We start from the raw sequence: 57,671 nt of genomic DNA, 5'->3' as shown, positions 1-57,671 counted from the left end.
TACGCCCGAGCTTGCGCCCGCTGCGATGGTGATCGTCTTACCGCTTTCGAGCGTGACCGTTACAGGACCATTTTGCGCGGTAACGGGCTTGCCATCGGCACCCGTCAGCGTGGCGGTATAAGTGATCGTGCCGTTTTCGTTCACGGTCGGGTTAGCGGTCAGCGTCACGGTGGTCGTGTCGTTAACGTCGCTGACCACGGTGCTCACTGGAGTCGTGTTAGGCGCGATGGCTTCGAGGTTGCCGCCGGATGCGTCTTTGATCGACTCGGTGACGGTGGTTGGGCCTTGGTAGACGTCGTTGCCCACTGCCACATCCAACACACCCGAGCTTGCGCCGGCTGCGATGGTGATGGTTTTACCACTGTCCAAGGTCACGGTAACCGGACCATTTTGCGCGGTAACGGGCTTGCCATCGGCACCGGTCAAGGTCGCGGTGTAGGTGATCGTGCCGTTTTCGTTCACGGTTGGGTTGGCGGTCAGCGTCACGGTGGTCGTGTCGTTGACATCGCTGACCACAGTGCTGACTGGCGTGGTGTTCGGCGCGATGGCTTCGAGGTTGCCACCGGATGCCGAGGCAATCGATTCAGTAACCGTCGTTGGGCCTTGGTAGACGTCGTTGCCGACCGCTACATCCAACACACCCGAGCTTGCGCCCGCTGCGATGGTGATGGTTTTACCGCTGTCCAAGGTCACGGTAACCGGACCATTTTGCGCGGTAACGGGCTTGCCATCGGCACCGGTCAAGGTCGCGGTGTAGGTGATCGTGCCGTTTTCGTTCACGGTTGGGTTGGCGGTCAGCGTCACGGTAGTGGTGTCGTTGACATCGCTGACCACAGTGCTGACTGGCGTCGTGTTCGGCGCAATGGCTTCGAGGTTGCCGCCGGATGCCGAGGCAATCGATTCAGTAAGCGTCGTTGGACCTTGGTAGACGTCGTTGCCCACCGCCACATCCAACACACCCGAACTTGTGCCCGCTGCGATGGTGATGGTCTTACCGCTGTCCAGGGTCACGGTAACCGGACCATTTTGCGCGGTAACGGGCTTGCCATCGGCGCCGGTCAGGGTGGCGGTGTAGGTGATCGTGCCGTTTTCGTTCACGGTTGGGTTAGCAGTCAAGGTCACGGTAGTGGTGTCATTGACGTCGCTGACCACAGTGCTGACTGGCGTGGTGTTCGGTGCGATGGCTTCGAGGTTGCCACCGGATGCCGAGGCAATCGATTCAGTAACCGTCGTAGGGCCTTGATAAACGTCGTTGCCAACCGCTACATCCAACACACCCGAGCTCGCACCGGCTGCGATGGTGATGGTTTTACCACTGTCCAAGGTCACGGTAACCGGACCATTTTGCGCAGTGACCGGTTTGCCATCGGCACCGGTCAGGGTGGCGGTGTAAGTGATCGTGCCGTTTTCGTTCACGGTCGGGTTAGCCGTCAGCGTCACGGTAGTGGTGTCGTTGACGTCGCTGACCACAGTGCTGACTGGCGTGGTGTTCGGTGCGATGGCTTCGAGGTTGCCGCCGGATGCCGAGGCAATCGATTCAGTAACCGTCGTAGGGCCTTGGTAGACGTCGTTGCCTACCGCTACATCCAACACACCAGAGCTCGCTCCGGCTGCGATAGTGATGGTTTTACCACTGTCCAAGGTCACGGTAACCGGACCATTTTGCGCAGTGACTGGCTTGCCATCGGCACCGGTCAGGGTCGCGGTGTAAGTGATCGTGCCGTTTTCATTCACGGTCGGGTTCGCGGTCAGCGTCACGGTGGTCGTGTCGTTGACGTCGCTGACCACAGTGCTGACTGGCGTAGCGTTAGGTGCGATAGCTTCCAGGTTGCCGCCGGATGCCGAGGCAATCGATTCAGTAACCGTCGTTGGACCTTGGTAGACGTCGTTGCCTACCGCTACATCCAAGAAACCAGAGCTCGCTCCGGCTGCGATAGTGATGGTTTTACCACTGTCCAAGGTCACGGTAACCGGACCATTTTGCGCAGTGACCGGCTTTCCATCGGCACCCGTCAAGGTCGCGGTGTAAGTGATCGTGCCGTTTTCATTCACGGTCGGGTTAGCAGTCAACGTCACGGTAGTGGTGTCGTTGACATCGCTGACCACAGTGCTGACTGGCGTGGTCTTCGGCGCGATGGCTTCGAGGTTGCCGCCGGATGCGTCTTTGATCGACTCGGTGACGGTGGTTGGACCTTGGTAGACGTCGTTGCCGACCGCCACATCCAACACACCCGAGCTTGCACCGGCTGCGATGGTGATGGTTTTACCACTGTCCAAGGTCACGGTAACCGGACCATTTTGCGCGGTAACAGGCTTGCCATCGGCACCCGTCAGCGTGGCGGTATAAGTGATCGTGCCGTTTTCGTTCACGGTCGGATTTGCGGTCAGCGTCACAGTGGTCGTGTCGTTGACGTCGCTGACCACAGTGCTGACTGGCGTAGTGTTAGGTGCGATGGCTTCCAGGTTGCCGCCGGATGCCGAGGCAATCGATTCAGTAACCGTCGTAGGGCCTTGGTAGACGTCGTTGCCAACCGCTACATCCAACACACCAGAGCTCGCTCCGGCTGCGATAGTGATGGTTTTACCACTGTCCAAGGTCACGGTAACCGGACCATTTTGCGCGGTAACGGGCTTGCCATCGGCACCGGTCAGGGTAGCGGTGTAAGTGATCGTGCCGTTTTCGTTCACGGTTGGGTTAGCGGTCAACGTCACGGTAGTGGTGTCGTTGACATCGCTGACCACGGTGCTGACCGGAGCGGTGTCCGGCGCGATGGCTTCGAGATTGCCGCCGGATGCGTCTTTGATCGACTCGGTGACAGTGGTAGGGCCTTGGTACACGTCGTTGCCGACCGCTACATCCAGCACACCCGAGCTTGCACCGGCTGCGATGGTGATGGTCTTGCCGCTTTCGAGCGTCACGGTAACCGGACCGTTCTGGGCAGTGACGGGCTTGCCATCGGCGCCGGTCAGGGTGGCGGTGTAGGTGATCGTGCCGTTTTCGTTCACGGTTGGGTTAGCGGTCAGCGTCACGGTAGTGGTGTCGTTGACATCGCTGACCACAGTGCTCACTGGAGTCGTGTTAGGCGCGATGGCTTCGAGGTTGCCACCGGTTGCATCTTTGATCGACTCGGTGACAGTGGTAGGGCCCTGGTACACGTCGTTGCCGACCGCTACATCCAATACGCCCGAGCTTGCGCCCGCTGCGATGGTGATCGTCTTACCGCTTTCGAGCGTGACCGTTACAGGACCATTTTGGGCAGTGACGGGCTTGCCATCGGCGCCGGTCAGTGTGGCGGTATAAGTGATCGTGCCGTTTTCATTCACGGTCGGGTTGGCGGTCAGCGTCACGGTGGTCGTGTCGTTAACGTCGCTGATGATAGTGCTGACCGGAGCGGTGTTCGGCGCGATGGCTTCGAGGTTGCCACCGGTTGCATCTTTGATCGACTCGGTGATGGTGGTTGGGCCTTGGTAGACGTCGTTGCCCACTGCCACATCCAACACACCCGAGCTTGCGCCGGCTGCGATGGTAATCGTCTTACCGCTTTCGAGCGTGACTGTTACAGGACCGTTCTGCGCAGTGACTGGCTTGCCATCGGCACCGGTCAGGGTCGCGGTGTAAGTGATCGTGCCGTTTTCATTCACGGTCGGGTTAGCAGTCAGCGTCACGGTGGTCGTGTCGTTGACATCGCTGACCACAGTGCTGACTGGCGTGGTGTTCGGTGCGATGGCTTCGAGGTTGCCACCGGTTGCATCTTTGATCGACTCGGTGACGGTAGTCGGGCCTTGGTAGACGTCGTTGCCCACTGCCACATCCAACACGCCCGAGCTTGCACCGGCTGCGATGGTAATCGTCTTGCCGCTTTCGAGCGTGACCGTTACGGGACCATTTTGCGCGGTGACGGGTTTGCCATCGGCGCCGGTCAGGGTGGCGGTGTAGGTGATCGTGCCGTTTTCATTTACGGTTGGGTTAGCGGTCAGCGTCACAGCGGTCGTGTCGTTGACGTCGCTGACGATAGTGCTGACCGGAGCGGTGTTCGGTGCGATGGCTTCGAGGTTGCCACCGGATGCCGAGGCAATCGATTCGGTAACCGTCGTTGGACCTTGGTAGACGTCGTTGCCAACCGCTACATCCAACACACCCGAGCTTGCACCGGCTGCGATGGTGATGGTTTTACCACTGTCCAAGGTCACGGTAACCGGACCATTCTGGGCAGTGACCGGCTTGCCATCGGCACCGGTCAGGGTAGCGGTGTAAGTGATCGTGCCGTTTTCATTCACCGTCGGGTTAGCGGTCAACGTCACGGTGGTGGTGTCAAGCGAATCAGTGATCGTCGTGACCGCAGGCGCCGTATTCGGAACCAGGTTCTCGAAGTTACCCCCAGTTGCGCCAGTAATGGTGGTGCTGACAGTACTGCCATTGTTGTAGACATCGTTCGGCGGGGTATCGACAGCGACGGTGCCGGTGGTCTGGCCGGCGGCAATGGTAATGACCGAGCCGTTGCTCAAGGTCACGGTCACTGGCGTCTGGGCCGGATTGGTCAGCGTGGCGGTGTAAGTGATCTGACCGCCTTCGGTAACGGTGTCGCCTGCGCTCAGGGTGACGGTGGTGGTGTCGACGGTGTCGGTGATCTGGGTAACGGCGGGCGTGGTGGGTACGGTCACGGCGATGCCGCTGCCGCCGGTGGTGCCGGTGACAGTCACGCTGATCTGGCTTGGGTCGTTATAGACCGTGTCGTTCGGCGCGAGCGGCACATTGACGCTGCCGGTCAGTTGTCCGGCTGGAATGACGATGACTGCACCGTTGGACAAGGTCACGGTCAGGTTGGTCAGCGGCGCCTGGGTGACGGTCGCGGTGTAGACCAGCACGCCGCCGGCCTCGGTCAGGGTCGGCGTGGCGCTCAGCGTCATGGTCGCATTGAGCACGGCGTTGGCGGTCGTATCGGCGGAGGTGTCGCCACCCAGGATGTTGTCATCGGTGGCGGCAGCCGCGGCGAGTCCTTCCGTGGGAAAACCGATTGTCGGATCGACGCTGCCAGCCGTGGCATCCAGTACGACGAAGCTGTGGCCACCACCGGCCGCACCGCCCGTGCCAGCAGCGGTTGGGCCGGCAGCGGTGGCTTCCAGGGCGGTCGTCGGGTCGACGCCCGCGGCGATGGCTTGTTGCAGTTCGTCTACCGAGGGCGCGGCTTGGGCGGCGGCCTGTTCCAGATCAGTGGAGGAGTCCGCAGCATTGGCGCTCCATTGGGTGTCCCGGCCCAGGTCCAGCGAGCGGCCATCGGCCAGCTCCAATGTGACGGCACCGGCAGGGCCGGTGTCCAACTGGTCGCCCACGTTAAGGCGGTCGCCTTCAATGAGTACGCGCCGAATACCCTCGGGGGATACGGCGAAAACCTGACCAACAATGCTTTTGACGACGGCAATAACACTGCTCATTGAAGACTCTCCGGGTACCACGTTCAGTAGACTTCCATGGACCCGACAGCCTCGTTGGCCGTAGCGGTCTGGACGTACATGCTCACTAAGGGAAAATGTTTTGACGCTTTAAATTTGACGGTTTATTGGCGGCAACTGCGGAAGGTTTTTGTTGCTGCCAAACTATTGACCTTCTGCCGGCCATCCTAAACAATCGCTTCTGTAATGTCACATTGATATTTAAGCGGCGACCTGTTCTTTCAGTGCGTGTTCCAACCCCTGTTTTGAACTTTCCGACATACGGTCATTCCGGTTGCCATCATCCGATGCAGCGCCACGTTTCGCTGTGATTCAAGACAAGCGTTTTCGGGATTTAACCAACCATGCGTTCGCATCTGCTCAAGGCTTTACCTTTCGCCCTCGCCGCCAGTTTCGTACAAGCACAAACCTTGCCGCAGGCCATGCAACAAGCATTGGATGTTCATCCGGAAATCCAGGCGGGCGTGAACAGTCGCCTGGCGGCGGATTATCAGCTCAAGGCTGCCAAGGGCGGCTACCTGCCTAGAGTGGACCTCGCAGCCGGGTACGGCCGTGAAGGCACCGACAGCGTGACCACCCGTTCGGGCACCAATAATCATTGGGAAACCTTGAACCGCAGTGAGTCGAGCCTGCGCCTGTCGCAAATGGTTTTTGACGGTTTTGCGACGTCCAGCGAAGTGGGGCGTCAACAAGCCAACGTCAATGCCCGTGCCTATTCCTTGCTCGACGCCTCTGAGCGCACTGGCTTGACCGTGGCCCAGGTGTACCTGGACGTGCTGACCCGTCGCGAATTCGTGCGCCTGGCCGAGGAAAACCTCAAAAGCCACGAACGCATCTTCGATCAGATCAAGCTGCGCACCTCCCGTGGCGTAGGCAGCGGCGCCGACCTGGACCAGGCCGAAGCGCGCATGGCCCAGGCCCGCAATAACCTCATCACCGAACAGACCAATCTGGCCGACGCCGAGACCAATTACCTCAGCGCCGTCGGCCAACTGCCGGATCAATTGGAGCGTCCCGCCGACTTTATGGCGCTGCTGCCGGCCAACCTCACCGAAGCCCGCGCCCAGATGCTAGACAACAGCCCGGTGCTGCGTTCGGCCGAAGCGGATATCGCCGCTGCCGAGCAGCAGTACGCGGCCGCCAAGTCGAGCTTCTATCCGCGCTTCGACGCAGAGCTGGGTCGCACCGCCGACAATGACCTGGACGGCCAGAACGGCCACAACAATGAATGGCAAGCCATGCTGCGCATGCGCTTCAACCTGTACGCCGGTGGCAGTAACAAGGCCGACCTGGAATCCAAGTCCTACCTGTCCAACCAGGCGCTGGATATCCGCAACAACGCGCTGCGCCAGTTGAACGAAGAATTGGGCCTGGCCTGGAACGCGTTGAACAACGCCAACGCCCAAGTGCCGATCGCCCAGCAATACGTCGACCGCAGCGCCAACGTGCGCACGGCCTATCAGAAGCAGTTCAGCCTCGGCGAGCGTACCTTGCTCGACTTGCTCGACAGCGAAAACGAGTTGTTTAGCGCTTCCCGTCGCCTGGCGGAAATCAAGAACGTGCAGCTGTTCACCCAGTACCGGATCAAGGCAACCATGGGCCAGTTGCTGAAAAGCCAGGGTGTGGTCGCGCCGTTGGCATCGGTTGTGCAGAACGACGTGAAACCCAAGGTCCAGTTACCTGGGATGAATTGAGTCCTCCCACCCGTTTTTATCAGTCAGAGTGCCGAGCGTGGAATCAGAAGTCAGTCCAGTCGAACTAGTTCATGACCCGCGCACGCTGCACGACGACCCATTGTTGGATGGTTTGCTGGCGCTTTGCATGCTGCATCAGAAGCCTGCCAGCGCGGCGATGCTCACCACCGGCCTGCCGTTGCCCAAGCAACGGCTGAGCGTCGAATTATTGTCGCGTGCGGCGGCCCGTGCCGGTCTGCAAGGCCGGGTGCTGCAGCGCAAGCTTGAACAAATCCCCGCCATTGCAATGCCCGCCCTGTTGCTGCTTAAGGAAGGCCGCAGCGCCGTGCTGCTGGGCTGGGCCGGGGACGGCCAGGCGCGCTTGCTGCTCAGCGAAAGCGAAGGCGGCGAAGTCACGGTGAGCCATGAGCTGCTTGCCGACGACTACAGCGGCAAAGTTTTTTTCGCCCAACCGCAGCATAAATTTGACGTCAACCACGGCACGCTCATTCCCCGCGCGCGATCCTGGTTTCGCGACACGCTCAAGCGTTCCCGCTGGCTGTACGCCGACGCCATCGCCGCCAGCCTGTTGATCAACATCATCGCCATGGCCGCTCCGCTGTTCGTGATGAACGTCTACGATCGCGTGGTGCCGAACCAGGCCGAGTCGACGCTGTGGGTACTCGCCGTCGGGATCACCGGCGCCTATGTGTTCGACCTGATCCTGAAAATGCTGCGCAGCTTGTGCCTGGATTTGGCGGGCAAGAAAACCGACTTGATCATTTCGGCGACGCTGTTCGAGCGCATCGTCGGCATGGCCATGAAATACCGCCCTGCGCGGGTGGGCAGCTTTGCCCAGAATATTCATGAGTTCCAGAGCCTGCGGGATTTCCTTGCCTCGCTGACCCTCACCAGCCTGATCGACCTGCCGTTCACCCTGCTGATCTTCATGGTCATCGCGATCCTCGGTGGGCATCTGGTGTGGATTCCGGTGCTGGCGTTCCCGATTGCCTTGCTGATCGGTTATGCGTTGCAAAAGCCTCTGGTCGCGACCATGGAGCGCACCATGGCCTTGGGCGCCGAGCGTCAATCCAGCCTGATCGAAACCCTCGCCGGCCTGGATGCGGTGAAGGTCAACAACGCCGAGAGTGAGCGGCAATATCAGTGGGAACAAACCATCGGCACCCTGGGCCGTCTCGAACTGCGGGTGAAAATGCTGTCCGGCCTGGCGATGAACATCACCTTGCTGATCCAGCAACTGGCCGGGGTGATCATGATCGTCTTCGGTGTCTACCAGATCATCGCCGGCAACCTGAGCATGGGCGGGTTGATAGCTTGCTACATGCTCAGCGGTCGTGCCCTGAGCCCATTGGCGTCGCTGTCGGGCTTGTTGACCCGTTACCAGCAGGCGCGGGTGACCATGACGTCTGTCGATCAAATGATGGAGCTGCCCCAGGAACGCAATTTCGAAGAGCGTCCGCTTAGCCGCAAGGTCTTGCAGGGTGCAGTTGAATGCCGGCAGTTGAATTTCACCTACCCGAACCAGCAGAACCCCGCGTTGAAGAACATCAACCTGGTGATCAAACCGGGCGAAAAGATCGGCATCATCGGCCGCAGTGGCTCGGGCAAAAGCTCGCTCGCCAAGTTGCTGGTGGGTCTGTACCAGCCTGACGACGGCGCGTTGCTGGTGGACGGCGTGGACATTCGCCAGATCGACGTCAGCGAGCTGCGTTACAACATTGGCTATGTGCCCCAGGACATCCAGTTGTTGGCCGGCACCCTGCGCGACAACCTGACCTCCGGCGCCCGTTACGTCGAAGACGAATTGGTGCTCCAGGCTGCGGAACTGGCAGGCGTACACGAGTTCGCACGCCTGCATCCGCAAGGCTACGAGCTGCAAGTGGGCGAGCGGGGGCAGAACCTGTCCGGCGGCCAGCGCCAGAACGTCGCCCTGGCTCGCGCGTTGCTACTCAATCCGCCCATCCTGTTGCTGGACGAACCTACCAGCGCCATGGACAACACCGGCGAAGAACGCTTGAAGCAGCGCTTGGCCGCCGTGGTGGAAAACAAGACGGTGCTGTTGGTGACGCACCGGGCGTCGTTGCTGTCGCTGGTGGATCGCCTGTTGGTGGTCGACCGAGGGCAGATCCTCGCCGACGGTCCCAAGGCCGCCGTGATGGAAGCGTTGAAAAAGGGGCAGATCAGTGTTGCTTAAATCAGGTTTGAAGGGCGCTGTGGGCCGCTATTTCAAGGGTTCCGACTCGCTGCATGGCCAACCGCTGCCCGAGGTCAACAAGGCACTGATCGAGGACGCCCCGCGAGTGGTGCGCCTGACGATCTGGGGCATCATCGGCTTCTTTGTGTTCTTGGTGCTGTGGGCCAACTTCGCTGAGATCGACGAAGTGACCAAGGGCGACGGCAAGGCAATCCCATCGTCCAAGATCCAGAAGATCCAGAACCTGGAAGGTGGCATCGTCGCTGAGCTGTTCATCAAGGAAGGGCAGATCGTCGAGGCTGGCGCGCCGCTGATTCGCCTGGACGACACGCGGTTTGTCTCCAATGTCGGGGAAACCGAGGCCGATCGCCTGTCGATGCTGCTGCGGGTCGAGCGCCTGAGCGCCGAGGTTGAAGATAGACCGCTGAATTTTCCGGCCGATGTGCTCGAGGCCGTACCGGGCCAGGCCGCCAGCGAAGAGTCGTTGTACATCAGCCGTCGCCAGCAACTGCACGATGAGATCGGTGGCTTGCAGGAGCAGTTGATCCAGCGCCAGCAGGAGCTGCGCGAGTTCGTGTCCAAGCAGGCGCAGTACCGCTCCGGCCTGGCGCTGCAACGCCAGGAAATCAACATGTCCGAGCCGCTGGTGGCCCAAGGCGCGGTGTCGCCGGTGGAGGTGCTGCGGCTCAAGCGCGCCGAAGTCGAGACCCGCGGGCAACTGGACGCCACGACGCTGGCGATTCCTCGCGCCGAGTCGGCCATCAAGGAAGTGCAGCGCAAGATCGACGAGACCCGCGGTAAATTCCGCAGCGAAGCCTTGACCCAACTCAACGAAGCGCGCACCGACCTGAACAAGGCCCAGGCCACCGGCAAGGCCCTGGAAGACCGCGTGAGCCGGACTCTGGTGACGTCGCCGGTGCGCGGCATCGTCAACAAGATGCTGGTGAACACCATCGGTGGCGTGATCCAGCCGGGTAGCGACCTGGTGGAGATCGTGCCGCTGGACGACACCATCCTGGTGGAGGCGAAAATCCGTCCCCAGGACATCGCCTTCCTGCACCCCGGCCAGGACGCCACGGTGAAATTCACGGCTTACGACTACACCATCTATGGCGGGCTGAAAGCCAAGCTGGAACAGATCGGCGCCGACACCATCACCGATGAAGACAAGAAAAGCACTTACTACATCATCAAGCTGCGCACCGAGCGTAGCCACCTGGGCACGCCTGAAAAGCCTTTGCTGATCATCCCGGGGATGGTGGCGTCAGTGGACATCATCACCGGCAAGAAAACCGTGCTCAGCTACCTGCTCAAGCCGATCGTCAAAGCCCGGGCCGAGGCTTTGCACGAGCGGTAAATTAATCGAGCTGTGACTCGGTGCTTTTGTGGCGAGGGAGCTTGCTCCCGCTGGGTCGCGCAGCGGCCCCATGAAAAGCGACGAGCGCCGCGCACTCAAGCGGGAGCAAGCTCCCTCGCCAAGGGCGTCGTTTCCAGACCGTCGGTTCGGCCATATGATTATGCGTTTTTAATATTTAAACTAACGCTCTTATATCTTTAGAGTCATCCCCCTGCGTACCTGCCGACCAATCGGCGCGCCGCACGACACAAACCAACACGGTAACGCCGTGAGTTTTGATCGATTGCGCGCCATTGAAGCGCGCCGTGCGTGGGAGTGATGTATGTCAGCCGTCTCTTTTTCTCCAGATTCAAATGCCGCGAACATCGCGCCGCAGTCGTTCGAGATCCGCCCATTCCCCGATGCCGTAGGCGCCGAGATTATCGGCCTGGACCTGTCCCGGCCCATCGACGACCAGGATTTCTCTCGCATCCACCGCGCCCACCTCGACTATCAGGTGGTGGTGTTGCGCGACCAACGCATCACCCCCGAACAGCACATCGCCTTCAGCCGTCGTTTTGGCGTGCTGCAGATCCATGTGCTCAAGCAGTTCCTGCTGGCCGGGCATCCGGAAATCCTCATCGTTTCCAACATCATCGAAAACGGTCAATCCGTCGGCCTTGGGGACGCCGGCAAGTTCTGGCATTCGGACCTTTCCTATAAGCAATTGCCCAGCCTCGGCTCGATGCTCCATGCCCAGGAGCTGCCGAGCGAAGGCGGCGATACGCTATTCGCTGACATGCACAAGGCCTGGGACGGTTTGCCCGAAACGCTGCGGAAGGCGGTCGAGGGCCGTTCGGCGGCGCATTCCTACACGGCGCGCTACAGCGAGACCAAATTCGAAGGCAACTGGCGCCCGACGTTGACGCCAGAGCAACTGGCCCAGGTGGCCGAAGTGGTGCATCCAATCGTCCGCACCCACCCGGAAACCGGGCGTAAAGCGTTGTTCGTCAGCGAGGGCTTCACCACCCGCATCGTTGGTTTGCCAGAGGATGAAAGCACCGCAATCCTGACGCAGCTGTATGCCCACAGCGTGCTGCCCCAGAACATCTATCGCCATCAATGGCAGCCCCACGACCTGGTGTTCTGGGACAACCGCTCGCTGATCCACTTGGCAGCCGGTTGCCCGAGCCATCTGCGTCGCAAGCTGTACCGCACCACCATCCAGGGCGACGCCCCTTTCTGATCGGCTGCGCAGCGCGCAAATTGCCCGGAGAATCACCATGTCCAAACGCCTTGTTTTTGCACCGTTGGCCGCAGCTATCGGCCTGGGGTTCAGCCTGCTCGCCGGCAGCCTGATCGCGCCGGCCAGCGCCCACGCCGAAGGCGAGATTCGCATCGCCGAGCAGTTCGGCATCGTTTACTTGTTGTTGAACGTGGTTCGCGACCAGCAACTGATCGAGAAACACGGTAAGGAGGAGGGCATCGATATCAAGGTCGACTGGACCCAACTATCGGGCGGTGCGGCGGTCAACGATGCGTTGTTGTCGGGCTCCATCGACATTGCCGGGGCCGGTGTCGGGCCGTTGTTGACGGTCTGGGACCGCACCCGTGGCAAGCAGAACGTCAAGGCCGTGGCATCCTTGGGCAATTTCCCCTATTACCTGCTGAGCAACAACCCGACCGTCAAGACCATCGCTGACTTCACCGAGAAGGACCGCATCGCGGTGCCGGCGGTGGGCGTGTCGGTGCAATCGCGGTTCTTGCAACTGGCCGCCGCCAAGCAGTGGGGCGACAAGGATTTCAATCGTCTCGACAAGTACACCCTGGCCGTCCCGCACCCGGACGCCACGGCCGCGCTGATTGCCGGCGGCACCGAGTTGACCGGGCACTTTTCCAACCCGCCGTTCCAGGATCAGGCCCTGCAAAACCCCAACGTCCACGTCGTACTCAATTCCTATGACGTGCTCGGGCCGAACTCGCCCACCGTACTGTTCGCCACCGAAAAATTCCGTGATGAAAACCCGAAGACGTACAAGGCGTTCATCGAGGCCCTGACCGAGGCCGCCGAGTTTGCCCAGAATGACAAAGGCGCGGCGGCGGACACTTACCTGCGGGTGACAAAGGCCAAGATTGACCGCGCGACCTTGCTCAAGATCATCGAAAACCCCCAGATCGAATTCACCGTCACGCCGAAGAACACTTACCCATTGGCTGAGTTCCTCTACCACGTCGGTGCGATCAAGAACAAACCGGCCTCCTGGGAAGATTATTTCTTCCAGGACGCAAAACCGTTACAGGGGAGCTGATCGTCATGAACGCGCCATTGCAAGGCCACGCGGCCAGCAACGCCACCCGCACCGACACCGCGTTGCTGGCGGTGGACAACGTCAGCCTGGAATACCGCACCCCGCAGCGTGTGGTGCGGGCTACCCATCAAGTCAGTTTCGAAGTCGATCCGGCGGACCGTTTTGTACTGCTCGGCCCGTCCGGGTGCGGCAAGTCCACGCTGCTCAAGGCCATCGGCGGTTTCATCGCGCCGAGTGAAGGCGAGATCCGATTGCAAGGCCAAACCGTCAACGCGCCGGGTCCGGACCGGATCGTCGTGTTCCAGGAGTTCGACCAACTGCCGCCCTGGAAAACCGTCAAGCAGAACGTGATGTTCGCGCTGCTGGCGTCGGGCACGCTCAAGCGCCGCGAAGCCGAAGAGCGGGCGCTGCACTACCTCGACAAAGTGGGGCTGGCGGCGTTTGCCGATGCCTACCCCCACACCTTGTCGGGGGGCATGAAGGCCCGTGTCGCGATTGCCCGGGCGCTGGCGATGCAGCCGAAAATCCTGTTGATGGACGAACCCTTCGCCGCACTCGATGCCCTGACCCGGCGCAAAATGCAGGAAGAATTGTTGCTGCTCTGGGAGGAGGTGCGTTTCACCCTGTTGTTCGTCACTCACTCCATCGAGGAGGCGCTGGTGGTGGGCAATCGTATTCTGCTGTTGTCGCCGCACCCGGGACGGGTCCGGGCGGAAATCCACAGCCATCAATACGATCTGCACAGCCTTGGCGGCGTGGGTTTCCAGCACACGGCCCGGCGGATTCATTCGTTGCTGTTCGAGCAAGGCCAGTCGCCGGACGCCGAGCGTGAGCTGGGGTTTGCCGATATCCGTATCGCGTATTGAGGAAAGGGTTTGATGAGCCAGTTATTGCCAGTGCGCGAAGAATACGAAGTCGATCTGCAACCGCTGACCCACGTGCCGCTGGAGCGGGAGTTGCCCTTGGGCCAGCGCCTGTGGCAACAGGGTTGGCTGCGCAAAAGCCTGATCCTGATAGCGCTGGCGGTGCTGTGGGAGGGCGTGGCGCGTTACCAGAACAACGATTTGCTGCTGCCGAGCTTCCTGCAAACCGCCAACGCGTTGTACGACGGTTTGCTCAGCGGCGAGCTGCTGGGCAAGGTGTGGATTTCCCTGGTGGTGCTGCTCAAGGGTTATCTGCTGGGCATCATCCTGGCGTTTGGCTTGACCACTTTGGCGGTATCGACGCAGTTGGGCCGCGACCTGCTCAGCACGTTGACGTCGATGTTCAATCCACTGCCAGCCATCGCCCTGTTGCCGCTGGCGCTGTTGTGGTTCGGCCTGGGACAGAACAGCCTGATTTTCGTGCTGGTGCATTCAGTGCTGTGGGCGCTGGCATTGAACATGTATGCGGGTTTTCTGGGCGTGTCCGAAACGCTGCGCATGGCCGGGCGCAACTACGGGCTCAAGGGCCTGCGCTTTGTGCTATTCATCCTCATCCCGGCCGCGTTGCCGTCGATCCTCGCCGGGTTGAAGATCGGCTGGGCCTTCGCCTGGCGCACCCTTATCGCTGCCGAACTGGTGTTCGGCGCCACGAGCGGCAAGGGCGGTTTGGGCTGGTACATCTTCCAGAACCGCAACGAGCTGTACACCGACAAGGTGTTTGCCGGTTTGGCGGTGGTGATCCTGATCGGGCTGCTCGTCGAGAACCTGGTGTTCGACAGTCTGGAGCGGGTGACGGTGAAGCGTTGGGGGATGCAGCGTTGAACCGTTCTGAAGTCATACTCCGAACCCGTGGCGAGGGAGCTCGCTCCCGCTCGGCTGCGCAGCAGTCGCAAAACCGGGCCATGCGGTTTGCCTGAAGAAATGTTGGGGGCCTGCTGCGCAGGCCAGCGGGAGCAAGCTCCCTCGCCACGGGTTTGGGGTTGTCTGGGCTGACGTCATCGCGGGCAGGCTTGCTCTCTCGCCACAGGAAGTGCGTTCAGTTCAGGGTTGTTCTCAATCCCCAGAAACGAAAAAACCGGCCGAAGCCGGTGTTTTCACCCCAACGGCCAGAGAATTTAATCTCTGCGTACGGGGTTGAGTGGGGGCATCCTAAGTAGAAGAAAGTGTAAGGCCAACGCTATCAGTGCTGATATTACTCAACCCGTGGCGAGGGGATTCATCCCCGTTGGGGCGCGAAGCGGCCCTGAAAACAGTCATCTCGGTGTGTCAGGCTGTTGGTCTTCAACCATTTAGGTCTGCTGCGCAGCCCAACGGGGATAAATCCCCTCGCCACAGTGCGCGCATGACCAGCAGATTTCATACCTCTCACGGTTCCTCCTTGACGCTCTCCACCGCTGTCGTAGACTCCGCCCATCCGTCAGGGAGTAACGGTCATGCGACGTTTGTGCAGTTGGGTTGTGGGATTGGCCTTCATAACGTGCGGGGTTCAGGCGCAGACGCCAGCTTCCGACGATCCGTTGCTGGACGGCAACATCTCCGCCAGTGCGTCGAGCAGCGAGGCGCGAGGAGTGCTTCGGGCGCGGGATCAAGCCGTGCTCGCCAGCGAGTTGGCCGGGCGGATTGTCGAGTTGCCGTTCAGTGAGGGTGAGTCGTTCAAGAAGGGCGACACCTTGGCGCGTTTCGATTGCTCGGCCTATCAGGCCCAGCTCAACGCGGCCCAGGCGGCGAGCCGGGGCGCCAGTGAAGAGCTGGCCCACAATCGGCAGCTCGCCGCGTTGAAATCCGTCGGGCGTTTCGAGGTGTCGCGGGCCGAGGCCCGGCTCAGCGAGGCCCAGGCGCAGTCCCAGGTTTATCAAGTGCAGGTCAAGCGCTGCAGCGTTATCGCGCCGTTCGACGGGCGGGTGGTGGCGCGCAAGGTCCAGCGTTATGAAAGCGTCGCGGCCGGAGCGCCGTTGCTGGACGTCGTGGACAACCGCACGCTGGAAATTCACCTGCTGATTCCCTCGCGTTGGATGGGCAAGCTCAAGCCCGGCCAGCCCTTTACCTTTGTTCCCGATGAAACTGGCCAGCCGCTGCAAGCGACGGTCAAGCGCCTGGGCGCGCGCATCGACGAGGGCAGCCAGACGCTGTTGCTGGTGGCGAGTGTTCCGGATGCCAGCGGCCTGCTGTCCGGTATGAGCGGCACGGCGCGCTTCTCGGAGTCGAAGTGAACGCGCCGGTTTCGGGCAGCGCCGAGCAAGTGTTTGCCCGCTTCCTCGACCTGGAGCGCCAGACGAGGGCCGCGCGTACGCCGGAGCAGCTGAGCTACAGCTTGGTCAACGATGGCCAGGCCCTGTTCGGCTTTCGTCATGCCGCGCTATTGATCGCCGGTAAAGTGCAAGCCGTGACCGGCGTCAGCGCCGTCGAGCCGAACGCGCCATTCGTGGCGTTCGTCGAGCAAGCAGTCGCGCAATTGTTCAAAAAGGGGACGCTGGACAAGGCGCGGGTCATTGCCCCTGACGAGGTGAGCGAATCGGTCCAGGCGGATTGGCGAAGCCTGTCGGCCGGGCACGTGTTCTGGCTGCCATTGATCGATCATCAAGGCCAGGTTTTCGGTGGCTTGTGGCTGGCCCGCGACCTTCCCTGGACGGCGCCGGAACAAGTGCTGCTGTCGCAGCTGGGCGACACCTACAGCCATGCGTGGCTGGCGCTGCAACCTCGCAAGCCGTGGCGCCTGCGCTGGACGCGCAAACGCCAGGTCGCGTTGGTGGCGGTATTGCTGCTGGGCTTGCTGATTCCGGTGCGCCAGTCCGTATTGGCCCCCGCTGAAGTGGTGCCGTTGGGCGGGCAGGTGGTGGCGGCGCCGTTGGATGGCGTAATCGCCGAATTCCGGGTCAAGCCCAACCAGACCGTCAAAAGCGGGGACCTGTTGCTGCGCTTCGAAAGCACCACCCTCAAGGCCCAGGCCGATGTGGCCGAGCGCGCGTTGGGCGTGGCCGAGGCGGAGCTCAAGGCCAATTCCCAGCGCTCGTTTGCCGACGCCGAGTCCAGCTCGAAGATCGACTTGCTGGCGGCTCGCGTCGAGCAGAAACGCGCCGAGCGCGACTACGCGATGGAGTTGCTCAAGCGCAGCGAAGTCCGCGCCGAGCGTGACGGCATCGCGGTATTCGCCGACGCCGAGCGCTGGCTCGGCAAGCCCGTGCAGACCGGCGAGCGGCTGATGGAAATTGCCGATCCGAACCAGGCCGAGTTGCGTATCGAGTTGGCGGTGGGCGATGCGATTGCTCTGGAGCCGGGCGCACAGGTGGCGTTGTTTCTCGACAGCGATCCGTTGCAACGGCACCTGGCCCGGCTTGAGCGTTCGGCCTACGAAGCGCAACCTACCGCCGCCGGACAGTTGGCCTATCGGTTGGATGCGCGATTCGATGCCACGGCGCCGCGCATCGGCCTGCGGGGCACGGCGAAGATTTTCGGCGATCGCGCGCCGCTGGCGTTGTACCTGTTGCGTCGGCCACTGGCAGGTCTGCGCCAGAGCGTGGGCTTGTAGCGTGGTCCTGCCGAGCTTGCGGGCCGATCTGCAACTGTCCGCGGCCGCCCCCGACCCGGACGGCTCACCCCAATGGACGCTGGCCGATCCGGTACGCGGCCGCTATTTCAAGTTGGGCGCGGCGGCCATGCGCATGCTGCGACACTGGTCCCTGGGCGATCCGGAACAAGTGCTGCAGGCGGCCAACCGCGAGCCGGGCCTGCCGCTCAATGACGAATCGCTGGAGCAGTTGCTGGGCTTCTTGCGCGGACATGACCTGATCAGCGCCATGGACCCGCAACAACGTGACAGCTATCAGTACAAGACGGCTTCCCAGCGCCAGAGCGTGTGGCAGATCCTCCTGCATCAATACCTGTTTTTCCGCATACCACTGTGGCGTCCGGATGCGTTTCTCAATCGCGCCTGGCCTTGGCTCGCGCGGTTTGGCCCTGGCGTGCTGCGTTATGGAATACCGCTGACCCTGAGCCTGGGCATTTTCCTGGTGTCCAGGGACTGGCAGCGGTTTCTGGCGACCTTTCCACACCTGTTCAGCCTGGGGGGCGCGCTGGCATTCGGCGTGGCGTTGTTCTTTGCCAAGTTGTGCCACGAATTCGGTCACGCCTTCATGGCCAAGCGCGCCGGTTGCCGGGTGCAGAGCATGGGTGTGGCATTCATGGTGCTGTTGCCGATGTTTTATACCGACGTCAGCGACGCCTGGCGGATCAGGGATCGACGGGCCCGGCTGTTGATCGGCGCGGGCGGCGTGCTCGCCGAATTGCTGCTGGCCTGCATCGCTTTGCTGGCCTGGTCGCTGCTGCCCGATGGCCCGGCGCGCACGGCGGCGTTCATGCTTGCCAGCGCCACCTGGATCACCACACTGATCATCAACCTCAATCCCTTCATGCGCTTCGACGGGTATTTCCTGCTCAGCGATTTTTGGGCGGTGGATAACCTCCAGGGCCGCGCATTCGCCTTGTGTCGCTGGCGTCTGCGCGAAGCCTTGTTCGGTTATGGCGCGGCGGCGCCGGAGCCATGGTCGCCGAAGATGCGCCGGCGCTTGTTGGTGTGGGGCTATGGCGCCTGGCTGTGGCGCGCGGCGTTGTTCCTCGGTATCGCCCTGGCGGTCTATCACCTGTTCTTCAAGGTGCTGGGCATTTTCCTGATGATGGTGGAATTGGTCTGGTTCATTTTCATGCCTATCGTGAGTGAAGGACGGCAATGGTGGAACCGCCGCGAGCAGGCTCATCGCCCTCGTGTGTTGCTGACTGGCTTGGTGCTGCTGGTGTTGCTGCTGGTCCTGCTGTTGCCTTGGCGCAGCGCGGTGGAGGTCCCGACCATGCTGGAAGCCGGCCGTGCCAGCGCCTTGCATGCGCCGGTGGCGGCGCGGGTCAAGCAGGTCAATGTCCATGACGGCCAGGTTGTGGCCCAGGGCGATGTGTTGATCGAGCTGGAGTCGCCGGACATGGCGTCGCGCCTGGCCATCGTGCGCCGGGAAATCCAGATCCAACAGTTGCAGATGCGCCGCCAGGCCGGCCGCAGCGAAACCGCCGCCGATGCCGGTATCGTCGAACAGCAACTGGCCGAAGCTGTGGCCGAATACCGGGGCCTGGTCGCTCAGCGTGAGCGCCTGTTGTTGCGCGCGCCCCACGCCGGACAAGTACGCGACCTGCTGACGGATCTGCAAGCCGGGCGCTGGCTGTCGCCCACCCAACCCCTGGCTCGAGTGGTGCAGGATGACTCACGCTTGCGCGGCTACCTCACCGAAGCCGAGCTCTGGAGGGTCGCGCCGGGTGCCACGGGACGGTTTATTGCTGACGATCCGATGCACGCCTCGATTGCGGTGCAGCTCAACGAAATCGACGCCAACGGCGTAGCCTGGGTCGAGCAACAGGCGTTGACGTCCGACCACCACGGCCCCATCGCCGTGCGCCGTGATTCGCAACAGCGAGCCGAGCCGGTGCAGGCGCAGTATGGGGTTCGCTTGAGCGCCCTCGACGGGACGCCTGCCCCGGCCCAGCCGTTGCGTGGCGTGGTGGTGTTGCAGGGGCAGGGTGAATCGGTATTGGGAGCGGCCTGGCGTCGGGTGGCGGCGTTGGGTGTCAGGGAAAGTGGGTTCTAGGGAGCGGGCATGGATTCAGTGGCGGCAGAAGGGTTGGTGGTGCGTCCATCACGGGTCAACGATGGTCCGTTCTTGCAGGGCCTGTATCAGGCGGCGCGACCGGATCTGCAATGGATCGACGGCGAGCATGAGCAGGTGCAGCAAATCATCGCGCAACAGTTCCAGGTGCAGGAGCAAGGGCTGGGCGAGAACTTCCCCAACGCCATGCATTACGTCGTGGAAAAACTCGGCAGCGCCATCGGGGCCTTGAGTACGGATTTCGGCCCCAATGAAATTCGCGTGCTCTACCTGGCCTTCATTCCACAGGCCCGTGGGCAAGGTTATGGCCGAGCGGTATTGCAAGGGGTGCAGAAGGCGGCGCAACAGATCCGATGCCCAGTGGCGACCGTGGTCTGGGCCAGCAACCCCCACGCCCGCAAACATTACTTGGCGCTGGGTTTTGAGGTGCAAGAGCGCAATCCGGCGGCAGAGCGGTTGGTGTGGTATCCGAAGGGAAGCTGAGCGGCGCTATTTGCGTGTGGGAGCGCGTCCCGTCAGTTGAACGCGATGTAGAAATAGCCCACCGACGGATCCCGCCCCATCGGTGGTATTCGCGATACGAAAACCCCTTCGAGCCTTCCCAGTTCCGGCACCTCCAGTGCGCAGAGTCCATCGACGAAGTCTGTGCTCTGCAGGCTGTTGAACTCAACGCTGAACGGCATGCGTTCGCTGCTGGGCATTTTCGCTCTGGGTGCTTCGTCCAGGGTGTCGAAACGCACCGGCAGGCATCTGCCGTCAGGCAGGGTCAGGCTGCCGGTCTGGCCCAGCAGCGGTTGGAAATGGCGGCTATGAACCTGTTGCAGCATGTCGATGCTCCCAAAGGCCGGAAGGCCAAGGCCTTCCGGCGGATTGTCAGTTGCGGGATGGAAAATAACCTTGCAGCGCGATGCTGAAGTTGATGGCCAGGAACGGGTTCATGATTGCCATGGGCATGTTGCCGCCGGTGGGGGATACCGTGCCGCTGACGGTGGTGCTGACGCCTTGCAACGGCACTGGCGAAGCGCCCTGTTGATCCGAATAGATCGCCGCCGAACCGGGCCCGGTGCCCGAGGTGCCGATGAATGAATTTGTGGGCGTCGGCGTGTTCACCGGATTGCTGGCCGGGTTCGCCAGTTGCAAGGTGGTGGCGGCGGTAATGCCGGTCAATGCATGGGTGTGGTTGGGCAGGTTGTTCAGCGTTGCGGTGACGTTTTCCGTGCCGGCGACTTCGCCGATCACCCGGGGAGTCAGGCCCAATCCGTCGCCTTGGCCGACGGGCATGCGGCCCTGCAGGTTGGGCAGCATGAAGGTGGTTTGTCCGTTGCCGCCGTACGTCACGCCGATCAAGGCGAACAAGGTCTGGTATTGGGCAAGGGACAGCGTCTGCCCATTGCACAGCGCCCAGTCCCTGGGTGCGAAGTTGAAGGCGAATGGCTGGATCGTGCCGATGAATACTTCCATAGATTCCTCATCCCTCAGGTTATTGGTCTGCGGGTGCCCGGCACAAAAAGGACAAGAGTGCGATCAGCCCGACTCCTTCGTTCCCTGGCCTGGTCACGCACGGCTGAGCGTAGACGGGGATGTCTGATTTCGCCGGGCGGAGGGGGTGAAAAAATCTTCGTTCCGCTTAACCGATTCACCCTTTCGACGCCTCGATACCGTCCATCTTCTTTACAGTTTTCGGCGCGCCTGATGGCAAAACACTACTAGGCGAAATTTTTGTTGTCGGCTACGCTTCGGCTACGAAGGGACTAAATACAAGGTGAAGGGATTGCCGCAGTTTCACTTTATTTCCGGTTTACCGCGCTCTGGCTCGACCCTGCTTTCTGCCATCCTGTTGCAGAATCCGCGCTTCCATGCCGGCATGACCAGCCCCGTCGGTACGCTGTTCAGCAGCGTCCTGCAGCAATGCAGCGCCGGCAGCGAATTCGGCTCGGTGATCGACACTGATCTGCGCCGTCGCCTGTTGCGTGGCCTCTTCGATTCCTACTACGCCGACAAGGCCGACAAACCGGTCATCTTCGACACCAACCGTCAATGGTGCGCCCGCTTGCCGGCCTTGCAAGACCTGTTTCCCCAGGCCAAGACCATCGCTTGCGTGCGCAACGTCGCCTGGATCCTCGATAGCCTGGAGCGGCTCTACCGCGCCAATCCCTTCGAGAACACCAAGCTGTTCAACGACGATGACGAGCGCAACACCGTCTACAGCCGTTGCGAAACCCTGGCCCAGCGCAATCGCCTGGTGGGGTTCGCCTGGACAGCGCTCAAGGAAGCCTATTACGGCGAGAACGCCGAGTCGTTGCTGATCGTTGACTACGACCTGTTGAGCCAGGCGCCCGAGCGGGTCATGCGGCTGGTCTATGAGTTCATCGGCGAGCCTTGGTTCGAGCACGATTTCAATCACTTGACCTACGACGCGCCGGCCTTCGACCAGGCCTTGGGCGTCGCCGGCCTGCACAAGGTCAAGCCCAAGGTTGCGCCGCAAGCCCGGCGGACCTTGCTGCCGCCGGATCTGTTCGAGAAGTATGCCGAGTTGTCGTTCTGGCGCGATGGCGCAGCCAGCGCGGCGAATGTCATTCGTATGAAAACCGACGCCGCGGTCAGCTGATCGCGGTTTTTTTCATTGGCGTGTTGAATAAGTTCGAGTCCAGGTGATCGTCATGTGGTGGAGCAAAGGCAAATCGCGGGTAACCGAGAGCACGCAACCCCTGGTATCGCCAATGATCATGTCTCTGGAACCGCGAATGCTGTTCGACGGCGCGGTGGCGGCCACCGTGGCCGATGCGGCGCAATCGGACGCGCAACCGACTGCCGAGGCGGCCAAGACGCCCACAGCGGACCAGCCTTCCGACACCCATGTTCCCCAAGGCCAGGCCGATGCCACCGAGGCCGCCGTCCCGGGCAAGTCCGTGGTGTTCGTCGATTCACGGGTCAAGGACGCTGGCAGCCTGCTGCAAGGCGTGGCCCCCGGGACCGAGGTGGTGCAACTGGATGCCACCAAGGACGGCCTGCAACAGATCGCCGATTACCTGGACACGCACCAGGGCGTCAGCTCGGTGCAGATCATCGCCCACGGCAACGCCGGTGACTTGTGGCTGGGCAACAGCTACCTGTCGGCGGACAACGTCCAGGCCCGCGCCGAGGTGCTGGCGCAGATCGGCCAGGACATGAACGCCGGCGGCGATATCCTGATCTACGGCTGCTACACCGCCGAAGGCGACCGCGGCATGAGCCTGGTCAATTCGCTGGCGCAGCTCACCGGCCGAGACGTGGCCGCTTCCGACGACCGCACCGGCCTGGGCGGCGACTGGAACCTGGAAATCGCCACCGGCACCATCGAAAGCGCCAACGTGCTGTCGAGCAAGGCCATGAGCGAGTACCAATGGGGCCTGGCCACCTGGACCGCCACCAACAACCTCAACACCGGCGTCGGTTCCCTGCGTGCGGCCCTGGCCTCCGCACAGAACGGCGACATCGTCACGTTCAATAACACCATGACCGTCGGGCTGACGTCGGTGCTGGTGGTCAACAAGAACGTCACCATCGATGGCGATCTCAACAACGACAACGTTGCCGACGTGACCCTGGATGGCCAATACCGGACCCAGATCATCAACGTGACGGCCGGCACGACGGCAACCCTCGATGGGCTGGTGATCACTCGGGGCATGGCGGCGGGTAACGGCGGCAATGGCGGCGACGATGCGCTGGTGTCCAAGGGCGGTGGTATCTACAACGCCGGCACCCTGACCCTGCGCAACGTCACGGTCACCGCGAACGCCGCGTCTGGCGGTGGTGGTGGCGGTGGCGTGACGCCGCAATACGCCGGTGGTGGCGGTGGTGGCGGTGGTGCGGTCGGTAGCGGTATCGGTGGCAAGGGCGGCGATACGCTCAACGCCACGGGTTCCAATGGCTCGGCCGGGCAGGGTGGCGCGGGCGGCGGCTTCTTCAACATTGGCGGGCGTGGCGGTTCCACCACGGGTGGTGCGGGCGGTGCGGCCTATCCGGGTTACAGCACCGGTTCGGCCGGAGGCACGGCCAGCAGCGGTGGCTTGTCCATCGGTGGCGGTGGCGGTGGCGACGGTTATGACGACATCGGTGGGGCAGGTGGCGGCGCGGTCGGGGGTATCTATAACGATACCGGCGCGACCCTGCGCGTCATTGGCAACTCGGTTATCTCCAACAACGTCGGTGCCGGCGGTGGCGGTGGCGGTGGTGGCGCCGGTGGGGGTTACACGCAGGCGGGCGGTGCGGGTGGCGTTGGTGTTGGCGCCATCTGGAACAAAGGCACGATCCTGATCACCGCCGCCAACTTCGCGGCCCTGGCCGGCAACGTCGGCGGCAGTGGTGTGGGTGGGACGAGTGCCGGCAGCGCCGGCGTTTCACCGGCATCGGTGGCCAACGTCTACGGTGACGGCGGCACCATCAATACCAACTATGTACCGGATGAGACACCGCCTACCGCGACCGTCGTGGTGGCCAATACCAACCTGAACTCCGGTGGCACGACGACGGTGACCATCACCTTCTCCGAGGCCGTAACGGGCCTCACCGCGGCGGACCTGACGGTGCAGAACGGCACCGTTGGCCTCTTGAGCAGCGGCGACGGCGGCATCACCTGGACCGGCACCCTGACGGCGGCCAGCAACATCGCCGACACCACCAACATCATCACCCTGAACAATACCGGTGTGGCCGACCTGGCGGGCAATACCGGCGTGGGCACCACCGACTCGAACAATTACGTGGTCAACGACACCGTGGCGCCCACGGCGTCCATCGTGGTGAGCGACACGGCCCTCAGGATTGGCGAGACGTCGACGGTCACCATCACCTTCTCCGAGGCGGTCTCTGGCTTTACCACGGCCGACATGACTGTGGCCAATGGCTCGCTCAGCGGCCTGAGCACCAGCGACGGCGGTATCACCTGGACGGCCACGTTGACGCCGGACGCGGCGGTCACCGATACCTCCAATCTCGTTGTGTTGAATAACACCGGCGTGGCGGACCTCAATGGCAACGCCGGCGTGGGGACGACCAACTCCAACAATTACGCCATCGACACGCAACGCCCGACCGCCACCATCGTGGTCGCCGACACCGCGTTGAGCGCGGGCGAAACCTCGTTGGTGACCATCACCTTCAGCGAGGCGGTGAGCGGTTTCACCAGCGCCGACCTGACGGTCGCCAACGGTGCGGTCACCGGGTTGAGCAGCAGCGACGGCGGCATTACCTGGACCGCAACGCTGACGCCGAGCGCCAGTGTCACTGACACCAGCAACCTGATCACGCTGACCAACAGTGGCATTTCCGACCTGGCCGGCAACATCGGCAGCGGCACCACCGACTCGAACAACTACGCCATCGACACACAGCGCCCGACCGCCTCCATCGTGGTGGCCGATACCGCCCTGAACATCGGTGAAACGTCCCAGGTGACGATTACCTTCAGCGAGCCCGTTACCGGCTTCACCTTGGCGGACCTGACGGTTGCCAACGGCTCGTTGAGTGGACTGAGCAGCAGCGATGGCGGCATCACCTGGACCGCGACGCTCACACCGAGCGCCACTATCAGCGACGCGACCAACCTGATTGTCCTGGCCAATACCGGTGTGTCGGACGCGGCGGGCAATGCCGGTAGCGGCACCACCAGCTCCAACAACTACGCCGTTGATACCCAGCGTCCCACCGCCAGCATCGTTGTCAGCGATACCTCGCTGAGCGTCGGCGAAACGTCTCTGGTGACCATCACCTTCAACGAAGCAGTGACAGGCTTTACCGCCGCTGACCTGACGGTCGCCAACGGCACGGTTATCGGCCTGAGCAGCGGCGACGGCGGCATCACCTGGACCGGGACGCTGACGCCAACCGCCAGCATCAGCGACACCAGCAACCTCATCACCCTGGCTAACTCCGGCGTCGCCGACGCGGCGGGCAACGCTGGCAGCGGCACCACCGACTCCAACAACTTCGCCATCGACACCGCGCGTCCGACCGCCACCATCGTGGTCGCCGACTCGGCCGTTGGCGCTGGCGAAACATCGGTGGTGACGATTACCTTCAGCGAAGCGGTGACCGGTTTCACCCTGGCCGACCTGAGCGTCACCAACGGCAGCCTGAGTGGCCTGAGCACCAGCGACAACATCACCTACACGGCGACGTTCACGCCATCGGCAGGCGTCACCGACACCACCAACCTGATCACCCTCAACAATACCGGCGTGGTGGATGGCGCAGGCAATACTGGCAGTGGCACCACCGATTCCAACAACTACGCCGTGGACACCCAGCGCCCGACCGCCACCATCGTGATCGCCGATACGGCGCTGAGCGTCGGCGAAACCTCCCTGGTGACCATCACCTTCTCCGAAGCGGTCAGCGGGTTCGATAATTCGGACCTGAGCGTGGCCAACGGCACGTTGAGCGCAGTGAGCAGCAGCGATGGCGGCATCACCTGGACCGCTACTTTCACGCCGGCCCTTGGGGTGAGCGACATCTCCAACATAATCGTCCTGAACAACACCGGCGTGGCGGACGGGGCCGGTAACAGCGGCACTGGCACCACCAGTTCCAACAATTACCAAGTCGATACCAACGTGCCGACAGCGACCGTCGTGATTGCCGATAGCACCCTCGGCATCGGCGAAACCACGACCGTGACCATCACCTTCAACTCGGCGGTGAGCGGTTTCGACAACAGTGACCTGACCGTCAGCAACGGCACCCTGAGCAATGTCGGCAGTGTCGACGGCGGTGTTACCTGGACAGCCACGTTCACGCCGAGCGTCAGCATTTCCGATACCACCAACGTAATCACCCTGGACAACACCGGCGTGATCAACGTGGCGGGCAACGCGGGTGTCGGCACCACCGACTCAAACAATTATGCGGTGGATACGGTGCGACCCACCGCGACCATTGTCGTGGCCGACACGGCAATCGGTGCCGGCGAGACGTCGCTGGTCACCATCACCTTTAGCGAGGCGGTGACCGCATTCACCGCCGCGGATCTGACGGTCGCCAACGGTACGATTTCCGGGCTGAGCAGCAGCGACGGCGGTATCACCTGGACCGCGACCCTTACGCCCACCAACGGGATCAACGACAGCAGCAACGTGATCTCCCTCAATAACGGCGGCATCATCGATCTGGCGGGCAATGGCAACGTCGGCGCGACCGTCTCCAACAACTACGCGCTCGATACCCAGCGCCCTACCGCCACTGTCGTGTTGAGTGATTCATCATTGAGGCCGGGCGAAACCGCCCAGGTGACCATAACGTTCAGCGAGGCGGTGAGCGGCTTCAGCAATGATGACCTGAGCGTTGCCAACGGCACCTTGAGCGCCGTGAGCAGCAGCGACGGCGGCCTGACCTGGACTGCCACGTTTACCCCGACCCTGGGCGTGAGCGACACCACCAACCTGATCGTCCTCGACAACACCGGTGTGAGCGATGGGGCCGGCAACACCGGTACCGGTACCACCAATTCGGCCAACTACGCCGTCGAGACCCGCGTGCCGACCGCCACCGTCGTGGTGGCCGATCCAGCGCTGAGCGTGGGCGAAACGTCACTGGTGACGATCACGTTCTCTGAAGCGGTGAGCGGTTTCGACAACAGCGACCTGACCGTCAGCAACGGGACGCTGAGCAATGTGTCCTCGACCGACGGCGGCGTCACCTGGACGGCAACGTTTACCCCGGCAAGCAACGTCACTGACACCAGCAACCTGATCAGCCTGGACACCAGCGGTGTGTCAAACGTGTCGGGCAATGACGGCGTCGGCATAGTCAATTCCAACAACTACGCGGTCGACACCGTGCGTCCGGGCGCCACCATCGTGGTGGGCGATACGTCCCTGGGCATTGGCCAGACCACGACAGTGACCATCAGCTTCACCGAGGCGGTGTCCGGTTTCGACTTGTCGGACCTCAGCGTCGCCAATGGCGTGCTGTCCAACCTCGCCAGCGTTGACGGCGGCCTGACCTGGACGGCGACCCTGACGCCGACGGCGGGTATCAACGACGCCACCAATTTGATCTTGCTGGATGCCAGTAACGTGCAGGACAGCGCCGGCAATGCCGGTGTCGGCATTGCCATCTCCGCCAACTACGCCCTCGACGCCACCCGGCCGACCGCGACCATCGTGGTGGCCAATCCGAGCCTGGGCGTGGGCCAGACGACCCAGGTCACGTTCACCTTCAGCGAGGCGGTGACGGATTTCGACCTGTCGGACCTGAGCGTCACCAACGGCGAACTGAGCAACCTGAGCAGCAACGACGGCGGCAAGACCTGGACAGCGACCTTCACTCCGTCGGTGAACCTCACCGACCCGAGCAACTTTATCGCCCTGGATACCAGCAACGTCAGCGATCTGTCGGGCAACGCCGGGTCAAGCGTGTCGGTGTCCAACAACTATGCGATCGACACCGTGGTGGCCAACGATGTGAAGCCACCGCCAGAGTTCCTGATCTCGGATCCGGTCACGGCCATCCCGTCGTCCGAGGTGCCCTTGCAACCAATCATTTTCAACCCGCCAACCGGCGACTTGGGCTCGCCGCTGGGCTTCCCGCCGCTGTTCGAGCAACGGGACGTGGGCGGTGGTCTTCGGCCCATCGGGGATATCTTCATCAACCGTGGCGAGTTGGCGCCCAGCTATATCGCCCAGGTTTTCAGCAGTGACGCCGGCGGGGACGGCTCGGGCCAAGGGTTCCTGGGTTTTGGCGGCGGCGACGGCGGCGTGTTTGGCAGCAGCACGATTTCTAGTTTGTTCAACCAGGACACGGGTTCCGATGGCGAGTCGCTGGATGCCTTCGAGAACCGGTCGATAACGGGGGGCGATGCCTCCCAAGGCCTGCGCGGCGTGTTTGGCGCTCCGACCTTGGGCCAGCAGTTGCAGCAGCTCAAAGACACAGAACAACGCCAGGTGGACAGCCTCGCGACGGCTTTGAAACAGGTCGGCACCAGCCAAGCGCTGGCCTGAGAATTCCATAAAAAATACGGTAGCCAGGGGCAATCCAGGGATGAATAGAAGTCAGAAGTTATTCGGTGTGAGTTTGCTGGCGTTGGTGATCAGCGGTTGTGCGGTCACCAGCGAGCCGATCGATCGAAGCACCAGCGAACAGCGCGCCCGGAACGACCTGCAGAATATGTACAAGGACCAGGAGCCCCTCAGTGGTCCGTTGACGCTGCACCAGGCCATGGCCCGCGCGGTGAAGTACAACCTCGAAGGCCGCCTGAAAATCATGGAAGAGGCCTTGGCCAAGCGTCAGCTGGACCTCGCCAGCTTCGACATGCTGCCGCGCATGGCCCTCGATGCCGGTTATGTGGGGCGTAACAACGTCAGCGCCTCCAGCAGCCAGAGCGTGGAGACCGGCACCCAGTCCCTGGAACCGTCGACCTCTCAAGACCGCGACCGCGAAGTGGCGGACCTGACCATGGTCTGGAACGTGCTCGATTTTGGCGTCAGCTACATCAGCGCCAAGCAGGCCGGTGACCAAAGATTGATCGTGCAGGAACGCCGGCGCAAGGTGATCAATACCATCGTCCAGGATGTGCGCTCGGCCTACTGGCGAGCCATGGCCGCCGAACGTTTGCTCAAGCAGATCGACAGCCTGATGGCCCGGGTCGAGGCGGCGCGAGGCAACAGCCAGAGCATGAGCGAGCAGCGCATCGGCGACCCGGTGCAGGCCTTGGGTTACCAGCGCTCGCTGATACAGGCGACCCGTCAGTTGGAAGAACAGCGCCGGGCCTTGTCCCTGGCCAAGACTGAACTGGCGACCCTGATCAATCTGCCGTTGGGCACCGAGCTGACCCTGGCGACCCAGGATGAGTACGCCATCCCGGAACTCAAGGTCGATTTGGCTCGCCTCGAACAGGAAGCGCTGGCCAGCCGGCCGGAACTGCGCGAGCAGGACTACCAGACCCGCATCACTGCGGCGGAAACTCGCAAGGCCATGTTGCGCTTGCTGCCGGGGCTGGAATTTTCCGCCGGCGGGCATTACGACAGCAACTCGTTCCTGGTGGAGCAGGGCTGGGCCGACTACGGCGTCAAAGTCACCTGGAACCTGTTCAATGTCATCTCCGCTCCAGCGGCTATCGACGTGGCCAAGGCCGGTGAAGAAGTCGCGGCGGCACGGCGCCAGGCGATGTCGATCGCCGTGTTGGCGCAGCTGTACGTTGCCAACGCCAACTACCGCGAAGCGCTGCGCCAGTTCAAGACCAGCCAGGAGCTGTCGGACATCGATGGGCAAATAGTCGGTCAACTGCGTAGCCGTCACCAGGCTGCGGGTATTGGCGAACTGGACCTGATCCAAGGCGAGCTGAATACCTTGCAGGCGGACCTGCGGCGGGACCTGGCCTATGCCGACCTGCGCAACGCCTACGGACAAATCTTCGCCAGTGCCGGCCTCGACCCATTGCCGAACGAGGTGCAGTCCACCGAAGTGCAGTCGATTGCCACTGCGTTAGCCAATCGCGAAGCGGCCTGGGCGCAGGGCGATATCACGCTGCCGAAAACAGCCACGATGACTCAATAACCGGGCACAGCCATGACGCGCCCGGCGTTTTCCCGCCTGCCCGTCACGGTGAACCTGCCGTTGCTGTTGCAAGCGCTGGCAGCCATCAAGGACGAGCGTTGGCGAGGGCATTTCAACACTGCCTATCACAGCGGTGATTGGAGCGGCGTGGCGTTGATCTCGGCTGCCGATGCCTTGACCGAGCTGTCGCCCGGGCACGGTAAGCCCGTGTACCGCGTGCCCTGGTCAGAGGATGGTCGCTGGCAAGAAGCATTGGCCGCTTGGCCTCTGGATATCGTCTCGGCCCGCCTGCTGCGGTTGGGCCCGGGGGGTCTCATCCATGAGCATCGCGACTATGACCTGGGCGGTCCGGACGCCGACCTGCGCCTGCACGTTCCGCTGCTGAGCTCGCCGGGGGTTACGTTCTGGCTGGACGGGCAGATCATTGCGATGCAGGTGGGCGAATGTTGGTTTCTCGATCTGGCGCGTCCTCATTGCGTTGCCAATCAAGGCGACCAGGCGCGAATCCATCTGGTGCTCGATTGTCGCCCCGGGCCATGGTTGGACCAGCAGATAGCCGAGGGGCTGCGTAGTACACCCGAAGCCGTCGTTGGGCAAAGCGACCTGGCCCGTTTCCAGTATTGCGTGGAGGTCGATCCTCGGCTTGCCAGCGCGTTGCAAGGCCTCCATGACCTGGACACTTTCGTTGAAACCGCGCTGACGCTTGGGGCGGAACAAGGGCTGCATTTCACCCGGGAGCAATTGCGGGCTGCCATGCGCCACGGTCGCCGACAATGGAGTGACCAGTGCAAGCCCTGAGGCTGGATGGCTGGTTGCCGATCCGCGTGTGGCAGGAGGCCGGTGAGTGGCGAGTCGATTGGTGCTGGTTCGGTGACCGACGACTGTCGCAGCCGTTCTTCGGCGATGCCGTGGAAGAAGCCCTGCGCTTGCCCTTCAACCTGGTGTTCCGCCGCCAGACACCCTTGGACGTCCTGGGCCAATGGCAGCGACAGAGCCCCGGCCTGGCGCCCAGCGCATTCATCTTCCATGCCTCCCGATGCGGCTCGACACTGATCAGCCAGATGCTCGCCCAACTGGATGACCACATCGTCATCTCGGAGCCGCCGCCCCTGGATGCGCTGCTGCGCAGTGATTTGCCCCCTGCCGGACGGCGCGTGGCGCTCAAGGGTCTGGTGTCGGCCTATGGGCAGCGCCGTCGAGGTGGGGAGCAACGGCTGGTGATCAAGCTCGACGCCTGGAACATCGGCGAATTGGCGCTGTTGCGCGAATGTTTTCCCGATACGCCTCGGCTGTTCCTGTACCGCGATCCGCTGGAAATTGCCGTCTCCCATCTGCGCCGCCCTGGCATGCACATGGTGCCGGGGTTGATCGGGGCGAGCGTGCTCGACGATGAATTACCCTTCGTCAGCCAGGAAGATTTCATCTCGCGTCGGGTGGGCCGTTTGTTGGCGACAGGTCTGGAGCACTGCCAGACGTTTGCCGCAATGGCGGTGGACTACACCGAACTGCCCGAGGCGATGACGGGAAGGCTGGCGGCGTTTTTCGGGCTTGATGATGAGCAACGCAGGCGAGTGTTCGCAAAAGTGGGGCAGCATGCCAAGCAGCCGGCGCAGGCGTTCACTGGCGACAGCGAGGACAAGCGCCGGGAGGCTTCGGCACTGTTGCATGAGCGGGTCAGGCATTGGGCGCAGGCACCCTATGAAGCGTTGAGATCGTTGTAGTCCAGGCGATCCCGCTTCTGCGGTGAAGGTGCTTGCCACAAAGGGTTCAGCGTTCGCTTCAAAGGACTAGACTGCGAGAGTCCCCCAGCTGATCCTTTCATGCTCAGGAGTTTCGCATGGAAACCCCGATCCATAACCTTCCCGCGCTTTTCAAACAACTCGGCCTGCCCGACGACGCCGTCAGCATTGATCAATTCATCGCCAGCCACTCGCCGCTCAAGCCCGAATTGCATCTGGCCGACGCATTCTTCTGGAACGAGAGCCAGCGGCAATTGCTGCGTGATGAAATTCTCGAAGATGCCGATTGGGCGGTGGTGGTGGATCAGCTCGACGTGCTGCTGCGCAAGGGCCGAAGTGGTTGAGGCTTATGCTGCAATACTTGTGCTAGCGAGCTATCAATCAGTGCCGATGCCAGACACAACAGATCGCGAGCAAGCGCGCTTCCCCATGGGCTGATCTGTTATGCTATTTAAGCCTTAATAAATAGCTTCTTATTCCTTAAGCAATGCAGCTCTCCTCCTTATACTCGTCCGCAAACAGATACGCAGGAGAGCCCCATGCGCAACGAATCGATTCGCTACCTGATTGTGCCGGGCTGGCAAGGATCGCCAGACAATCATTGGCAAACCCACTGGCAGGCCAGCCTGCCCAATAGCACCCGGGTCGAACAGGCTGACTGGTTGACGCCACGCCGAGAAGATTGGGTCGCCGCGCTGGCAGAAGCCATCGCCGCTGACAGCACGCCGGTGATTCTCATCGCGCACAGCCTGGGTTGCATCACGGTTGCCCATTGGGCTGCTACAGCTCCGGTGCAGCTGTTACGACAGGTGCGCGCCGCGTTGCTCGTGGCACCGGCGGATGTGGAGCGGCCGGCCTGCGCCCCGGCGTTGCGCAATTTCGCGCCGATCCCGACGAACCTGCTGCCATTCCCCAGCCAAGTGGTCAGTTCCGACAACGACGCGGCAGTCAGTGCCCCGCGCGCGCTGGAGCTTGCACGCAACTGGGGGGCCGAGGCCGGGATTCTGGCAGGGGCCGGGCATATCAACGTGAAATCCGGACATCAGCGTTGGGAGCAGGGTTTCGCTTATCTCTACCGCCTGCAAACGCGCATGGAGCATCACGCCCTGCGTCGTGCCTGAATTTTTAGTGCCCTCCGTCTCCCGGCGGTTTGGGCGGGAGCCTGCCATGACCTTGCACGAAACCTTCGGCCAGCCATTGCTGACCTTTCCCGACTCGGAAAAAAGCCCGCTGAGCATCCGCGCCAAGGCGCTGGTTTTCGTCGACCCACGTTCGCGGCAGTTACGCCAGGAGCTGGAGCGATTGGCACCGCGCTCGGTCTCGGTGTTGATCCGCGGCGAAACCGGCACCGGCAAGGAGCTGTTGGCCAGGCACATCCATCGCGAAAGCAATCGGGGCGGGTTGTTTGTCTCAGTCAATTGCGGCGCCATCAGCCCTACTTACGCCGATGCCGAGTTGTTTGGCTACGCCGCTGGCAGCCATAGCGGTTCAGCCAGCAGCCGGGCGGGGTGGTTCGGCTCGGCCAACGGCGGCACGCTTTACCTGGACGAGATTGGCGACTTGCCGTTGCCGATCCAGATCAAATTGCTGGCGGCCCTGGAGAACCATGAAGTCACGCGCGTTGGCGCTCACCAGCCCAGTCCGGTGGACGTACGCCTGGTCGCGGCGACCAGTATCGATCTGGCCCAAGCGGTGTCGGCCGGAAAATTCCATGATCGGCTCTACCACTACCTGAGCGAGGGTCAGCTTGAGCTGCCGGCCTTGCGCGAAAGAGTGGGCGACATCCTGTCCCTGGCCGAATACTTCTTGGGCATCTACAGCCAGCGACTCGGTTTGACGGTGCCGCTGATCAGTGAAGCGGCGCAGCATGCCCTTGAGGGGCACAGCTGGCCGGGTAATACCCGTGAGTTGGAAAACGTCATTCACTTTGCATTGCTGGTGAGCACGGGGGACGAGATTTTGCCGGAGCATTTGAACCTGCCGTCCCGGCCAACGGCCCTGGGACTGATCGACCTCCAGGCGGCGCAGGTTATCGCCCAGGGCTCGGAAACCGAACGCTTGGCCCTCAAAGCGTGGCTCGTTCAATTGAGCCAAACGCTCTAGACCGGACCCGTTCAACTGCGGCGAAGGTGCTCGCTCCCTTGTCACAAAAATCTGCGGTTTTCCTATATGAGTAAAATGAATATGAACTTGAATAAAAGATATTGTTAAGGCATAAAAATTATCGGTATCTTGCGCATCACGCCAGCGATAGCACTTCGCTGGCACTTTACTTCTGGCCGTCGTCCATGACGCCTGTGATTTTCGATAAGGACACCGCATGAAAAAGGTTCTGTTGTTCACCGCATTGGCGGCAGCCCTCACCTCGGGCCTGGTCCAGGCCGCAGAGAAGCTGGTCGTCGCAGCCACCCCGGTACCCCACGCCGAAATCCTTGAGCTGATCAAGCCAGCCCTCGCCAAAGAAGGCGTGGACCTGGAGATCAAGGTTTTTACCGACTACGTTCAACCCAACGTACAGGTTGACCAAAAGCGCCTGGACGCCAACTACTTCCAGACCCTGCCGTACCTCAAGAGCTTCAACGAAGGCAAAGGCACTGATCTGGTAACCGTAATCGGCGTGCACGTCGAACCGTTTGGCGGCTACTCGAAAAAGGTCAAGAGCCTGGCTGAGCTGAAGGACGGCGCAACCATCGCCATCCCTAACGAAGGCAGCAACAGCGGCCGGGCCCTGATCCTGCTGCAGAAGGCTGGCCTGATCAAACTCAAGGATCCGAAAAACGCCTTGGCGACGCCGAAAGACATCGCCGAGAACCCGAAGAACTTCAAGTTCAAGGAATTGGAATCGGCCATGTTGCCGCGCGTGCTGGATCAGGTTGACCTGGACATGATCAACACCAACTACGCCTTGGAAGCAGGCCTGAACCCGGCCAAGGACGCTTTGGTGATCGAAGGTTCGGATTCGCCTTACGTTAACTTCCTGGTCGCCCGTCCGGACAACAAGGACAGCGACGCCATCCAGAAACTGGCCAAGGCCCTGACCAGCCCGGAAGTGAAGGCGTTCATCGAGAAGAAGTACAGCGGCGCGGTACTGCCGGCGTTCTGATTCGCGCGGTAAACCCTGTTACGGTTTCAAACGTCGACGGCTGATACAGCGTCGGCGTTTTTTATGCTCGAAAGATTGCTTGGGTCAGGGACAGGATTACCTGTGGCGAGGGAGCTTGCTCCCGCTCGGCTGCGCAGCAGTCGCAAAACCCGCTAATGCGATCTGCATGAAGGACGGCTGGGGGCCTGCTACGCAGGCCAGCGGGAGCAAGCTCCCTCGCCACAAGATCAAAGGCGAAAATCAGGCCATTCTGGTCTTCAACGCCCGGCGCAACGCCACCAATAATTTGACTATTTCCTGCGGTTCCAGTCGCTGCGGCACTTTCACGTCAGCCATGTTTTTCTTCCTTGTGTGTTCAGCCAGGAGTCTGGCCAAAAGCGGAGCATCCTTGGAGGGGCATTGCGAAAAAAAGAGCTTTCCTACAGCGAAGGAAAGTAGTCGCCTTCTTTCGCCACGGCAAATCGTAGGGTGGGTTTTCAGATGGATATAACCCTTGGCGCTCCCTTGCCACAGGAGGCGGCGGTTAATCCGGCCAGTGCCACGCCGGCTCATCCAGTGCCAGCTGCCCGACGATTCCCGTCTGCCCGAAATCTTTTTCCAGCACGATGCAATTGCAGTCCTCATCCTGTTCCAGCGCGGCAATCAGGCGCGAGGCGTGGGATACGACCCAGACCTGGCAACTGGCCGAAGCGCGGATGATCAAGCGCGCCAGGGCCGGCAACAGGTCGGGGTGCAGGCTGGTTTCCGGTTCGTTGAGCACCATCAGCGACGGCGGTCGCGGTGTGAGCAGCGCGGCCACGAGCAGCAGGTAGCGAAGGGTCCCGTCCGACAGTTCGGCGGCGGTCAGCGGCCGTAGCAGGCCGTGTTGCTGGAACGCAATGGCGAAACGTCCGCCTTGCAGCTTGTCGATGTGCAGATGGGCACCGGGGAACGCATCGCCGATGGCCCCATGCAACGCGTCGACGTCACCGATTTCAAAAATGGTCTGGAGGGCTGCGGCCAAATCGCGCCCATCGTGATGCAACACCGGTGTGCGTGTGCCCAGTTGCGGTTGGCGCACCGGGGCGTCGGCGTCGCTGCGAAAGTGATCATAGAAACGCCAGCGGCGGATGAATTCACGCATTTGCAGCACTTCCGGCGAAGCACGCAGGCTGCCGACCTGGTCGAACAGGCTATCGAAGGTCGGGGTGTGCTGGGACAGGACATCCCACGAACGGCCTTCGCGGGCACGGACCATCGGCCCGTTGCGGTCCACCAGCAGGCTGGCCGGTCGGAACACGGGGCCGGCCCAGATGCACTCGCGCTTGATTTCCGGGTCCAGTGAAAACGCCGATCGACTGGGCGCCGGCAGGCCGAGCGCAATCGAATAGCTGAAGTCTTCACCGGCGAATCCCAGGCGCAGTCGCTTGGTGCCCTGACGCACGACCGCCTGCACTGGCACTTCGCCGTTGCGCATGCGCCGGCTGATTTCTTCGGGGCCGGCCCAGAAGGTCGAATCCAGCCCGCCTTCACGGGCCAAGGCATTTACCACTCCGCCCTGTGCCGTCTCCGCCAACAGTCGCAAGGCCCTGTACAGATTGGATTTGCCGCTGCCGTTAGGGCCGGTGATCAAGTTCAACCGACCCAACGGGATGACCAATTTATTGATGGATCGGTAGTTGGCCACCGCCAATGTCTTGAGCATGCATATTTCCTTTGCGTGGTCGCAATCAAGTCTGCCCGATTGCCGTGCATTCGGTGAACCCTGTTCTAAGCTCAGAGTCGTATCGTCACTGGTACGTCGGTACAACGCAAAGGAGTCTGCATGACTGGTCCCGGAATCAAATTGATTGTTGGCTTGGGCGTGTGTGCGTTGTTGACGGGGTGCGGTGATAAAAAACCCGAGGAAAAAGCCTTGCCACGGGTGTTCATACAGCAAGCCACGCCCAGCGAATACGCGGCCTCCGTGACGCTGACCGGCGATGTCCAGGCCCGCGTTCAGGCCGACCTCTCGTTTCGCGTGAGCGGCAAGATCATCGAGCGCAAGGTTGACGTCGGTGACCGGGTCTCGGCCCGGCAAGTGTTGGCCCGGCTCGATCCTCGCGACTTGCAGACCAACGTCGACTCCGCCCAAGCCCAGGTGGCCGCCGAACAGGCGCGGGTCAAGCAGAGCGCCGCCGCCTTCGTGCGCCAGCAAAAGCTCTTGCCCAAAGGCTATACCAGCCAGAGTGAATACGACGCGGCCCAGGCTCAACTGCGCAGTAGCCAGAGCGCGCTGACGGCGGCCCAGGCACAACTGGCCAATGCTCGCGAACAGCTGAGCTACACCGCGCTGATCGCCGAGGCGCCTGGCATCATCACGGCACGCCAGGCGGAAGTCGGCCAGGTGGTCCAGGCCACCGAGCCGATCTTCAGCCTGGCCAGGGACGGTGAACGTGACGCAGTGTTCAACATCTATGAATCTCTGCTGCGCGAACCGCCGTCGGACCCGGCTATCACCATCAGTCTGCTGGACAACCCTGCTATCAAGACCACCGGTACGGTGCGTGAGATCACCCCGGCGGTGTCCGCCGAGACCGGCACCGTGCAGGTCAAGGTCACGCTTCATGACTTGCCTGAAGGCATGCGCCTGGGATCCGTGGTCAGCGCCACGGCCAAGTCCGCCGGAAAGACGGCCGTGGAACTGCCCTGGTCGGCACTGACCAAGAACCTCAGCGAGCCCGCCGTGTGGCTGGTGGACGACGAGGGCAAGGCGCAACTGCATACGGTCACGGTCGGTCGTTACTTGACCGGCAAGGTCATCATCAGCGACGGGCTCAAGGGCGGCGAGAAGGTCATCATTGCCGGCGGGCAGCTGCTCCATCCTGGCGTGCGCGTCGAGATCGCCGAAAACAACCACGCCAAAGCCCCGACAGGAGCCCAGCCATGAAGCGCTTGTGGATGGTCTTGGCCGGCCTGCTGCTGGCCGCCTGTTCGAAGGAAGAGGCGCCGCCGGAGCCGGTGCGACCGGTGTTGTCCATCGAAGTCCGGGCTTTGGACCAACAGGCGCTGGGACGTTTCGCGGGGAATATCCAGGCGCGTTACGAGACCAACGTGGGGTTCCGGGTGCCGGGCCGCATTGCCAGCCGCAACGTCGATGTCGGCGCCGAGGTGAAGAAGGGCGACCTGCTCGCGACCCTCGATCCCACTGATCAGCAGAACCAATTGCGCGCTGCCCAAGGCGATCTCGCGCGGATCCAGGCGCAGTACATCAATGCCCAGGCCAACGCTCGCCGGCAGCAACAATTATTCGACCGAGGGGTCGGTGCCCAGGCGCAACTGGACATCGCCCAGACGGACCTGAAAACCACCGCGGCGTCCCTGGAGCAGGCCCGGGCCTCGGTGGAGCAAGCCCGCGACCAGCTCAACTACAGCGAGCTGCATACCGACCATGACGCTGTTGTCACGGCCTGGAATGCCGAGGCGGGGCAAGTGGTGACCGCCGGCCAGCAAGTAGTGACCCTGGCCCGACCCGACGTGAAGGAAGCGGTGATCGACCTGCCCGCCGGGCTGGCCGAGCGCCTGCCCGAGGACGTGGTGTTCGAAGTCGCCGCGCAACTGGACCCGGCGACCCGCACCACGGCCATCGTACGCGAAATCGAGCCCCAGGCCCAGAGCGCCACCCGCACCCGTCGCGCGCGCCTGACGCTGACCGATACTCCACCGGGATTTCGCCTGGGCACGGCGATCAGCGTGACCCTGAGCTCGGCCATCGAGCCACGCATCGAACTGCCTCTCAGCGCCTTGCAAGAGGTTGATGGCAAGTCGCGAATCTGGCTGATCAACCCGCAGGACCAGACGGTTTCGCCACGGGACGTGCAGGTGCTGGAACGGTCGGACGGCTCGGTGTTGGTGGCCAACGGCATCAAGCCCGGCGACCGCGTGGTCAGCGCTGGCGTGAACAGCCTCCAGCCGGGGCAAAAAGTGAAACTCGACGAGGACGCACGATGAAAGGGCCTTTCAACTTATCGGAATGGGCCCTGCGGCATCAGTCGTTCGTGTGGTACCTGATGTTCGTCGCGTTGTTGATGGGCGTGTTTTCGTACCTGAACCTGGGCCGCGAAGAGGACCCCTCGTTCACCATCAAGACCATGGTCATCCAGACGCGCTGGCCTGGCGCGACCCAGGAAGAAACCCTCAAGCAGGTCACGGACCGCATCGAGAAAAAACTCGAAGAGCTCGACTCCCTCGATTATGTGAAGAGCTACACCCGACCCGGGGAATCGACGGTATTCGTCTATCTGCGCGATACCACTGGCGCCGAAGAGATTCCCGAGATCTGGTACCAGGTCCGCAAGAAGATCAACGACATTCGCGGCGATTTCCCGGAAGGCCTCCAAGGGCCGGGATTCAATGACGAGTTCGGTGACGTCTATGGCTCGGTGTACGCCTTCACCGGCGACGGCTTGTCGATGCGTCAGTTGCGCGACTACGTGGAGCAAGTACGTGCCGAGATCCGCGAGGTGCCTGGCCTGGGCAAGGTGGAAATGGTCGGCGAGCAGGACGAAGTGCTGTACCTGAATTTCTCCACCCGCAAACTCGCGGCGCTGGGAATCGACCAGCGCCAAGTGGTGCAGAGCCTGCAATCGCAGAACGCGGTGACCCCGGCCGGTGTGATCGACGCCGGGCCAGAGCGGATTTCCGTGCGCACCTCGGGCCAGTTCCAGTCGGAAAAGGACCTGGCCAACGTCAACCTGCGACTCAACGACCGCTTTTATCGACTGGCCGACATCGCCGATATCCGCCGTGGCTACGTCGACCCCGCCACACCGATGTTCCGCTTCAACGGCACGCCGGCCATTGGCTTGGCCATCGCCATGAAGAAGGGCGGCAACATCCAGGAATTCGGCAAGGCCCTGCATGCACGCATGAACGAACTGACCGCCGACCTTCCGGTGGGCGTCGGCGTGCACACGGTGTCGGACCAGGCCGAAGTGGTGGAGGAGGCCGTCGGCGGCTTCACCAGCGCGTTGTTCGAGGCGGTGATCATCGTGCTCGTCGTCAGTTTCATCAGCCTCGGCATCCGGGCGGGGCTGGTGGTGGCCTGCTCGATCCCGCTGGTGTTGGCGATGGTTTTTGTCTTCATGGAATACAGCGGCATCACCATGCAGCGGATCTCCCTCGGCGCGCTGATCATCGCCCTGGGCCTGCTGGTGGACGATGCAATGATCACCGTGGAGATGATGGTCACCCGCTTGGAGAAAGGCGACACCAAGGACCAGGCCGCCACCTTTGCCTATACCTCGACCGCCTTCCCCATGCTCACCGGGACCCTGGTGACCGTGGCCGGTTTCGTGCCCATCGGCCTGAACGCCAGTTCGGCGGGCGAATACACCTTCACCCTGTTCGCCGTGATTGCCGTGGCGATGCTGGTGTCATGGATCGTCGCGGTGCTGTTTGCGCCGGTGATCGGCGTGCACATCCTGAGCACCAACATCAAACCCCACAGCGCCGAGCCGGGGCGCATTGGTCGGGCCTTCAACGGTGGCCTGTTGTGGGCGATGCGCAATCGCTGGTGGGCCATTGGCATCACGGTGTTGCTGTTTGCGTTGGCGGTGTTCTGCATGCGCTTCGTGCAGAACCAGTTCTTCCCGTCCTCGGACCGCCCAGAGATCCTGGTGGACCTCAACCTGCCGCAGAACGCCTCGATGGACGAGACGCGCAAGGCGGTCGATCGCCTGGAAGCGACCCTCAAGGATGACCCGGACATCGCGCGCTGGAGTACTTACATCGGTGAAGGCGCGATTCGTTTCTATCTGCCGCTGGACCAACAGCTTCAAAATCCGTACTACGCGCAACTGGTGATCGTCAGCAAGGGTCTGGAGTCGCGCGCGGCCCTGACCGAACGTCTGAAAAAGCGCTTGCGGGAGGATTTCGTCGGCATTGGCAGCTACGTGCAGGCCCTGGAAATGGGCCCGCCGGTGGGCCGTCCGATCCAGTATCGCGTCAGCGGCAAGGACATCGACCAGGTGCGCAAGCACGCCATCGAGCTGGCCACCGAGCTGGACAAGAACTCCCACATCGGCGAAATCATCTACGACTGGAACGAGCCAGGCAAAGTGCTGCGCATCGACATCGCCCAAGACAAGGCGCGGCAACTGGGCTTGTCTTCGGACGATGTCGCCCGGCTGATGAACAGCATCGTCAGCGGCTCGCCGGTGACCCAGGTCAACGACGATATCTACCTGATCGACGTGGTAGGGCGCGCCGAAGACGCCGAGCGCGGCTCGCCGGAAACCCTGCAGAACCTGCAGATCGTTACCCCGAGCGGCACGTCGATTCCATTGCTGGCCTTCGCCACGGTGCGTTACGAGCTGGAGCAGCCGCTGGTGTGGCGTCGCGACCGCAAGCCCACCATCACCATCAAGGCCGCCGTGCGCGATGAAATCCAGCCCACGGACCTGGTGCGGCAACTGCAACCGGACATCGACAAATTCGCCGCCAAATTGCCAGTGGGCTACAAGATCGCCACCGGCGGTACGGTAGAAGAAAGCAGCAAGGCCCAAGGGCCAATCGCCAGCGTTGTGCCGCTGATGCTGTTCTTGATGGCGACGTTCCTCATGATCCAGCTGCACAGCGTGCAGAAGCTGTTTCTGGTGGCGAGCGTCGCGCCGTTGGGCCTGATTGGCGTGGTGCTGGCGCTGGTGCCGACGGGCACGCCCATGGGCTTCGTGGCGATCCTCGGCATCCTAGCGCTGATCGGCATCATCATCCGTAACTCGGTGATCCTGGTGACCCAGATCGATGAGTATGAGCGTGACGGCTACGAGCCGTGGGACGCCGTGGTGGAAGCCACCGAGCATCGGCGCCGGCCGATCCTGCTGACAGCTGCCGCGGCGAGCCTGGGGATGATCCCGATTGCCCGGGAAGTGTTCTGGGGGCCGATGGCCTACGCGATGATCGGCGGCATCATCGTCGCCACGCTGCTGACGCTGCTGTTCCTGCCGGCGTTGTACGTGGCCTGGTACAAGATCCGCGAGCCGAAGCGTGATTGAGGCGGCCGAGTACTGTCAGATGTGGCGAGGGGATTTATCCCCGCTGGGCTGCACCGCAGCCCCAAAGAAAACAACCTCATTCAACCTGATACACCGGGTTTGCAGCCTTTTGGGGCTGCTTCGCAGCCCAGCGGGGATAAATCCCCTCGCCACAGGTCAGGTGTCTGGTCTCGGCAGCGCGCAATTTTTACTTGCGCAACAACCGCAACCCATTGAACACCACCAGCAGACTCACCCCCATGTCGGCAAACACCGCCATCCACATGGTCGCAAGCCCTGCAAAGGTCACCCCAAGGAAAATCGCCTTGATGACCAGCGCCAGGGCGATGTTCTGCTTGAGGATGCTCGAGGTCTGCCGCGACAGCCGGATGAATGCCGGAATCTTGCGCAGGTCATCGTCCATCAAGGCCACGTCGGCGGTCTCGATGGCCGTGTCGGTGCCGGCCGCCGCCATGGCGAAACCGATTTCCGAGCGGGCAAGCGCCGGGGCGTCGTTGATGCCGTCGCCGACCATGCCGACGCGGTGGCCTTGGGCGTAGAGACTTTCGATGGCGTGTAGCTTGTCCTCTGGCAGCAGGTCGCCACGGGCCTGATCCATGCCCACCTGCCTGGCGATCGCTTCGGCGGTGTGGGCATTGTCGCCGGTCAGCATCACCGTCTTGATACCCAGGTCATGCAGTTGCCGGATGGCTTCGCGGCTGGAATCCTTGACGGTGTCCGCGACGGCAAACAGCGCCAAGGGTTTTGTGCTGTCGAGCAGCAGCACCACGGACTTGCCTTGTTTTTCCAGGGCGAAGAGCTTCTCTTCAAGCTCAGGGGAGCAGAGGCCAAGGTCTTCCACCAGGCGATGATTGCCCAGGTGATAGGTCTGGCCACCGATGTCGCCACGGACGCCGCGCCCAGGGAGCGCCGCAAAGTTATCCACAGTCTGCTGCGGCTGGTTTTTATCCACAGCCGCCTCGGCAATCGCCTGGGATACCGGATGGTCTGAGCGCGCCGCGAGGCTGGCGGCCAGGGCCGGGACCGCCGTCTCCAGAGCCGGGTCCAGCAGCACGTAATCGGTCTGTACCGGTTTGCCATGGGTAATCGTGCCGGTCTTGTCCAAAGCCAGATAATCGAGTTTGTGGCCACCCTCAAGGTAAACGCCGCCCTTGACCAATATGCCTTTGCGCGCCGCAGCCGCCAGGCCGCTGACGATGGTCACCGGGGTGGAAATCACCAACGCACAAGGACAGGCCACCACCAGCAGGACCAGTGCGCGGTAGATCCAGTCGAACCAGCTCGCGTCCATGAACAGCGGTGGGATGACCGCCATGGCCAGGGCCAGGGCAAACACCGCCGGGGTGTAGATTTTCGAGAATTGATCAACGAAACGCTGGGTCGGCGCCCGGGAACCCTGAGCTTGCTCCACGGCGTGAATGATCCGCGCCAGGGTGGACTGGTCGGCGACGGCGGTCACGGTGTATTCCAGCTCGCCGGCCTGGTTGATCGTGCCGGCGAACACTTTGTCGCCCACGGTTTTTTCCACCGGCAGGCTTTCACCGGTAATGGGTGCCTGATCGATGGTCGAGCGTCCAGCGACCACGTCACCGTCCAGCCCAACCCGCTCGCCAGGACGAACCCGCACCCTTGCGCCGAGGGCGATGGTTTTTACGTCCTCTACCTGCCACGTGCCGTCGGCCTGTTGCACCGTGGCTTGCTCCGGCGCCATTTGCATCAGGCCGCTGATGGCGTTGCGCGCCCGGTCGAGGGATTTCGCCTCGATCAGCTCGGCCACGGTAAACAGGAACATCACCATCGCCGCTTCCGGCCATTGGCCGATGAGCACGGCGCCGGTCACGGCAATGCTCATCAAGGCGTTGATGTTCAAGTTGAGGTTTTTCAGGGCAATCCAGCCCTTCTTGTAGGTGCCGAGGCCGCCGCTGAGAATCGAGACCAATGCAACCAGCGCCACCACCCAGTTCGGCGCGGCATTGGTGAAATGAATCACCTCGGCAGCCAGTGCCGTGACGCCGGACAACGCCAGCGGCCACCAGGGCTTCGCTGGGGCAGGCAGGTTGGCGGTGGGTCTTTCCTGGCCATCGGACAACAGCTCCGCCTGCATTCCAAGGGACTCGATAGCCTTGACGATCGGGGCGTCGCTGGGCAGGTCATGGGTCACGCCCAATACCCGGTTGATCAGGTTGAATTCCAGCTGTTGCACGCCTTCGAGCTTGCCGAGTTTGTTCTGGATCAGCGTTTGCTCGGTGGGGCAATCCATGGCTTGGATGCGAAAGCTGCTCAGCCGCGCACCGTCCGTCGGTGTTTTGCCGAGGTTGACCACCGACGGTGCTGCTTTCGCAGCACAGCAGGAATGCCCGTGGCCGTGGCCGTGGTCGGGGTTATGAAGGTGAAGGGAATCGCTCATTGGGGACGTCCATGAAAAGTACCTGTTGCGCAGTAAAGACCCTGTAGCCACTATAGGGTCAAGCACCTATTTCGGAGGCTGCATCATGAAAATCGGAGAACTGGCGAAAATCACCGACTGCCAGGTGGAAACCATCCGCTACTACGAACGTGAGGGCCTGTTGCCGGAGCCGGCCCGCAGCGACGGCAATTACCGCGTCTACACCCAGGCCCATGCCGAGCGGCTGACGTTCATCCGCAACTGCCGCACCCTGGACATGACCCTGGAAGAAATCCGCAGCCTCCTGGCCCTGCGCGACAGCCCCCAGGACCAGTGCGAAAGCGTCAATGCACTGATCGACGAGCACATCCATCACGTCAAGGCCCGCATCGATGGCCTGATGGCGTTGCAGGCACAACTGATCGACCTGCGCCATCGCTGTGGCGAAGGGCCGGATCTGGACCAATGTGGGATTTTGCAGCGGCTGGAAGTCAGTGGCGCGGTGGCGCCGGATGTGGAGCATTCCCATGTAGGCAGGAGCCATGGGCATTGAGCGGCAAGGAAAACCAATGTGGGAGCGAGCCTGCTGGCGATAGCGGTGGATCAGTCACATAAGTATTGAATGTGAGGACGCTATCGCGAGCAGGCTCGCTCCCACAGGGAAGGGTGCTGTTTTTTAGACCGCCATCGGCGCGGTCATCGGCGCATGGTGCTGGTAGCCTTCCAGGGAAAAATCGCTCGGCTCCACCTGTTCCAGCCACTCCGGCTGGTACACGCCGGTCTTGGCAAATTCCGGTACACGCTCGGAAATCACCAGCTTGGGCATCGGGAACGGCTCGCGGGTGAGCTGTTCGTTGAGCATGTCCAGGTGGTTTTCATAGACGTGGGCATCGCCGATGAAATAGGTGAACCAGCGCGGCATGTAGCCAGTCAGGCGACCGATCAGGCTCAGCAGCGCGGCGCCCTCGGTGAGGTTGAATGGCGTGCCCAGGCCCAGGTCGTTGGAGCGGATGTAGAGGGTCAGGGAGATTTCCTTCGTCTCGACATTCGGGTGGAACTGGTAGAGCAAATGGCACGGCGGCAATGCCATTTCATCGAGCTGGGCGCAGTTCCAGCCGTGGAACAGGATGCGCCGGCTGCCCGGGTCCTTGATGATGGTGTCGACGCACTGGCGAACCTGGTCGATGGCTTTGTACAGCACCACGTAGGCTTGGCCGTTTTCTTCGCCCTCGGCGATCTGGCGGTAACCCTGGACGAGCGTCTGCTCGATGGCCGCCGGGTTGCTCAGGGGGATCTGTTTGTACGCCGGCCATTTGCGCCATTGCACGCCGTAGATCTCGCCCAGGTCGTCTTCGCCCTGGCGGAATGGGTTGGCCAGCCATTGGGCGTTTTCGTTGGCGTTCTGGTCCCAGACCTTGCAGCCCAGGGCGCGGAACTCGGCGGCGTTGTTCACGCCACGGAGGAAACCGCACATCTCGCCGATGGCCGACTTGAAGGCCATCTTGCGGGTGGTGATGGCGGGAAAGCCTTCCTTCAGGTCATAGCGCAGCATGGCGCCGGGGAAGCTGATGGTGTTCACGCCGGTGCGGTTGGCTTGCTTGGTGCCGTTCTTGATGACGTGGGCCACCAGATCGAGATATTGCTTCATGGATTACCTGTGTCCTTGAACCCGAGGCCGTGCCCCGGGGTTCGAATTTTTAAACCTTGGCCACTGCAGCCGGCGCGCGACGATAGGCCAGCCAGATCAGCGCCAGACCGCCAATGATCATCGGCAGGCACAGCACCTGGCCCATGGTCAGCCAGTTCCACGCCAGATAGCCGAGCTGGGCGTCCGGGACGCGGACGAACTCGACGATGAAGCGAAAGATGCCATAGAACAGCGCGAACATGCCCGACACCGCCATGGTCGGTCGCGGCTTGCGCGAAAACAGCCAGAGAATCAGGAAGAGTGCCACGCCTTCGAGGGCGAATTGATAGAGCTGCGACGGGTGGCGCGGCAACTGCGACGGGTCACTGAACGGTGGGAAAATCATCGCCCACGGTACGTCGGTCGGCTTGCCCCACAGCTCGGCATTGATGAAGTTGCCGATGCGCCCGGCCCCCAGACCGATCGGCACCATCGGCGCGACGAAGTCCATCAGCTCGAAAAACGATTTGTTGTTGCGCTTGCCAAACCACAGCGCCGCCAGCATCACGCCGATGAACCCACCGTGGAATGACATGCCGCCCTTCCAGACTTCGAATATCAACGTCGGGTTGGCCAGATAGGCGCTCAGGTCGTAGAACAGGACGTAGCCCAGGCGTCCGCCGACGATCACCCCCATGGACAACCAGAACACCAGGTCGGAGAGCTTTTCCTTGTTCCAGGTCGGGTCGAAGCGGTTGAGCCGCCGCGACGCCAGCAGCCAGGCGCCACCGATACCGATCAGGTACATCAGGCCGTACCAGTGGATTTTCAGTGGACCGATGGCCAGGGCCACCGGATCGATCTGCGGGTAAGGCAGCATGGGCATTCCTCATGAACGTCAAAAATTCCCGGGCGACGCTGCCACCTCGGGATTAAGCCAGGATTGTGTCAGAGCAGGAAACTCAAGCCCACGCTGAACAGCAAGGCGGCGAACAGCCGCTTGAGCAAGCGCGGCGACAAACGGTGGGCCAACCTCGCGCCGACGCGAGCGAAGACCATGCTCGTCAGGGCGATGCCCAGCAGCGCCGGCAAATACACAAAACCGAGACTATGGGGTGGCAACAGTGGATCCTGCCACCCCAGAATCATGAAACTTAACGCACTGACCAGGGCGATGGGCAATCCACAGGCCGAAGAAGTCGCCACCGCTTGTTGCATCGGTACGCTGCGCCAGGTCAGGAACGGTACGGTCAGCGAACCGCCACCGATGCCAAAAATCGCCGAGGCCCAGCCGACCACCGTGCCGGCCAGGGACAAGCCAACCTTGCCCGGTACCGTGCGGCTGGCCTTTGGCTTGAAATCCCAGGCCAGTTGCGCGGCGACGAGCATGGCGAACACACCAATGATTTTTTGCAGGTGCGGACCGGAAATCGCTTCGGCGGTAATCGCGCCGAAACCGGCACCGATCAGGATCCCGACGGTCATCCAGGTAAAGATCTGCCAGCGTACGGCCCCTTTTCGATGATGCTCGCGCACGGCATTCACCGAAGTGAAGATGATCGACGCCAGGGAAGTGCCCACGGCCAGGTGCGTCAATACCTGGGGATCGAACCCCTGCAGGGTAAAACTGAACACCAACACCGGGACGATGATCATGCCGCCCCCCACGCCGAACAGCCCGGCCAGCACCCCGGCACAGGCGCCGAGCAGCAGATAGAGCACAAATTCCACCAGCGTTGCCTCGACCATCGCAAATAAGAGCGGCATGGTAACGGATCGAGGGCATCCGGCTCCACTGAAGGCGATGGATGCGTCAGTGATGTATGGGTAGAGTGACCCATAGCTGACTTGCGCAGAATCTCTGTGGCGAGGGGATTTATCCCCGCTGGGCTGCGAAGCGGCCCCACAACGGTCAACTCAATCAGCCTGGCACACCGAGATGTCAGGCTTTTAGGGCTGCTTCGCAGCCCAGCGGGGATAAATCCCCTCGCCACAAAAACGCTGCTCGGTTTTATTCCTATAACAGGACAACCTGATGTGCCTGATCGTATTTGCCTGGCGCCCTGGCCACGCCCAGCCGCTGATCGTCGCGGCCAACCGCGACGAGTTCTACGCGCGACCGACCTTGCCCCTGGCCCAGTGGCCCGACGCGCCCCATGTCCATGCCGGTCGTGATCTGGAGGCTGGCGGCACGTGGCTTGGCGTAGGTGCCGGCGCTCGCTTCGCGGCCCTGACCAACATCCGCGACCCCGGTCAGCTACCAACATTCAAGTCTCGCGGCGAGCTGGTGGCGCGGTTCCTGATCGGGGATCTGTCGATCGCTGATTATCTAAACGATGTGGTGCCGCGTGCCGTCGAGTACGGCGGCTTCAACCTGCTGCTTGGCGACGGCACGCAGCTGTGGCACTACAACGCACGCGATGCCCGACCTCAGCAGTTGGTTGAAGGGGTCTATGGCTTGTCGAACGCTGGGCTGAACACGCCTTGGCCCAAGTTGCTCAAGGCCCGGGCTGCGTTGAGTGAGGTATTGCATGACCCGCACCCCCAGGCCTTGCTGGCGCTGTTGAGCGATCCGCAACCGACCCCAGTGGCCGAGTTGCCGGACACTGGTGTGGGGCTGGCGACGGAAATGCTGCTGTCGAGTGTCTTTATCGCCAGCCCGGCCTACGGGACGCGGGCGAGCACGGCGCTGATCGTCCATGCCGATGGAACGCGGCAGATGGTCGAGCGCAGTTTCGGGCCCCATGGGGGGCATTTGGGGGAGGTGGAGCTAATCGTTTGAATGCAGCAAGGAACCCGTGGCGAGGGAGCTTGCTCCCGCTGGTGGGCGAAGCCCGCCCAATAAAAGCGGGGGCTACTTCGTAGCCCAGCGGGAGCAAGCTCCCTCGCCACAGGTGCTCTTGCTCAGAGCGTCTTGCTCGAAGCCGGATTGATCATCCGCGCCAACCCAAGGTTCTTCAGCGCCAACTGCAAGGAGCTGTGGATCACCTGCGGATTGTCGATGGTCATCAGCTCCGCCAGCAGTTCCTGGGCCTTGCTGAGGTTGATCTGGCGCAGCATCCACTTCACTTTCGGCAGGTTGGTGGCGTTCATCGACAGGCTGTCGAAGCCCATCGCCATCAGCAGCACCGCCGCCGCCGGGTCGCCGGCCATTTCGCCGCAGATGCTCACTGGCTTGCCTTCTGCATGGGCATCACGGACCACTGTCTGCAGGGCCTGCAGCACCGCCGGGTGCAGGTAGTCGTACAGGTCGGCCACCCGAGGGTTGTTGCGGTCCACGGCCAGCAAATACTGGGTCAGGTCGTTGGAGCCTACCGACAGGAAGTCCACCTGCCGCGCCAGTTCCTTGGTCTGGTACACCGCCGCCGGAATTTCGATCATTACCCCGACGGGTGGCATCGGCACGTCGGTGCCTTCATCGCGCACTTCGCCCCAGGCCCGGTGAATCAGGTGCAGCGCTTCTTCCAGCTCATGGGTGCCGGAAATCATCGGCAACAGGATGCGCAGGTTGTTCAGGCCTTCGCTGGCCTTGAGCATCGCGCGCGCCTGGACCAGGAAGATTTCCGGGTGGTCGAGCGTCACGCGAATGCCGCGCCAGCCGAGGAAGGGGTTGTCTTCCTTGATCGGGAAATAGGACAGGGATTTGTCGCCGCCAATGTCCAGGCTGCGCATGGTCACCGGCTGCGGATGGAACGCCGACAGTTGCTCGCGGTAGATCGCCAGCTGTTCCTTTTCGCTGGGGAAGCGCTGGTTGATCATGAACGGCACTTCGGTGCGGTACAGGCCCACGCCCTCGGCGCCACGTTTCTGCGCCCGGGCGACATCGGCCAGCAGGCCGGTATTGACCCACAGCGGCATGCGGTGGCCGTCGAGCGTCACGCACGGCAGATCCTTCAGCGCATCGAGTCCCAGGGACAGTTGCTTTTCTTCTTCCACCACGTCGGCGAACTGCTTGCGCAGCACGTCGCTGGGGTTGGTGTAGACCTCGCCGTGGTAGCCGTCGACGATCATCTGGATGCCGTCGACTTTGGAGTACGGCAGGTCCACCACGCCCATGACCGTCGGAATGCCCATCGCCCGGGCCAGGATCGCCACGTGGGAGTTGCCCGAACCGAGCACCGAGACCAGGCCCGCCAGCTTGCCCTCCGGCACTTCGCCGAGCATCGCCGGGGTCAACTCCTCGCTCACCAGGATGGTGTTGTCGGGATAGACCAGGGTCTGCTGGCGCTCTTGCTGCAAATAAGCCAGCAGCCGGCGACCCAGGTCCTTGACGTCGGAGGCGCGTTCGCGCAGGTAGGCGTCGTCCATCAACTCGAAACGATTGACGTGGTCGGTCACCACCTGGCGCAACGCGCCCTGGGCCCATTGGCCGGTCTTGATGACCGTGGTGACTTCGCTGCCCAGGGACGCATCGTCAAGCATCATCAGGTAAACGTCGAACAGCGCGCGCTCTTCGGGGCGCAACTGCGTCGCCAGCTTGGCCGAAAGGGCACGCATGTCGGCCCGCACGCCTTCGATGGCGGTCTTGAACAACCCGAGCTCGGCGTCGATGTCGGCGATGGCCTTGTCAGGCACCACATCGAGGTCGGCGGGCGGCAACATGACCACTGCGGTGCCCACCGCCGCGCCCGGGGAACCTGGCACGCCGACGAACTTGGCTTCCTGGATGCCCTTGCCCTGGCGGCCAAGGCCGCTGATCGAACCGGTGGCCTCGGCATGGGCGATAACCCCGGCCAGTTGCGCGCTCATGGTGACGAGGAAGGCTTCTTCACCCTCATCGAACTGGCGGCGCTCTTTCTGCTGGATGACCAACACGCCGACGACGCGGCGGTGGTGAATGATCGGCGCGCCGAGGAAAGAGGCATAGCGCTCTTCACCCGTTTCCGCGAAGTAGCGGTAGCGCGGGTGGTCCGCGGCGTTTTCAAGGTTCAGGGGTTCTTCCCGCGTGCCGACCAGGCCGACCAGGCCTTCATTGGGCGCCATGCTGACCTTGCCGATGGAGCGCTTGTTCAAGCCCTCGGTGGCCATGAGCACAAAACGGTTGGTCTCGGGGTCAAGCAGGTAGACCGAGCAGACTTGGCTGCCCATGGCCTCTTTGACGCGCAATACAATAATGCCCAACGCCGCCTTGAGATCCTTGGCGGCGTTAACTTCCTGGACGATCTTGCGCAGCGTATTGAGCATGGCTCGGGGTCGAACTCCGTCGTCAGTCGCGCGTCAGCAGGCGCGGGGCAAGCTCTTTGAGAGCGCGTCGATACACCTCGCGCTTGAATGTCACCACCTGGCCCAACGGATACCAATAACTGACCCAGCGCCAGCCATCGAACTCCGGTTTACCGGTCAAATCCATCCGCACCCGCTGCTCATTGGAGATCAGGCGCAGGAGAAACCATTTCTGCTTCTGGCCGATGCACAGTGGTTGGCTGTGCGTCCTGACCAGGCGTTGCGGCAAACGATAGCGCAACCAGCCTCGGGTGCAGGCGAGTATTTCGACATCTTCGCGCTCCAGCCCGACTTCTTCATTCAACTCACGGTACAAAGCTTCTTCCGGCGTCTCCTGGGGGTTGATCCCACCCTGGGGAAACTGCCAGGCGTCTTGATTGATACGGCGTGCCCATAGCACCTGCCCAGCATCATTCGTAAGAATGATCCCCACATTGGGACGGAAACCATCGGGATCGATCACGGCAACAACCTCGCAAACGCATGTCGCCGCATTGTTCCACAAAGGTTGTGAAAGCAGCAACGAGACTGCCGAGCTTATGTGCACTCTTGTGAAAAGTACGTATTCTGGGCGCCTTTCTTCAGATATTTCAGCGAGTAACTGCAATGCGGCTGGCTTTATTCGACTTGGACAACACGCTGCTGGGCGGTGACAGCGATCACGCCTGGGGCGATTACCTGTGCGAACGCGGCTTCCTCGATGCCGTGAGCTACAAGGCACGCAACGATGAGTTCTACCAGGACTACCTGGCGGGTAAGCTCGACAACGCCGCGTACCTGAATTTTTGCCTGGAAATCCTGGGTCGTACCGAGATGGAAGTGCTGGCACAGTGGCACCTCGATTACATGCGCGACTGCATCGAACCTATCGTATTGCCCCAAGCGATCGCGCTGTTGAAGAAACACCGTGACGCCGGCGACAAACTGGTGATCATCACCGCCACCAATCGCTTCGTCACCGCGCCGATCGCCGAGCGACTCGGAGTAGAAACCCTGATCGCCACCGAATGCGAGATGATCGATGGCCGTTACAGTGGCCGCAGCACCGACATTCCCTGCTTTCGCGAGGGCAAGGTGACCCGGTTGAACCGTTGGCTGGAAGAGACTGGGTATTGCCTCGACGATAGCTACTTTTATAGCGATTCGATGAACGACCTGCCGCTGCTGGAAGCGGTGACGCATCCGGTGGCGGTCGACCCGGACCCGAACCTTCGGGCCGAGGCCCAGAAGCGTGGTTGGCCGGTCATCAGTCTGCGCGACTGATCTCACTGCCGCCCGCCGGGCAAACACCTGCGGGCCGCTTACGCGGGCTTGGCTACCATCAGGTAGAAAATCGCCATGAATGCCAGGAACGCCGGCCAGCCCAGCGCAAACCACCAGCGCATGTAGGTGGCGGCCTTGATTGGCATGGGTGTGCCGTCCCGCAAGGCTTGCTCGGCCATCTTGTGTACGCGGATCTGCAACCAGACCACTGGCAGCCAGCAGGCGCCCGCCAGGCAATAAAGGCCGATGCTCCACACCAACCAGCTCTGTTGCAATTGCCAGCCGGCGATGTGCATCAGGGCCAGTCCGCTCAGTGGCTGAAATACGGCGGTGGTGGCGGTGAATGCCCAATCGGCGAAAACCAGATGCTTGAAGGTGACGGCGATGACTTCAACCTTGCCGCTGCGCCAGGCCCGGAGCGCGTAGTAGGCAGACCCCGCGCCCAGGCCGAACAGGATGGTAGAAGACAGGATGTGCAGGGTCTTCAACAGCAGGTAGATGCTCATCGGCGGGGCTCAGTCCAAAGCAACCATAACGTCGCGACTACCAATACCAGATTCTTGGCGACAGCCGCAAAAGGGTCGAACCAATAGTGCGGCAGGATAAAGCTGATGCATAGCGTATAGCCGAGCATCAGACCCAACTGCAGCCGCAATGCCTGTTGGCGCCAGCGTTTGAACAGCATGCCCACGCCCAGCGCGCCATCAAGCAGCGCGCCGCTGACGACCGCAAGCTTGGCCCAGGCGCCGTACACGCCGGCTTCGGCCATGATGCGCAGGCCCCAGTCGAAGCCTGGGCCGAGGCACACCACGGCGGTTCCCAACCAGATGAGTGCGAGCACCGCCAGCATCAACGGGCGGATCGCCCGAAGGCTGCTCTGGGCGACGGCGGGCCACCCCTGCAAGCGGGTCTGTACGGGGGCGGCGTGATATCCGCAGATTGACGCGAGCACCTCGGGGTCGGCCAGGTTGTCCCGTTGTGCCAGGGCCACGCTTTGCCGGTTCAACGCTCGCCAGCCAAACCGGTCCCCCATCCGGCTGCCCACTTCGGTCAACAGCGCAGGCGCCTTGATGTAGCGTGCCGGCGCCCAGCCCTGCGCGGCTCGCAGATGATCGATGAGCCGGGCCAGCGTCATCGGCTCGGGTCCCACCAGCGGCACCACCACCGACTCGGTTGGCCATTGCCGCAGCAGGGCGAGCACCGCGCCCGTCAGGTCATCGATGTGCACGGGTTGGATGCGCGCCGTCAGATCCAGCAAGGGAATCAGTGGCCACGGTGAAAGGCCCTCCATCCAGCCACTGCTCGCGCCGCCTGGCCCCACCACCAACGAAGGCCGCAGCACAACCGATGGGATGTGGAGGCTGGACAGATATTCGTCAGCCCGTCCCTTGCTTGCCAGGAACGGCACGTCGGATTGAGCGCTCGCGCCCAGTGCGGAAATCTGCAAGATGCGAACGCCACGGCGTGCGGCCTGCTCGAACAACGCGCACGCGCCACGATCCTGGACCAGACTCAGCGCCTGGGCATCCACGCTGAGCAAGCCGGCCGCGTTGATCAGCAAATCAACGTCCGTAGGGAGGGCGAAATGTGCCGGGTCGGCCGACAATACGCCGAGATCCAGCTGCCGCCATTCAACCCCAGGCGAACTCGGCGGCCCGGGTTCACGACGGGTCGCGATGATCGAGTGGCCGGCGCCGTGCAGCGCCCTCAGCAGGTGGCGTCCGATAAAGCCGCTGCCTCCCACCAGTAGGATTTTCATGACGTTCCTTGTCGGTTAGATCGGTTTGGCACCCATCAATGCGGCGATGGACAGGAAGCCGACGCCACCGATGATCGCCAATGCCAGGGTAAACCTGCCGCCGCCACCGTTGCCCATGCGCAGGCGGTTGAGCCGTGCCAGCAGCCAGAAAACGCAAAGCGCCGCCACGGTGTAGATCACGCTGGAACCCAGCAGCCAGATTTGCCCCAGCGGCCAGCCCACCAGATGAACCAGCCACCAGCCGGTAAACGGCATGCTCAGCATGCAGACCAGCATCGTGCCCCACGCCAGCAGCCAAGGGCGCCGCAGCGTGCAGCTTGGTGCCTCGCTGCGTTTGCGCCAGGCCACAACGGCTAGGCTTGCAGCGCAAGCCAGAAGCAAGACCGTGGCCGCGACGTGCAGGATTTTCAAGGTCAGCAGAGTTTCCATGGGGTTTCCTTAGGCTGTTGTCCTTCAGCGTAGCCCTTCAGCCGAGAAACAGCTGATAGGCCGGGTTATCGCTTTCATCCCAGTACGGATAGCCGATTTCCTCCAGGGCGGCCGGCACCAGGTGGCGCTCATCGTGAGGCACTTGCAGCCCGGCGACCACGCGGCCATCCGCCGCACCATGGTTTCGGTAGTGGAACATCGAGATGTTCCAGCGCCCGCCCAGTTTATTGAGGAAGTTGAACAGCGCCCCCGGGCGTTCCGGGAATTCGAAACGCAGGACCACTTCGTCGATGACGTGAGCGGCATGGCCGCCGACCATGTGGCGAATGTGCAACTTGGCCAGTTCATTGTCGGTCAGGTCCAGCACCGGGAAGCCTTGCTCGGTCAGGCTGGCAATCAGCTTGCTGCGCGGGTCGTTTTCCGGATGCGTCTGCACGCCTACGAAGATGTGCGCTTCGCTGCCGGTGTTGTAGCGGTAGTTGAATTCGGTGATCTGGCGTTTGCCGATGGCCTCGCAAAACGCCTTGAAGCTGCCCGGCTTCTCGGGGATGGTCACGGCGATGATCGCCTCGCGGCCCTCGCCCAGTTCGGCGCGCTCGGCCACGTGGCGCAGGCGGTCGAAGTTGACGTTGGCGCCGGAATCGATGGCCACCAGCGTCTGGCCGCTGATGCTGCGTGTCTCGACATACTTCTTGATGCCGGCAACGCCCAAGGCGCCGGCAGGTTCAGTGATCGAGCGGGTACCGTCGTAGATATCCTTGATCGCTGCGCAGATCTCGTCGGTGCTGACGGTGATGACTTCATCCACGTAGTGCTTGCAGATATCGAAGGTGTGCTGGCCGATCTGTGCCACTGCCACGCCATCGGCGAACAGGCCCACGGTTGGCAGGACCACGCGTTCGCCAGCAGCCATGGCCGCTTGCAGGCAGTTCGAATCGTCCGGTTCGACGCCGATGATCTTGATCTCGGGGCGCAGGTATTTCACGTAGGCCGCGATGCCTGCGATCAGCCCGCCACCGCCCACCGGGACGAATATCGCGTCCAGGCGCCCCGGGTGCTGGCGCAGGATTTCCATCGCCACGGTGCCCTGCCCGGCAATGGTGTGAGGATCGTCATAGGGATGAATGTAGACGTAGCCTTTTTCGTCGACCAGTTTCAACGAATAGGCCAGGGCCTCGGGGAACGAGTCGCCATGCAACACCACTTTGCCGCCCCGGGAGCGCACGCCCTCGACTTTGATTTCCGGCGTGGTCTTGGGCATGACGATGGTGGCCTTGACCCCCAACACCTTGGCGGCCAGCGCCAGGCCCTGGGCATGGTTGCCCGCCGAGGCCGTGACAACGCCACGGGCGCGCTCTTCGTCGGTGAGCTGGGTCAGCTTGTTGTAGGCCCCGCGAATCTTGAACGAGAACACCGGTTGCAAGTCTTCACGCTTGAGCCAGACCTCGTTGCCCAGCCGTTCGGAGAGCTGGCGGGCGGTCTGCAGCGGGGTTTCTACGGCAACGTCGTAAACGCGCGAGGTGAGGATCTTTTTGACGTACTGTTCAAGCATCGGAAAGCATCACTGAGCGGGTTGGGCAGGGCCAAGGAGTCTAACCCGGCTTTTGGCCGGGCGACCACACGAATTAAGGCACTTTGAGCGCAGGAACCCCCGTGGCGAGGGAGCTTGCTCCCGTTGGGTCGCGCAGCGGCCCCAGAAAAAGCGATGAGCGCTTCGCACTCAAGCGCGAGCTTGCTCCCTCGCCACGGTTTCTACGCCTATAATGCCGGCCTTTCGTTCTCTCTCGGCACCTTCGGAGCCCGCATGACCCAGGATCAACTCAAACAGGCCGTGGCCCAGGCCGCTGTCGACCTCATCCTCCCGAAACTGGATGACAAGAGCATCGTCGGGGTCGGCACCGGCTCTACCGCCAATTGCTTCATCGACGCCTTGGCGCAGCACAAAGGCGCGTTCGACGGCGCGGTCGCCAGCTCCGAAGCCACCGCCGCGCGCCTCAAGGGCCACGGGATCCCAGTGTACGAGCTCAACACCGTGAGCGACCTGGAGTTCTACATCGACGGCGCCGACGAAAGCGACGCGCACTTGAACCTGATCAAGGGCGGCGGTGCGGCCCTGACTCGCGAGAAGATCGTTGCGGCCGTCGCCAAGACGTTCATCTGCATCGCCGATGCCAGCAAACTGGTCCCGGTGCTCGGCGCGTTCCCGCTGCCGGTGGAAGTCATCCCGATGGCCCGCAGCCACGTTGCCCGGCAATTGGTGAAGCTGGGCGGCGATCCGGTGTATCGCGAAGGCGTGCTGACCGATAACGGCAACATCATCCTTGACGTGCATAACCTGCAGATCACCAATCCGGTTGAACTGGAAAGCCAGATCAACGCCATCGTTGGCGTAGTCACCAACGGCTTGTTCGCCGCTCGCCCGGCGGATGTGCTGTTGTTGGGGACTGCTGATGGCGTGAAGACCCTGCGGGCGGAATAATCCGGGCTGATTCAACACCAAACCCTGTGGGTGCGAGCTGGGTCAGGAGTGGTTCAAGGCTGCGGCTTCTTGAACACATAGAACAGATTCGGCTCGCTCACCACATACAGATTGCCATCGTCATCCATGGCCAAGCCTTCCGGTTGGGGAATGGTTTTCTCCAGTCCGTGGCGGCCCTTGCTCAACGACAGCGTGCTTAACGGCCGACCGTCGATATCCAACTCGATAATCAACCGCGACTCATCGGACAGCGCCAGCAGATGGCCGCTGCGTTCGTCGTATTGCAGGCTGGAGAGATCGCGCACGAACAGTCCTGCATCGCGCTTGGGGTTGTTGATTACGTGGACAGCGTAGGATTTTTCCGGATTGTGGTGGGGAAATCCGTGTACTTCATAAATCAGCATCGGGTCGCGTTCCTTGGCGACGAACAGCCGCTTGCCGATGGAGTCATAGGCCAGCCCTTCGAAACCCTTGTTGCCGCTCATGTGCACGCCTAGTGTCATTTGCTCGGCATCGGCCGCGTCCAGGAAGCGGGTGTCTTCTTCCAGGTGGATCTTGATCAGGC

The 57,671-nt window shown here is 62.1% G+C and carries 42 protein-coding genes (2 of these 42 cut by a window edge); 27 read left to right on the top strand and 15 right to left on the bottom strand.

Annotation, left to right across the window (positions count from 1 at the left end; all coding sequences use genetic code 11):
* Nucleotides 1–5,433, bottom strand: the 5' portion of a protein-coding gene (locus DOCECA_RS21430; RefSeq protein ID WP_445571046.1) for a retention module-containing protein. The gene continues 5,121 nt to the left of window position 1, outside the view; only the first 5,433 of its 10,554 coding nucleotides appear in the window; it begins with the start codon at nucleotides 5,431–5,433; the stop codon falls past the left edge of the window.
* 362 nt (nucleotides 5,434–5,795) lie between these two features.
* Here DOCECA_RS21430 and DOCECA_RS21425 point away from each other — a divergent pair, with 362 nt between their 5' ends.
* The 11 genes from DOCECA_RS21425 to DOCECA_RS21375 all read left to right on the top strand — a co-directional run bounded on the left by DOCECA_RS21425 (nucleotide 5,796) and on the right by DOCECA_RS21375 (nucleotide 20,032).
* A complete protein-coding gene (locus DOCECA_RS21425; protein ID WP_420766500.1) occupies nucleotides 5,796–7,145 on the top strand; it encodes a TolC family outer membrane protein in 1,350 nt (449 codons plus the stop codon).
* Between the two features lie 37 nt (nucleotides 7,146–7,182).
* On the top strand, nucleotides 7,183–9,339 hold the full coding sequence (locus DOCECA_RS21420) for a type I secretion system permease/ATPase (RefSeq protein ID WP_434608434.1): 2,157 nt from the start codon (nucleotides 7,183–7,185) through the stop codon (nucleotides 9,337–9,339).
* Nucleotides 9,329–10,696, top strand: a complete 1,368-nt coding sequence (locus tag DOCECA_RS21415; protein ID WP_434561294.1) for an HlyD family type I secretion periplasmic adaptor subunit — start codon at nucleotides 9,329–9,331, stop codon at nucleotides 10,694–10,696. Before DOCECA_RS21420 ends, DOCECA_RS21415 begins: the two co-directional genes overlap by 11 nt.
* 322 nt (nucleotides 10,697–11,018) lie before the next feature.
* Nucleotides 11,019–11,921, top strand: a complete 903-nt coding sequence (locus tag DOCECA_RS21410; protein WP_445571045.1) for a TauD/TfdA dioxygenase family protein — start codon at nucleotides 11,019–11,021, stop codon at nucleotides 11,919–11,921.
* 37 nt (nucleotides 11,922–11,958) lie between these two features.
* Nucleotides 11,959–12,984 carry an ABC transporter substrate-binding protein gene (locus tag DOCECA_RS21405; RefSeq protein ID WP_445571044.1) on the top strand — a complete coding sequence of 342 codons (1,026 nt, stop codon included), beginning with the start codon at nucleotides 11,959–11,961 and terminating at the stop codon, nucleotides 12,982–12,984.
* 5 nt (nucleotides 12,985–12,989) lie between these two features.
* Nucleotides 12,990–13,850 (top strand): ABC transporter ATP-binding protein, encoded by an 861-nt coding sequence (locus DOCECA_RS21400; protein ID WP_434649344.1) that lies wholly within the window; start codon nucleotides 12,990–12,992, stop codon nucleotides 13,848–13,850.
* Nucleotides 13,851–13,862: 12 nt separating this feature from the next.
* Entirely contained in the window at nucleotides 13,863–14,729 is an 867-nt protein-coding gene (locus DOCECA_RS21395; RefSeq protein ID WP_420766494.1) for an ABC transporter permease, read from the top strand.
* A gap of 611 nt (nucleotides 14,730–15,340) precedes the next feature.
* Nucleotides 15,341–16,117, top strand: coding sequence for an efflux RND transporter periplasmic adaptor subunit (locus tag DOCECA_RS21390; protein WP_445571043.1), 777 nt, complete (start codon nucleotides 15,341–15,343; stop codon nucleotides 16,115–16,117).
* Nucleotides 16,114–17,433: an efflux RND transporter periplasmic adaptor subunit gene (locus tag DOCECA_RS21385; RefSeq protein WP_445571042.1), complete on the top strand. Its 1,320-nt coding sequence runs from the start codon at nucleotides 16,114–16,116 to the stop codon at nucleotides 17,431–17,433. The genes DOCECA_RS21390 and DOCECA_RS21385 overlap by 4 nt, the downstream gene beginning before the upstream one ends.
* 1 nt (nucleotide 17,434) lies before the next feature.
* Nucleotides 17,435–19,531 carry an HlyD family efflux transporter periplasmic adaptor subunit gene (locus DOCECA_RS21380; RefSeq protein WP_445571041.1) on the top strand — a complete coding sequence of 699 codons (2,097 nt, stop codon included), beginning with the start codon at nucleotides 17,435–17,437 and terminating at the stop codon, nucleotides 19,529–19,531.
* A gap of 9 nt (nucleotides 19,532–19,540) precedes the next feature.
* The gene (locus tag DOCECA_RS21375; RefSeq protein WP_445571040.1) at nucleotides 19,541–20,032 is read left to right on the top strand and encodes a GNAT family N-acetyltransferase; all 492 of its coding nucleotides are present in this window, start codon (nucleotides 19,541–19,543) and stop codon (nucleotides 20,030–20,032) included.
* 32 nt (nucleotides 20,033–20,064) lie between these two features.
* Here the strand turns inward: DOCECA_RS21375 and DOCECA_RS21370 are convergent, their stop codons facing one another.
* The gene (locus tag DOCECA_RS21370; protein ID WP_434561282.1) at nucleotides 20,065–20,376 is read right to left on the bottom strand and encodes a DUF6916 family protein; all 312 of its coding nucleotides are present in this window, start codon (nucleotides 20,374–20,376) and stop codon (nucleotides 20,065–20,067) included.
* Between the two features lie 46 nt (nucleotides 20,377–20,422).
* Nucleotides 20,423–21,010, bottom strand: a complete 588-nt coding sequence (locus DOCECA_RS21365) for a phage tail protein (protein WP_434561280.1) — start codon at nucleotides 21,008–21,010, stop codon at nucleotides 20,423–20,425.
* A 301-nt stretch (nucleotides 21,011–21,311) separates the two neighbouring features.
* Here DOCECA_RS21365 and DOCECA_RS21360 point away from each other — a divergent pair, with 301 nt between their 5' ends.
* From DOCECA_RS21360 to DOCECA_RS21320, 9 genes are all read left to right on the top strand, one after another.
* The gene (locus DOCECA_RS21360) at nucleotides 21,312–22,157 is read left to right on the top strand and encodes a sulfotransferase family protein (protein WP_039592590.1); all 846 of its coding nucleotides are present in this window, start codon (nucleotides 21,312–21,314) and stop codon (nucleotides 22,155–22,157) included.
* A gap of 52 nt (nucleotides 22,158–22,209) precedes the next feature.
* Entirely contained in the window at nucleotides 22,210–28,530 is a 6,321-nt protein-coding gene (locus DOCECA_RS21355) for an Ig-like domain-containing protein (RefSeq protein WP_445571039.1), read from the top strand.
* Nucleotides 28,531–28,570: 40 nt separating this feature from the next.
* Nucleotides 28,571–30,085, top strand: a complete 1,515-nt coding sequence (locus DOCECA_RS21350; protein WP_420766486.1) for a TolC family protein — start codon at nucleotides 28,571–28,573, stop codon at nucleotides 30,083–30,085.
* Nucleotides 30,086–30,097: 12 nt separating this feature from the next.
* A complete protein-coding gene (locus DOCECA_RS21345; RefSeq protein ID WP_445571038.1) occupies nucleotides 30,098–30,883 on the top strand; it encodes an aspartyl/asparaginyl beta-hydroxylase domain-containing protein in 786 nt (261 codons plus the stop codon).
* Nucleotides 30,871–31,806, top strand: a complete 936-nt coding sequence (locus DOCECA_RS21340; protein WP_445571037.1) for a sulfotransferase family protein — start codon at nucleotides 30,871–30,873, stop codon at nucleotides 31,804–31,806. Before DOCECA_RS21345 ends, DOCECA_RS21340 begins: the two co-directional genes overlap by 13 nt.
* A gap of 116 nt (nucleotides 31,807–31,922) precedes the next feature.
* Entirely contained in the window at nucleotides 31,923–32,168 is a 246-nt protein-coding gene (locus DOCECA_RS21335; RefSeq protein WP_420766483.1) for a DUF2789 domain-containing protein, read from the top strand.
* A gap of 195 nt (nucleotides 32,169–32,363) precedes the next feature.
* Nucleotides 32,364–32,945, top strand: coding sequence for an alpha/beta hydrolase (locus DOCECA_RS21330; protein ID WP_420766482.1), 582 nt, complete (start codon nucleotides 32,364–32,366; stop codon nucleotides 32,943–32,945).
* 46 nt (nucleotides 32,946–32,991) lie between these two features.
* Nucleotides 32,992–33,927 (top strand): sigma 54-interacting transcriptional regulator, encoded by a 936-nt coding sequence (locus DOCECA_RS21325; RefSeq protein ID WP_445571036.1) that lies wholly within the window; start codon nucleotides 32,992–32,994, stop codon nucleotides 33,925–33,927.
* 217 nt (nucleotides 33,928–34,144) lie between these two features.
* Nucleotides 34,145–34,927 carry a MetQ/NlpA family ABC transporter substrate-binding protein gene (locus DOCECA_RS21320; RefSeq protein WP_420766480.1) on the top strand — a complete coding sequence of 261 codons (783 nt, stop codon included), beginning with the start codon at nucleotides 34,145–34,147 and terminating at the stop codon, nucleotides 34,925–34,927.
* A 523-nt stretch (nucleotides 34,928–35,450) separates the two neighbouring features.
* On the opposite strand, the gene DOCECA_RS21315 is transcribed toward DOCECA_RS21320, so the two are convergent.
* Complete coding sequence (locus DOCECA_RS21315) at nucleotides 35,451–36,611, bottom strand: AAA family ATPase (protein ID WP_445571035.1); 1,161 nt, start codon at nucleotides 36,609–36,611, stop codon at nucleotides 35,451–35,453.
* 120 nt (nucleotides 36,612–36,731) lie between these two features.
* On the opposite strand from DOCECA_RS21315, the gene DOCECA_RS21310 reads away from it, so the two are divergent.
* From DOCECA_RS21310 to DOCECA_RS21300, 3 genes are read left to right on the top strand one after another with little or no spacing between them, the layout of a single operon-like run.
* Entirely contained in the window at nucleotides 36,732–37,835 is a 1,104-nt protein-coding gene (locus tag DOCECA_RS21310; protein ID WP_445571034.1) for an efflux RND transporter periplasmic adaptor subunit, read from the top strand.
* Entirely contained in the window at nucleotides 37,832–38,896 is a 1,065-nt protein-coding gene (locus tag DOCECA_RS21305) for an efflux RND transporter periplasmic adaptor subunit (RefSeq protein WP_420766473.1), read from the top strand. Before DOCECA_RS21310 ends, DOCECA_RS21305 begins: the two co-directional genes overlap by 4 nt.
* Nucleotides 38,893–41,940 (top strand): efflux RND transporter permease subunit, encoded by a 3,048-nt coding sequence (locus tag DOCECA_RS21300; RefSeq protein WP_445571033.1) that lies wholly within the window; start codon nucleotides 38,893–38,895, stop codon nucleotides 41,938–41,940. The genes DOCECA_RS21305 and DOCECA_RS21300 overlap by 4 nt, the downstream gene beginning before the upstream one ends.
* 187 nt (nucleotides 41,941–42,127) lie before the next feature.
* Here DOCECA_RS21300 and DOCECA_RS21295 read toward each other — a convergent pair whose 3' ends face one another.
* Nucleotides 42,128–44,347 carry a heavy metal translocating P-type ATPase gene (locus DOCECA_RS21295; RefSeq protein ID WP_445571032.1) on the bottom strand — a complete coding sequence of 740 codons (2,220 nt, stop codon included), beginning with the start codon at nucleotides 44,345–44,347 and terminating at the stop codon, nucleotides 42,128–42,130.
* A gap of 85 nt (nucleotides 44,348–44,432) precedes the next feature.
* On the opposite strand from DOCECA_RS21295, the gene cadR reads away from it, so the two are divergent.
* Nucleotides 44,433–44,879 carry a Cd(II)/Pb(II)-responsive transcriptional regulator gene (cadR, locus tag DOCECA_RS21290; protein WP_420766470.1) on the top strand — a complete coding sequence of 149 codons (447 nt, stop codon included), beginning with the start codon at nucleotides 44,433–44,435 and terminating at the stop codon, nucleotides 44,877–44,879.
* Nucleotides 44,880–45,002: 123 nt separating this feature from the next.
* Here the strand turns inward: cadR and DOCECA_RS21285 are convergent, their stop codons facing one another.
* The 3 genes from DOCECA_RS21285 to DOCECA_RS21275 form a co-directional block, all read right to left on the bottom strand.
* A complete protein-coding gene (locus DOCECA_RS21285; RefSeq protein WP_434675719.1) occupies nucleotides 45,003–45,974 on the bottom strand; it encodes a thymidylate synthase in 972 nt (323 codons plus the stop codon).
* Nucleotides 45,975–46,023: 49 nt separating this feature from the next.
* The gene (gene lgt, locus DOCECA_RS21280) at nucleotides 46,024–46,833 is read right to left on the bottom strand and encodes a prolipoprotein diacylglyceryl transferase (RefSeq protein WP_420766468.1); all 810 of its coding nucleotides are present in this window, start codon (nucleotides 46,831–46,833) and stop codon (nucleotides 46,024–46,026) included.
* Between the two features lie 68 nt (nucleotides 46,834–46,901).
* Nucleotides 46,902–47,684, bottom strand: a complete 783-nt coding sequence (locus DOCECA_RS21275) for a sulfite exporter TauE/SafE family protein (protein WP_434564166.1) — start codon at nucleotides 47,682–47,684, stop codon at nucleotides 46,902–46,904.
* Between the two features lie 304 nt (nucleotides 47,685–47,988).
* Between DOCECA_RS21275 and DOCECA_RS21270 the strand changes: the two genes are divergently transcribed.
* Nucleotides 47,989–48,735 (top strand): NRDE family protein, encoded by a 747-nt coding sequence (locus DOCECA_RS21270; RefSeq protein ID WP_445571031.1) that lies wholly within the window; start codon nucleotides 47,989–47,991, stop codon nucleotides 48,733–48,735.
* Nucleotides 48,736–48,857: 122 nt separating this feature from the next.
* Here DOCECA_RS21270 and ptsP read toward each other — a convergent pair whose 3' ends face one another.
* Both ptsP and DOCECA_RS21260 read right to left on the bottom strand, forming a co-directional pair.
* On the bottom strand, nucleotides 48,858–51,137 hold the full coding sequence (gene ptsP, locus DOCECA_RS21265) for a phosphoenolpyruvate--protein phosphotransferase (RefSeq protein WP_420766466.1): 2,280 nt from the start codon (nucleotides 51,135–51,137) through the stop codon (nucleotides 48,858–48,860).
* 22 nt (nucleotides 51,138–51,159) lie between these two features.
* Nucleotides 51,160–51,639: an RNA pyrophosphohydrolase gene (locus DOCECA_RS21260; RefSeq protein ID WP_003186867.1), complete on the bottom strand. Its 480-nt coding sequence runs from the start codon at nucleotides 51,637–51,639 to the stop codon at nucleotides 51,160–51,162.
* Nucleotides 51,640–51,782: 143 nt separating this feature from the next.
* Between DOCECA_RS21260 and DOCECA_RS21255 the strand changes: the two genes are divergently transcribed.
* Nucleotides 51,783–52,439 carry a histidinol-phosphatase gene (locus DOCECA_RS21255; protein WP_420766465.1) on the top strand — a complete coding sequence of 219 codons (657 nt, stop codon included), beginning with the start codon at nucleotides 51,783–51,785 and terminating at the stop codon, nucleotides 52,437–52,439.
* A 38-nt stretch (nucleotides 52,440–52,477) separates the two neighbouring features.
* Here the strand turns inward: DOCECA_RS21255 and DOCECA_RS21250 are convergent, their stop codons facing one another.
* Genes DOCECA_RS21250 through ilvA form a run of 4 tightly spaced genes read right to left on the bottom strand, consistent with a single transcriptional unit; the run spans nucleotide 52,478 to nucleotide 56,179 of the window.
* Nucleotides 52,478–52,945 carry a DUF2269 family protein gene (locus DOCECA_RS21250; RefSeq protein WP_420766464.1) on the bottom strand — a complete coding sequence of 156 codons (468 nt, stop codon included), beginning with the start codon at nucleotides 52,943–52,945 and terminating at the stop codon, nucleotides 52,478–52,480.
* Nucleotides 52,942–54,198, bottom strand: a complete 1,257-nt coding sequence (locus DOCECA_RS21245; protein WP_445571030.1) for an SDR family oxidoreductase — start codon at nucleotides 54,196–54,198, stop codon at nucleotides 52,942–52,944. Before DOCECA_RS21245 ends, DOCECA_RS21250 begins: the two co-directional genes overlap by 4 nt.
* 15 nt (nucleotides 54,199–54,213) lie before the next feature.
* The gene (locus DOCECA_RS21240) at nucleotides 54,214–54,627 is read right to left on the bottom strand and encodes a DUF2269 family protein (RefSeq protein WP_445571029.1); all 414 of its coding nucleotides are present in this window, start codon (nucleotides 54,625–54,627) and stop codon (nucleotides 54,214–54,216) included.
* A gap of 37 nt (nucleotides 54,628–54,664) precedes the next feature.
* Nucleotides 54,665–56,179 (bottom strand): threonine ammonia-lyase, biosynthetic, encoded by a 1,515-nt coding sequence (gene ilvA, locus DOCECA_RS21235; protein WP_445571028.1) that lies wholly within the window; start codon nucleotides 56,177–56,179, stop codon nucleotides 54,665–54,667.
* 252 nt (nucleotides 56,180–56,431) lie between these two features.
* Between ilvA and rpiA the strand changes: the two genes are divergently transcribed.
* Nucleotides 56,432–57,106 carry a ribose-5-phosphate isomerase RpiA gene (rpiA, locus tag DOCECA_RS21230; protein ID WP_181290264.1) on the top strand — a complete coding sequence of 225 codons (675 nt, stop codon included), beginning with the start codon at nucleotides 56,432–56,434 and terminating at the stop codon, nucleotides 57,104–57,106.
* Nucleotides 57,107–57,159: 53 nt separating this feature from the next.
* Here the strand turns inward: rpiA and DOCECA_RS21225 are convergent, their stop codons facing one another.
* Nucleotides 57,160–57,671, bottom strand: partial view of an SdiA-regulated domain-containing protein gene (locus DOCECA_RS21225; protein ID WP_434701415.1) — the 3' portion only. 403 nt of this gene lie beyond the right edge of the window; 512 of the gene's 915 nt are visible here — the last part of the coding sequence; its start codon lies off the right edge, out of view; the stop codon is at nucleotides 57,160–57,162.

The organism is Pseudomonas sp. E102, from assembly GCF_052660185.1.
The sequence above is the reverse complement of the archived record's forward strand: the minus strand, read 5'-3'. Positions and strand labels throughout refer to the sequence as shown.

What these genes read in the sequence shown, in the direction of transcription:
- DOCECA_RS21425 (WP_420766500.1), top strand. Translation starts at nt 5,796, where the DNA reads ATGCGTTCGCATCTGCTCAAGGCTTTACCTTTCGCCCTCGCCGCCAGT.
- DOCECA_RS21410 (WP_445571045.1), top strand. Translation starts at nt 11,019, where the DNA reads ATGTCAGCCGTCTCTTTTTCTCCAGATTCAAATGCCGCGAACATCGCG.
- DOCECA_RS21405 (WP_445571044.1), top strand. Translation starts at nt 11,959, where the DNA reads ATGTCCAAACGCCTTGTTTTTGCACCGTTGGCCGCAGCTATCGGCCTG.
- DOCECA_RS21400 (WP_434649344.1), top strand. Translation starts at nt 12,990, where the DNA reads ATGAACGCGCCATTGCAAGGCCACGCGGCCAGCAACGCCACCCGCACC.
- DOCECA_RS21395 (WP_420766494.1), top strand. Translation starts at nt 13,863, where the DNA reads ATGAGCCAGTTATTGCCAGTGCGCGAAGAATACGAAGTCGATCTGCAA.
- DOCECA_RS21390 (WP_445571043.1), top strand. Translation starts at nt 15,341, where the DNA reads ATGCGACGTTTGTGCAGTTGGGTTGTGGGATTGGCCTTCATAACGTGC.
- DOCECA_RS21375 (WP_445571040.1), top strand. Translation starts at nt 19,541, where the DNA reads ATGGATTCAGTGGCGGCAGAAGGGTTGGTGGTGCGTCCATCACGGGTC.
- DOCECA_RS21370 (WP_434561282.1), bottom strand. Translation starts at nt 20,376, where the DNA reads ATGCTGCAACAGGTTCATAGCCGCCATTTCCAACCGCTGCTGGGCCAG.
- DOCECA_RS21365 (WP_434561280.1), bottom strand. Translation starts at nt 21,010, where the DNA reads ATGGAAGTATTCATCGGCACGATCCAGCCATTCGCCTTCAACTTCGCA.
- DOCECA_RS21355 (WP_445571039.1), top strand. Translation starts at nt 22,210, where the DNA reads ATGTGGTGGAGCAAAGGCAAATCGCGGGTAACCGAGAGCACGCAACCC.
- DOCECA_RS21350 (WP_420766486.1), top strand. Translation starts at nt 28,571, where the DNA reads ATGAATAGAAGTCAGAAGTTATTCGGTGTGAGTTTGCTGGCGTTGGTG.
- DOCECA_RS21345 (WP_445571038.1), top strand. Translation starts at nt 30,098, where the DNA reads ATGACGCGCCCGGCGTTTTCCCGCCTGCCCGTCACGGTGAACCTGCCG.
- DOCECA_RS21335 (WP_420766483.1), top strand. Translation starts at nt 31,923, where the DNA reads ATGGAAACCCCGATCCATAACCTTCCCGCGCTTTTCAAACAACTCGGC.
- DOCECA_RS21330 (WP_420766482.1), top strand. Translation starts at nt 32,364, where the DNA reads ATGCGCAACGAATCGATTCGCTACCTGATTGTGCCGGGCTGGCAAGGA.
- DOCECA_RS21325 (WP_445571036.1), top strand. Translation starts at nt 32,992, where the DNA reads ATGACCTTGCACGAAACCTTCGGCCAGCCATTGCTGACCTTTCCCGAC.
- DOCECA_RS21320 (WP_420766480.1), top strand. Translation starts at nt 34,145, where the DNA reads ATGAAAAAGGTTCTGTTGTTCACCGCATTGGCGGCAGCCCTCACCTCG.
- DOCECA_RS21315 (WP_445571035.1), bottom strand. Translation starts at nt 36,611, where the DNA reads ATGCTCAAGACATTGGCGGTGGCCAACTACCGATCCATCAATAAATTG.
- DOCECA_RS21310 (WP_445571034.1), top strand. Translation starts at nt 36,732, where the DNA reads ATGACTGGTCCCGGAATCAAATTGATTGTTGGCTTGGGCGTGTGTGCG.
- DOCECA_RS21305 (WP_420766473.1), top strand. Translation starts at nt 37,832, where the DNA reads ATGAAGCGCTTGTGGATGGTCTTGGCCGGCCTGCTGCTGGCCGCCTGT.
- DOCECA_RS21300 (WP_445571033.1), top strand. Translation starts at nt 38,893, where the DNA reads ATGAAAGGGCCTTTCAACTTATCGGAATGGGCCCTGCGGCATCAGTCG.
- DOCECA_RS21295 (WP_445571032.1), bottom strand. Translation starts at nt 44,347, where the DNA reads ATGAGCGATTCCCTTCACCTTCATAACCCCGACCACGGCCACGGCCAC.
- cadR (WP_420766470.1), top strand. Translation starts at nt 44,433, where the DNA reads ATGAAAATCGGAGAACTGGCGAAAATCACCGACTGCCAGGTGGAAACC.
- DOCECA_RS21285 (WP_434675719.1), bottom strand. Translation starts at nt 45,974, where the DNA reads ATGAAGCAATATCTCGATCTGGTGGCCCACGTCATCAAGAACGGCACC.
- lgt (WP_420766468.1), bottom strand. Translation starts at nt 46,833, where the DNA reads ATGCTGCCTTACCCGCAGATCGATCCGGTGGCCCTGGCCATCGGTCCA.
- DOCECA_RS21270 (WP_445571031.1), top strand. Translation starts at nt 47,989, where the DNA reads ATGTGCCTGATCGTATTTGCCTGGCGCCCTGGCCACGCCCAGCCGCTG.
- ptsP (WP_420766466.1), bottom strand. Translation starts at nt 51,137, where the DNA reads ATGCTCAATACGCTGCGCAAGATCGTCCAGGAAGTTAACGCCGCCAAG.
- DOCECA_RS21255 (WP_420766465.1), top strand. Translation starts at nt 51,783, where the DNA reads ATGCGGCTGGCTTTATTCGACTTGGACAACACGCTGCTGGGCGGTGAC.
- DOCECA_RS21250 (WP_420766464.1), bottom strand. Translation starts at nt 52,945, where the DNA reads ATGAGCATCTACCTGCTGTTGAAGACCCTGCACATCCTGTCTTCTACC.
- DOCECA_RS21245 (WP_445571030.1), bottom strand. Translation starts at nt 54,198, where the DNA reads ATGAAAATCCTACTGGTGGGAGGCAGCGGCTTTATCGGACGCCACCTG.
- DOCECA_RS21240 (WP_445571029.1), bottom strand. Translation starts at nt 54,627, where the DNA reads ATGGAAACTCTGCTGACCTTGAAAATCCTGCACGTCGCGGCCACGGTC.
- ilvA (WP_445571028.1), bottom strand. Translation starts at nt 56,179, where the DNA reads ATGCTTGAACAGTACGTCAAAAAGATCCTCACCTCGCGCGTTTACGAC.
- rpiA (WP_181290264.1), top strand. Translation starts at nt 56,432, where the DNA reads ATGACCCAGGATCAACTCAAACAGGCCGTGGCCCAGGCCGCTGTCGAC.